The organism is Prosthecobacter sp. (assembly GCF_044378005.1).
In the GTDB taxonomy this organism is placed as follows: domain Bacteria; phylum Verrucomicrobiota; class Verrucomicrobiia; order Verrucomicrobiales; family Verrucomicrobiaceae; genus Prosthecobacter.
Genome location: NZ_JBILYB010000038.1, coordinates 1 through 44,766, shown reverse-complemented (window position 1 = coordinate 44,766; position 44,766 = coordinate 1). Strand labels below are relative to the sequence as shown.

Here is a 44,766-nt window from a genome sequence, read left to right as displayed (position 1 = left end):
AGCGACGGATGTCATTGAAGGCGAGATGGCTGGGTATCTCTTCGCCCCGGCCGAAAAAGTGCCGGAGGAGTTCAATGGTGGCTTCTCGCTCTATGCGGCGGCTTGGCCTCTCGTCGGCACCTATCCGGGACATCGGTTTCAAACCGGCCTCTGCGGGACGTGGATGCATCCGCAGTGGACGGAGGCGCAGAAGCCGAAGGAGAAATGCTACACGGACATCGAGGGCGGGCTCGGTTGGTGGCGTGACACGCATTTTCCGACGATCACGCCGAAGTTCATCATGGGCGGCGTGGGGCCGAACTTCTCGTTCATCGCGAATGGTCCCGGCTATGGCGCGGGCACTTGGGAAAAGCCGCGCGGGCAGTATGGCGTGGCACAACTCAGTCCCTGGCTGTTGTTCCCACTCGATGGCCTCAATTTGAAGCAAGGCACCAAAGGCGAACTTTTTGGTTACGGCTATCTGCCACTGCCGCTCACGAATCCGAAAGCGACTACCGCAGGCAAGAACGTGCCCACCGGCAACCACTGCTGGACGTTGTTTCTCAACACCGCGAACTTCAAAGGCCCCGCGACTTTCTTCACGCCCTACTTCTGGACACAAGCCACGGTCGATCATCCTGAGTGGGCAGGTTTGTTGCTCGATTCCTGTCCCGCTGGACCGAACAAAGCCATCCAAATGGAGACGCAGCATGTGCCCGCCGTTTTGAATGGCCAACATGCACGAGTCGCGCCGACTTCGTTCCCCGTTGGCGCCGATAGCACCTCCACCGTGCTTCACCGACTCACCGCCTACAAGAAAGCGGCGCTGTGGGATGAGGTGCAAAAGTGGTTCGATGGCGGTGCACCTGCTGATGGCGCGATCAAAGTGGAAGCCTCCGCCGTGCATAAGTTCCGCGAAGGCGGCGGCTCCAACTGGAGCATCTATCTGCCGGGCACGAAGCGCGAAGAAAAAGTGCCGCTCGCCTGGAGTTCCTTCGCCACTTCGTTCACGCCAAATCCAATCACCTTCGGCTACAAGTGGAACAATCAACTCACGCGCACCAGCGACGGCCTCGTCACCCTGCCCGAATACTACCAACTCGGCACCAATCCCCGCAACAAGCCGCAATGGGCCGTCATTCAGCCCAAAGATGTCCCCGCCGATCTCGGCCTCACGCAGCATCGCTTCGTCACACCTCCAGAGAAGCCCCAAGAGCCGCGCATCACGCCCGATGACGCCGAAAGCTGCTGGAAGAAGCCCGGTCCGAAAGCTGGCCCCTTCAAAGTGAAGATCGGCGATGGCAGCACGGTCACTTATTACTGGTATCGCTTCGCCGATCAGCCCGCGATGCTCAACGCCGACCTCACGCCCAAAGAACGCGAGCAAGTGCAGGCCCGTGTCGAGAAACTCCACCGCACCTGGACCAAGGATCGCAACTACCTCACCCCACCCGATGTCGGCACGCTCGCCAGCATTGATCCTGCGTTGATCCTCACACCACCGCCCGGTTTGGAGATTGGCTATGTGCCTATCGCCACGCGGCAGGAGTTGGAAAAATAGCACCGCCATCATGAGATCACTCTTCGTCATTCTCGTGCTCGGCTGTGGTCATGCCTTTGCGATCACGAAGCCGAACATCGTCCTCATCCTCGCCGACGATCTCGGCTACGGCGATGTGCGCTGCTACAACGCCGACTCCAAAGTTTCCACGCCGAACATCGACCGTCTCGCGGCGGAGGGCATGAGGTTCACCGATGCGCACAGCCCGGCCACAGTTTGCACGCCATCCCGTTACAGTCTCATGACCGGGCAGATGGCGTTTCGCGTGCCGAGCGGCGGCACGGTGTTTCAGGGTGTCGGTGGGCCATCGTTGATTGCTCCCGGCCGCCTCACCTTGCCGACGATGCTGAAGCAGCAGGGCTATGCGACGGCTGCGGTGGGCAAGTGGCACATCGGTCTGACCTTTCGCGACAAAGCGGGCGAGGCGATCCACAGCGGACGCTTGGAGGACGTGCAGCGCGTGGATTACTCGCGCCGCATCAAGGGCGGACCACTCGATCACGGCTTTGATCGCTTCTTCGGCACCGCCTGCTGCCCGTCCACTGACTGGCTCTACGCCTTCATCGACGGCGACCGCATTCCCGTGCCGCCGACAGGGCGGTTGCAACGCGTCAGCTTGCCGAAGCATCCCTATGCGAATGATTGTCGTGGTGGCTTCATCGCGCCGGACTTCGATTTGCTGGAGGTGGACATGCTTTTTTTGCAAAAGAGCCGCGAGTTCATCGCGCAACACATGCACACCTCGCCGCAGAAGCCCTTCTTGCTCTACCACGCCACGCATGGCGTCCATCTGCCGTCGTTTGCCGGAAAAGACTTCCGCGGCAAGACACAGGCCGGACCGCATGGCGACTTCATCGCCGAGTTCGATCACATTGTCGGTGAATTGATGAAGGAGCTCGAAAAGCATGAGCTCACGAAAAACACACTCGTCATTCTCAGTAGCGACAACGGCCCCGAAACCACCTCCGTCGTTCACATGCGTGCCGACCATGCCCACGACGGCGCGAAACCCTGGCGCGGCGTGAAGCGCGATGCGTGGGAAGGCGGCCATCGCGTGCCTTTCATTGTCCGCTGGCCCACGAAGGTGAAAGCGGGCAGCACCAGCGATGAAACGCTCTGTCTCACCGACATCATGGCCACCACCGCAGCGATCACCGGTGCTGAGTTGCCGCACAATGCCGCCGAGGACAGCTTCAACATGCTCCCCGCCCTCGAAGGCACTGCCACCGCTCCCATCCGGCCTTATCTGCTCACCCAGGCCTTTGGCGGGCAGCGCACGCTTTCGATTCGTCGCACGAACTGGAAATACATCGCCCACCGCGGCTCCGGCGGAAACAACTACGACAAAGGCGAGCTGAAGCCCTATGCCCTGCCCGAAACCGATCCCGAAGCCCCCGGCCAGCTCTACGACCTCGCCACCGATCCCGGCGAGACGACGAACCTCTACTCGAAGAAGCCCGAGATCGTGAAGGAACTGCAAGCGCTGCTCGAACAATCGAAAACCACCGGACGCAGCCGCCCATGAAACCATTTCTCTTTTTCGTCTTCCCCATGATCGCAGCCACAAACGCCGTGACAGCTCAAGACAACCTGAATGACCAGCGCATCGCTTCCAATCCCGCCATGCTCAATCTGGATCGCATCTTTGCCGACCATGAGTTCAAGGAACGCTCGCTGGGGGAATACCGATGGAGCAAGCGCACCGCTTCGTATTTCACTCTCGAAGCCGCGCAACAAGACGGCAAAGGACAGGACTTGGTGCGCAACGATACAGCCACGGGAAAAAAGGAGATCCTGGTGCCAGCCGCCGGGTTCCAGCCGAAAGGAGAAGCTGAGCCGTTGAAGGTCGATGCCTTCGAGCTCTCCACCGACGAGTCGAAGCTTCTCATCTACACCCACAGCCAGCGCGTGTGGCGGCGCAACACACGCGGCGACTACTGGGTGCTTGAGATGGGGAAGCCCGGTTCCCTGCGGAAACTCGGCGGCGATGCGGAGCCCTCCACGCTCATGTTTGCCAAGTTTTCGCCCGATGGCACACGAGTCGCCTACGTCCGCGCGAACAACATTTATGTCCAGGAGATGACCGGCATGAAGATCACAGCCGTGACCGCGGATGGCTCGCCCACGCTCATCAATGGCACCTCCGACTGGGTGAATGAGGAGGAGCTTCACATTCGCGACGCTTTTCGCTGGAGCCCCGACGGCTCATCCATTCTGTTCTGGCAGTTCGACACCAGCGACGTTCGGCAGTTTCATCTCATCAACAACACCGACGAGAGCTATCCAAAGATCACGTCCTTTCCCTATCCCAAAGTTGGCGAAACCAATTCCGCCACCCGGGTGGGTGTGGTCAGCGCAGTTGGAGGCGAAGTGCGCTGGCTGAAGGTGCCGGGCGATCCACGCGAGCACTACATCCCTCATGCGGAGTGGTCGCCGGATGGGAAGCGCATCCTGGTGCAGCAGCTCAACCGCCTGCAAAACACCAACCGGGTCATGCTGGCTGAGGCCAGCACCGGCACGGTTCGCACCGTCCTCACGGAGACCGATGAGGCCTGGCTGGAAAATGACAACCCGGTGCGCTGGATGGCTGGCGGCGAGAAGTTTCTCTGGCTGAGCGAACGCGATGGCTGGCGCCATGCCTATCTGGCGGACACGAATGGAAAGAGCTTGGATCGGATCACCACTGGCGACTTTGATGTCATCAGCATTGATGCAGTGGATGAAAAGAATGGCTGGCTCTACTTTTCTGCCTCGCCGGAAAACCCCACGCAGCACTATCTCTATCGGCAGCGCCTCAGCGGCGGCAAACCCGAGCGTCTGTCGCCGGCCTCGCAGCCGGGCTGGCACAGCTATGAGTTCTCGCCTGACGTTCAGTGGGCGATGCACACGCACTCCCACTTCACTCAGCCGCCGGTGGTGGCGCTCATCCAGGTGTCTGATCACAAGGTTGTGCGCGCTCTGGAGGACAATCAGAAGCTCTGCGAGAAGCTTGCGGCCCTCAAGCAGCCCACCGCCGAGCTTTTGAAGCTGGACATCGGTGACGGTGTTTTGCTGGATGCCTGGGCGCTCAAGTCTCCAGGCCTGAAGCCCTCCCTGAAGCACCCGCTGCTGATCCACGTGTATGGCGAGCCTGCGAGCCAGACCGTGCGGGACAAGTGGCCGGGCGAAAGAGGCATCTGGCACTGGATGCTGGCGCAGCAGGGCTACATCGTCGCGAGCATCGAGAATCGCGGCACACCGGTCCCGCGCGGCCGCGCCTGGCGCAAAAGCGCCTTCCGCCAGATTGGCATCCTCGCGACGCAGGACCAGGCCGCAGGCGTCCGGGCCTTGCTCAAGCACTGGCCTGACGCGGACCCCGCCCGCGTCGGCGTCTGGGGCTGGAGTGGCGGCGGCAGCATGAGCCTGAACGCCATCTTCCGCTACCCGGACCTCTATTCCACCGCCATCGCCGTGGCGCCCAACGCGAACCAGTTGCTCTACGACACCATTTACCAGGAGCGCTACATGGGTCTGCCGAAGGACAATGCGGAGAACTATCGCCTCGGCTCGCCCATCACTCATGCGAGCCAGCTTCAGGGCAACCTGCTGCTCATCCATGGCACCGGCGATGACAACGGGCACTACCAAGGCACGGAGCAGTTGATGAACGAGCTCATCAAGCACAACAAATACTTCACGGCCGTTCCGTATCCGAACCGCAGCCACGCCATCTCGGATGGCGACAACACCGTGCGTCATTTTCACGGCACCATCACCCGCTACCTGCACCAGCATCTGCCCGTCAACCCTGCCACCGCCGCCAAGGAACCATGAATGTTGAAGCCATCCAAAACGAACTGACCAGCGCCGGACTCGATGGCTGGCTCTTCTTCGACCATCACTTCCGCGATCCGCTGGCCTATCGCGTGCTCGGTTTGCCTGCCGTGGGCCATGTCTCGCGCCGCTGGTATTATTTCATCCCGGCCAAAGGCATTCCACGTGGTTTGGTTCATCGCGTCGAACCTCACCAACTCGATGCACTGCCCGGTGAAAAGATGCTCTATGCTCGCTGGCAGGAGCAGGAGCCGGGCTTGCGCGATCTGCTGGGCGGGGCGCGGAGGGTCGCCATGCAATACTCGCCGCGTTGCGCCGTGCCTTATGTCGCGAATGTGGATGCGGGCACGGTGGAACTCGTCCGCAGTCTGGGTGTCGAGGTCGTGAGCTCGGCGGAGCTGATCCAGATCTTCGAGGCCCGGTGGACGCCCGCGCAGCTTGAGCTGCATCTCGAAGCCGGTCGCCGCGTGGACCGCATCCGCGATGAGGCGTTTGAACTCATCCAGACCGCCACCCGGAGCGGCAAGGCCATCGACGAATACGGCGTGCAGCAGTTTGTCATGCAGCGCTTCCAGGAGGCCGGCATGGTCACGAATCATCCGCCCATCGTCGGAGCGAACGTGAATGCGTCGGACTCGCACTATTCACCGCCAGCGACCGGTAGCGCGCCCATCCGCCGTGGCGATCTCGTGCTGCTCGATCTATGGGCAAAGCTGGATGTGCCCGACGGCGTCTATTACGACATCACCTGGATGGCTTTCTGCGGCGAGGAAGTGCCCGCGCCCATGCGTGACGCCTTTGCCACCGTGGTCGCCGCGCGTGACGCGGGCATCCGCTTCGTTCAGGAAGCGATGGCCGCCGGGCGCATCATTCGCGGCTTCGAGGTGGACGACGCCGTGCGCGGCTGCATCGAGTCACGTGGCATGGGCCAGTTCATCCGCCATCGCACCGGCCATAGCATCGGCCGCGAGGTCCACGGCGTCGGCGCGAACATGGACAACTATGAGACCCACGACGACCGCCGCATCATCCCCTGGACCTGCTTTTCCATCGAGCCCGCGCTCTACTTGCCCGACTTCGGCGTCCGCACCGAGATCAACCTCTTCGTCGAAGAACACGGCGCCCTCGTGACCGGCAGAATGCAAAACGATTTTGTCACCCTATGAACCGATTGCTCCCGCCTCATCGCCTTTGCCTGCTCCTGCTGATCCTGCCGCTTCTCTGCCAGGCGGCTGCTCCTAACATCGTGGTCATCATGGTCGATGATGTCGGGTGGCGGGATCTGCACGGCTACGGCAATCCGTTGGTGGATACTCCTTACCTGGATCAACTGGCAAGGGAGGGCATGAAGTTCACCGATGCCTACGCTGCCGCGCCGGTGTGTTCACCGACACGCGCCGCGATGATGACCGGTCAATCACCGGCGAGGCTCCAACTGACCAACCATGCGCCTGGCAATCCCAGCGGCTTTTCCCTGCCTGGCTCGAACCTCCAGGAGGCTGAGGCGCTTCGCCATCTGCCGCTCAAAGCTGTTACCATCGCCGAACGCCTTGCCGCCGCGGGCTACGCCACCGCGCACATTGGCAAATGGCATCTCTCATATGTCAACCCCTCCAGCAAAGAGGGCGTCACCGAGGCGGACCTGCGGCCTGAGCATCAGGGCTTCTCGCTAAACGTCGGTGGCAGTGAGCCTCGCGGATCGCACAGTTACTTTGCACCGTATCGCATCCCCGCCCTCGAAGATGGACCACCCGGCGAATACCTGCCAGAGCGTCTCACCGACGAGGTCATCCAGTTCATGCGATCCCATCGGGACGGCCCCTTTTTCCTGAACTGGTGGCCCTATTGCGCGCACTATCCTTGGCAGGCGCCTGAAGCGCTCATCATGAAATACCGGCAGCGCAAAGATCTGCCCATCAAGCCGGTCTTTGCCGCCATGCTTGAGTCCATGGATGCCGCCATCGGGCGCTTCCTGCGAGCGCTGGATGACGCAGGCCTGCGTGACAACACCCTGGTTCTTTTCACCTCCGACAACGGCGGCTATGACGGTGACAACAAGCCCCTGCGCGGGATCAAAGGCATGCTCTACGAAGGCGGCATCCGTGTGCCGTGGATCGTGCGCTGGCCCGGCAAGATCAAGCCGGGCTCGATCAATGCCACGCCCATCATCAGCACCGATTGCTACCCGACCCTTCTCGAAGTCGCCGGCCTGCCTCCCACGCCCGATCATCCGCTAGATGGCAAGAGCCTCGTGCCGGTGTTGACCCAGACTGCCGGCTTCGAGCGCGACAGCCTCTTCTTCCACTATCCGAACTACGCCTTTCACAAACAGAACCGCCTCGCCAGCGCCATCCGTGAAGGCCCTTACAAGCTCATCAAATACTATGATGACGATTCGCTTGAGCTTTACGACCTGGGCAAGGACATCGGTGAGAAAAAAAACCTCGCTGCGGAATCAACCGAACTCGCTGCGCGTCTGGCTAACAAACTCGACCGCTGGCTCCGGGAAACGGATGCCCGGATGCCCGGCTGCCAGTCAAAGTGACGAACAAGTGAAAGCTTTGAAGTCCATGAGATCGCTTCTTCGCATTGGTTTATCTTTCTTCCTCCTCATCGCAGGGACGGCTCTCGCCACGCCACCGCCCAACGTCCTCTTCATCGCGCTGGATGATCTGAATGACTGGATCGGCTGCCTCGGCGGGCATCCGCAGACGAAGACGCCGAATCTCGACCGACTCGCGGCGAGTAGCGTGTTGTTTCGAAATGCCTACACGGCGGCGGCCTCGTGCAATCCCTCGCGCACCGCGATCTTCAGCGGCCTGCCGCCGCATCGCTCGGGGCTTTATCACAACCTGCAAAAGATGCGCGAGGTGTTGCCGGAGGCGGAGCTGCTGCCGCGTTACTTTTCCAATCATGGCTACTGGAGCGCGGGCTCGGGCAAAATGCTGCATTACATCATCGACCCGCCGTCGTGGGATGATTACTTCCCGGCCAAGGCGAAGGACAATCCCTTTCCGCACACGTTTTATCCCGAGAAGCGCCCCGTGAACCTGCCGCGTGCCGGCGACTGGCAATACGTCGAGACCGACTGGGCCGCGCTCGACGTGACCGACGAACAGTTTGGCGGCGATTGGGCCGTGACGAAGTGGATTGGCGAGCAACTCCAACGTCCGCACGACAAGCCCTTCTTCCTCGCCTGTGGCATCTACCGGCCGCATGAGCCGTGGTTTGTGCCGAAGAAGTATTTCGAGCCCTTCCCGCTCGAAAGCATCGAGCTCCCGCCCGGCTACAAGGCGGACGATGTCGATGATTTGCCGCCCGCAGGCCAGCGCCTCGCGCGGAACCGCTACTTCGCGCACATTCAAAAGCACGAGCAGTGGAAGAAGGGCATCCAGGCCTATCTCGCGTCGATTCACTTCGCCGATGCGATGCTCGGTCGCGTTCTCGACGCACTCGAAAAGAGCACGCAGCGCGACAGCACGATCATCGTGCTCTGGAGCGATCATGGCTGGCATCTCGGCGAGAAGGAGCACTGGCAAAAGTTCACCGGCTGGCGTGTCTGCGCCCGTGTGCCGCTCATGATCCGCGTGCCGAAAGGCGCGCCCGGCTTGCCCGAAGGCACCACGCCCGGCAGCGTGTGTGATCGTCCTGTGAGCCTCGTCGATCTGTTTGGCACGCTCACCGATCTGTGCGGCCTGCCGCCGAAAGCGGACATCGACAGCCGCAGCCTCGCGCCGCTTTTGCGCCATCCACAGGCCGAATGGCCGCACGCGGCCCTCACCCATCTCGACAAGCCCGAGAACTATGCCCTCAGCACCCAGCGCTGGCGCTACATTCACTACACCGGCGACGAAGAAGAACTCTACGACCTCGAAACCGATCCGCACGAATGGTCCAACCTCGCCACAAAGCCCGAACACACCGCCAAGCTCGCTGAGATGCGTTTGCTCGCGCCCAAGACCATCCAGCCTGTCCACAAATCGAAACCATGAACATCGTCTCCATTTTCAACGACGTGATCGGCCCTGTGATGCGCGGGCCATCGAGTTCGCACTGTGCTGCGGCGCTTCGCATCGGGCGGCTGGCGCGGGATTTGATGGAGGGCGAGATCAGCGAGGTGCTCGTCGAGTTTGATCGCGAAGGATCACTCCCAACCACACACGACACCCAAGGCAGCGACATGGGACTCTTCGGCGGCTTGCTCGGCTGGGACGCGGATGATGAGCGGCTGCCAGAGTCGGCGAAGGCGCTGGCGGAGGCCGGGATCAAGCTACGCATCGAAACCGTCGATGTCGGTGATCCGCATCCGAACACGTATCGGCTCAAGCTAAGCAACGAGCGCGAGAAACACTCGCTCATCGCCATTTCGACCGGCGGCGGCATGATGGAGGTGCTCAGCATCGACGGCGTGCCGATGAATATGGACGGCGGTTATCATGAGACGCTGATCTGGCTACCCAAAGGCTCTGTGAGTGACATTGAAGCCGATGAAGTCATCCTTCACGAAGCGGGCGAGTTTCAGATCGTGCAGGTCAAAGCGGCTCATTTTGTCTCCACAGGCGGTTTGAAGGCCATCTCGATCAAAAAGCTCGCGCCGGTGCTCCCCGTGCCATCACGCAAAGAAATGCGCGTGCCCTTCACAAGTTGCGAGGACATGCTGAAACACGACGGCGGCCAGAACACGCCGCTCTGGCAGCTCGCCGTCGAGTATGAGCGAGCTCGTGGCAGTTTCACCGAGCGTGAAGTCATCGACAAGATGATCGCCATCGTGCGCATCCTGCGGAAATCCATCGCCAGTGGCATTGTGGGCACGAGTTACGAGGATCGCGTGCTGCACCATCAGAGCGGACGCTTTGCGGAGATGATGAATTCAGGCCGTTTGCTCGATGGCGGAGCCTTGAACCGCATTATCCTCTACGTTACCGCTTTGATGGAGGTGAAGAGCAGCATGGGCGTCATCGTCGCCGCACCGACCGCAGGCGCGTGTGCTGCCTTGCCGGGCGCGGTGATCGCCATGGCGGAGTCGATGGGCAAAGACGAAGAAGAAATGGCCAAAGCGATGCTCGCCGCCGGATTGATCGGCGTCTTCATCGCCACGCGCTGGACCTTTGCGGCGGAAGTCGGTGGCTGTCAGGCGGAAGGTGGTTCTGCGGCTTCGATGGCGGCGGCAGCGCTTGTCACACTCGCAGGCGGAACGCGGGATCAAGCCATCGCGGCAGCCTCGATGGCGTTTCAGAGCATGCTGGGGCTGATTTGCGATCCTATCGCGAATCGTGTGGAAGCACCGTGCCTCGGCAAAAATGTGATGGCGGCCAGCAATGCGCTTTCCTGCGCAAATATGGCGCTGGCTGGCTATGACCCGCTGATCCCGCTGGATGAAGTCATCGACGCTGCCAAACACGTCTCCGCATCCATGCCCCGCGAGCACCGCTGCACCTCGCTCGGTGGTTTGGCCATCACGCCGACCTCACTCGATATCGAGCGAAAGCTCGCGGCGCTGAAAAGCAAGGGCTGCGGCAGTTGCCACTGCTGAGTCCGAAAGAATCACGTCTCGTTCGACTTCTATTCCCACCATGAAACGCCGCTCCTTTCTCTCCACCTCCGCCGCCACTGCTTTTGGCTTCCAGTTTGTCCCTGCGCATGTCGTGCGTGCTCAGGGCGTGGCTCAAACGCCGTCCAACAAGCTCCGCATCGCCGCGATTGGCGTGGGCGGACGTGGTGCGGCGGATTTGGGCGACATGGCGGGCGAGGACATCGTGGCGCTGTGCGATGTCGATGAGCGTCGTGCGGCCGGCAGCTTCGAGAAGTTTCCGAAGGCGCGGCGCTTCACGGATTTCCGCAAGATGTTCGATGCGATGAACAACGAGATCGACGCCGTGCTCGTGGCCACGCCGGATCACACGCATGCGGTGGCTGTACTGGCCGCCATTGGCCATGGGAAGCATGTGTATTGTGAGAAGCCGTTGGCGCATACCGTGGCGGAGGTGCGGGCGATGCGGAAGGCGGCGCTGGAGAAGAAGGTGATTACGCAGGTGGGCAATCAGGGGCATTCGTCGGACAGCATTCGGCTGTTTGTCGAAATGGTGCAGTCGGGAGCCATCGGCAATGTGTCGGAGATTCACGCGGGATGTGATGCGTTCAAAGATGTGTATTGCCAGATCGGCAAGCAGCAGGCGATCCAGACGGAGAAGCATGAGGTGCCAAAAGAACTCGATTGGGACCTGTGGCAAGGGCCGCTAAAGACGCAGGCGTTTCATCCAGCGTATGTGCCATTTAGCTGGCGAGGCTTTTCGGCCTATGGCAGCGGCTGCATCGGCGACTGGATTTGCCACGTCGTCGATCCGTCGTTCTGGGCGCTGGATCTCGGCATGCCGACCGCGATCACCGCAGAAACGAAGGATTACGATCCGGTGAAGCACGCGGCGTTTTATCCGAAGGGCACGCGGATCACGTATGAGTTCCCCGCGAAGGGCAGTCGTGGCCCGGTGAAGCTGATCTGGCATGACGGCGAGTTCGGCATCCCCGCGCCGGAAGAGCTGAAGCAGGACAATCGCAAGGTCGTCGGCATCGGCGCGGTGGTGATCGGCGACAAAGGCAAGATCATGCACGGCTCGCATGGTGCTGGCGGTGTCCGCTTGATCCCTGAGGCGAGCATGAAGGGCTTCAAAGTGCCGGAGAAGACCATCGCCCGCGTGCCAAAGGGCAATCACCAGCACGACTGGCTCAACGCGATCCGCGAGAATCGTCCAGCAGGCTCCAGTTTCGAATACGGCGGCTCTTTGAGCGAGATCGGCCTGCTGGGCATGATCGCCGTGCGCCGCAGCGGCACACGCCTGGAGTGGGACAATGCCGCGATGAAATTCACGAACGACGCCGAAGCGAACGCACTGCTGGTGCCGGAGTATCGCGAAGGATGGAGCTTGTGATCGTCACCTCGGCTTGATCTCAAACGCATCCATCCACGGCAGCGTGATCTGGGGCGGCATGCCGCCGAAGGGCTGGTAGGCGGGGAGCTGGACGATGCTCATGCTGTGCGGCTGGCTGGCGATGAAGAACATCGCGTCGGCGCAGTCGGCGCAGGTGATCATGGCTTCCTTGTGCTTGGCGGAAGGCTGCACGGGACGCTTTTTGACGAGCGGAGTGTCGGCCTCGCCGGGGGCGTATTCAGAGACGACGATGCCGTGCGCGTTAAGCTGCATGCGGGCGGTGAAAAGCATGCCGTGAACGGCCCACTTGCTGGCCGTGTAAGGCACGCCAGCGAAAGAATCGTAGCCATGGCCGGCGGTGGACGAGACGACGACGATCTTCCCGCCTCCATTCGCTGCCATCGGTTTCGCCACGGCCTGAATCATGTTCGCCACGCCGATGACATTGATCTCCATCACCTTTCGCCAGCTCTCCTCGCTGGCGATTCGTGACGGATCGGCATGCGCCATGAAGCGATCCGGCGTGTTGATGCCTGCGGTGTGAATCAGCGCTTGCGGCGTGCCGTGTTTCAGCACTTCATCGAGAGCGGCGGCTACGCTGACGCTATCCGCCACGTCGCAGACGATGGGGATGATCTTTGTAGAAAGAGCGGCGCTTTCCTGGAGCGACTCCAGCGTGCGTCCAAAGACGAACGTCTTCGCGCCGGCATCAGCAAAACGCTTTGCCGCCGCCTGCCCCATTCCACCGCCACCGCCGGTGACGATCACGATTTTGTCAGTCCAATGTTGGTCCATGCGCCGACGCTAACGAGCGCACACGAGGCGTCGAGTCTGTGCTTGGCAAAAATCCGGGTGCAAACCGCCAAAGCATCCAAGACGATTGCCCCGATGCCCGATTAGATGCCTGCTCACATGAGCAAACAGGTCACCATCCTCGGCGCGGGCGTCATCGGCCTCTGCACGGCGCTTTATTGCGCCCGACGCGGCATGCAGGTGACGATCATCGACCAAAAGCCGCAGCAACGCGATGGATGCTCGTTTGGGAATGCGGGGATGATCGTGCCGAGTCACTTCATCCCCCTCGCCGCGCCCGGTATGGTCAAACTGGGCTTCAAATGGATGTGGAACCCTGAATCGCCCTTCTACATCAAGCCGAGGCTGAATCTCGATTTGATGACGTGGGGCCTCGAATTCTGGAAAGCGGCCACGAAGGCCCGCGTCGAGGCCGCCGCGCCTGTTTTGCGCGATTTGAGCCTGCTGAGCCGCCAGTGCTATGAGGAGTTGGATCTCGACTTTGGCCTTGTGAAGAAGGGCCTGCTCATGCTGTGCAAAAAGCAGCAGACGCTTGATGAAGAAGCCCATATGGCCGCTATGGCAAACCACCTCGGCATTCCCGCCGAGGTGTTGGATGCAAAGGCCACTGCCGCGCTTGATCCTACTGTGACCATGGAAGTGTGCGGCAGCGTGTTTTTCCCGAAGGACTGCCATCTCGCTCCTGGTCGCTTCATCGCGGCGGTGGAAGCTGAGCTGGTGAAACTCGGTGTCGATATGCTGTGGGAGACGGAGGTGTGTGGCTTTGAAGTAGAAGGCGGGGTGCTTCGCGCCGTCAAAACGTCAAAGGGTCAAGTGGAGGGTCAAGAGGTGGTTCTTTGCAGCGGGGTGTGGTCGGCGGAGCTAGCGAAGGAGCTGGGTTTGAAGCTGCCGATGCAGGCCGGCAAAGGTTACAGCCTCACGCTGACGAATCCGAAGCAACTCCCGGAGCTGTGCAGCATCTGCACCGAAGCACGACTCGCCGTGACGCCGATGGATGGCGCGCTGCGAGTCGGTGGCACGATGGAGATGGCCGGAACGGACGAATCCATCACGCCACGCCGCGTGCGCGGCATCACGCGAGCCTTCCCCAATTTCTTCCCTGCCTTCTCCGAAAGCGATTTCGCCGATGTGAAGCCCTGGAGCGGCCTGCGGCCCGTTTCACCGGATGGCATGCCTTACATCGGCCGGACGCAGCGTTGGAAGAACCTCACCATCGCCACAGGCCACGCGATGATGGGCTTGAGCCTCGCCCCCGCGACCGGGAAAATCGTTGCCGATGTGTTGAGCGGTGAGAAATCGCATGTGGCGCTCGATTTGATGTCACCGGATCGTTTCGCATGAAAATCGCCCCACTCCTCCTTTTTGCCGTTTCGACGGCTGCGCTCGCATTAGACCGTCCGAAGCTACAAATCCTCAACGCAGGTGAGAAGGCCGTGGAGGTCTTTTGGTTGGCTCCTGATGGCAAACGTGTCTCGAACGGAAAAATCGAGCCGGGGAAGGACAATATCATCGGCACGTCCTTGGGACATCGGTTTGTCATCGTGGATGATGGGAAGGAGACGGAAGTCGTGAGCCAAGTCCCCGTGCAGGCTTTTCGTCATGATCCGAGGGCGAAGGATGGCGTGCCAGCGTTTTACACGCAGGTGGTGAGAGCGCATGGCTATCCGATCTGTGCTTCGGCGAAGGTGAATCCATATGCGCTGAAGGAGGCTGCTTACCTCGCTGACCTGATGCTGGCAAAGCGATCCGATGTGCGGGCGGCGATGATCGCCAGTGGATCGAGGCTATGCATTCTAGCGTACGATGAGTACACCACGGATCAGCCCGAGTGGGCATGGTTGGGTAAGGTGCCGGAGCGTGGCTTTGAGGGCATCTCCATCAAAGACTACCGCGATGCCCGAGCTCGTGGCATGGGCGGCAGCGCCACGGACCCTTTTTGCTCCTGCGCAGAGGAGAACCTGCTGGCTTATGAAGGTGATCCCTACTCGACTGAGTGCATCTTCATCCACGAGTTCGCCCATAATATCCACCTGCGTGGCTTGTCGAATGTGGACGCCACTTTCGATAAACGTTTGAAGGCCGCCTTTGATGCCGCAATGAAGGCCGGGCTGTGGAAGGGCAAGTATGCCAGCGTGAATCATCACGAATACTTCGCCGAGGGCGTTCAGAGCTGGTTCGACAACAACCGCGAAGACGATCACGACCATAACCACGTCAACACACGCGCTGAGCTGCTGACTTATGATCCCGGCCTCGCCGCGCTCTGCCGCGAAGTCTTCGGAGATACCGAGCTGAAATACACGAAGCCAACAACACGGCTCACTGGACATCTCACAGGCTACGATCCCGCCAAAACACCGAAGTTTAAATGGCCCGAGCGACTAGAGAAGGCCAAAGCCGACATCCGCGCTGCCGCCGTGAAGCGCTCTGAAGCCGCTGCGAGCGTGAAGTCGCAGGACGAGCGGCTCATCGCAGGCTGGAAGGTGCATGTGAGCACGAAGGTCGATGCGACGGCCTTTGCCAAGGCGCTGCCGCTTTTCCAGGCGCAGCTTGATGAGATCGTGCGTGTCGTTCCAGCGAAGGCAGTGGCTGAATTGCAAAAGGTGCCTCTGTGGATCAATCCCGAGTATCCCAAGGTGCGCCCACGCGCCGAGTTTCATCCCGACGCCGACTGGCTGCGCGAGAATGGTCGAGATTCGGTGATGGCAAAGGCGGTCGAGTTCACCAACGTGCGCATCTTTGAAGAGGAAACGCGCCGCATGCCGAACTTCGCCCTGCATGAGTTGGCGCACGCTTATCACAACCGCACAGTGCGCATGAGCTTTGGCAATCTGGAGATCAAAGTCGCCTACGAGAAGGCCAAGGCAAGCGGCAAGTATGACCGCGTCGAGCGCAAAGACAGCGAAGGTCGCAGTCACATGGAGCGTGCGTATGCGATGACCACACCGCAGGAATACTTCGCCGAATGCACGGAGGCTTACTTCAGCCGCAACGACTTTTTCCCCTTCACTCGCGACGAGTTGAAGCAGCATGATCCTGAAATGTTTGCACTGCTGGAGAGGCTCTGGGGAATCGAGTGATAAGGTCTCTGCGGCGAATCGTTCACGGATCATGCGTCGCCTCACTCTGCTACTTTCGTCGTTCGTCATTCTGAACTCGTCATTTGCCGCCAGACCGAATGTCATTCTTATCATGGCCGATGACTTCGGCTACGAATGCGTCGGCGCGAATGGCGGTGAATCCTACCAAACGCCTGTCCTCGACAAGCTCGCCGCCACGGGGGTGAGGTTCGAGAACTGCCATGTCCAACCGCTGTGCACGCCCACACGCGTGCAGCTCATGACAGGGCGCTACAACGTGCGGAACTACATCAACTTTGGCACGCTGCTGCGCTCGGAGACCACCTTTGGGCAGCTCTTTAAAAGCGCAGGTTACAAGACTGGCATCTGTGGCAAGTGGCAGCTCGGGAACGAGGTGGATTCGCCCCAGCACTTCGGCTTTGAAGAGTCCTGCCTCTGGCAGCAGACGCGCCGTCCACCGCGCTACACGAATCCCGGTCTCGAATACAACGGCGTCGAGAAAGACTTCACACAGGGCGAGTATGGTCCCGACTTGGTCAATGACTTTGCCATCGACTTCGTGACGAAGCACAAGGACGAGACTTTCTTCCTCTACTACCCGATGATGCTCACGCACGATCCTTTTCAGCCGACGCCGGATAGCGCGGAGTATGATCGCACCATCAGCAGCGAGGCCAAACTGCGCGATGACAAGCACTTCGCTGACATGGTGACTTACATGGACAAGCTGATCGGCAAACTCGTCACCAAGCTTGATGAACTCAGCCTGGGGGAAAACACACTGCTCCTCTTCGTCGGCGACAACGGTACGTCGAGCAAGATGACCAGCCGCTTCAAAGGCGCGGATTTTAAAGGCGGCAAAGGCAGCACGACGCATCGCGGCACGCATGTGCCGATGATCGTGAACTGGCCCGCCATGATCAAAGAAGGCCGCGTGAGCAGTGACCTCGTCAGCAGCACGGATTTCCTGCCCACGATCTGCCAGGCAGCAGACATCGAAGCACCCGCGAAGGTGGACGGTGTGAGCTTCCTACCTCAGCTCAAAGGCGAATCTGGCTCGCCGCGCGAGTGGCTCTACATGTGGTATTCGCCGAGACAGTCGAAGGACATGAAAGTCAGCGAATGTGCCTTCACTCAAACGCACAAGCTCTACCGCGATGGCGGCTTCTTTGATCTGAAAACTGATCCTGAAGAGAAGGCCCCGCTCCCTGCTGACTCGCCCGCAGCCGTGAAGTTGAAGCAGGCACTCGATCAGTTTCAGAATGCCCGCCCAGCGGAACTTGACCGAGCCTTTGAACAATCGGGCAAAGGCAAGGTGCCAGGTAAAAAGAAGAAGGGGAAGAAATAGGCATCAAGATGTCCGTGTGGGCGACGTTTCCGCCCACCACCATGTTTCGTGCCCTGCTCATTCTCGCTGCCCTTAGCCCACTGCTCCATGCGGAGCCACGTCCCAACATCCTCTTTGCCATCGCCGATGACTGGGGGCCACATGCCAGCGCTTACGGCACACCTTGGGTCAAGACGCCAAACTTTGACCGCGTGGCGAAGGAAGGCCTGCTTTTCAATCATGCCTACACACCCAATGCCAAGTGCGCTCCCTCACGGGCCTGCATCCTCACGGGCAGAAATTCCTGGCAGCTCAAAGAAGCCGCGAACCACATCTGCTACTTCCCACCCGAGTTCAAAGGCTGGGGTGAGGCACTGGCGGAGAAGGGGTGGAACGTCGGCCACACCACAAAAGGCTGGGGGCCTGGCATCGCGAACGACATCGACGGCAAGCCGCGCTCGATGACCGGTAAAGCCTACAACAAACGCAAAGCCAAGCCGCCGACGACCGAGATGGGCAATAGCGACTACGCGGCAAATTTCACCGACTTCCTCGAAGCCGCGCCTTCCGACAAGCCCTGGGCTTTCTGGTACGGAGCCATCGAGCCGCATCGCGGTTATGAGTTTGGCAGTGGAGTGAAAAAGGGCGGCAAGAAACTCTCCGACATCGACCATGTGCCCGCCTACTGGCCGGACAATGAAGTGATCCGCAACGACATGCTCGACTACGCCTTCGAAGTGGAGCACTTCGATGCACATCTCGGGCGTATGATCGCCGAACTCGAAAAACGAGGCCTGCTCGAGAACACGCTGATCGTCGTCACCGCTGATCACGGCATGCCCTTCCCCCGCAGCAAGGGCAACGCCAACGTGCAGGCCAACCATGTGCCCTTTGCCACCATGTGGAAGAAGGGCATCGCAAACCCTGGCCGGGTGATCAATGACTTCATCAGCTTTGTCGATCTCGCGCCGACCTTTGTCGAAGTCGCAGGACTGAAATGGAATGATACCGGCATGGCGGAGTCGCCAGGGCGCAGTCTGACGGATATCTTTGCGGGTAACCCCATGCACACACGTGATCATGTGCTGCTGGGCAAAGAACGCACAGATGTGGGACGTCCGAATGACTGGGGCTACCCCATCCGCGCCATCGTGAAGCACGACAGCGTCTTCATCGAGAACTTCGAGTCCACACGCTGGCCAGGCGGCAATCCCGAGACGGGCTACATGGACTGCGATGCTGGTGCGACGAAGAGCTACATCATTGATGCCCATCGCAAGAACCCAGCCGATCCATTTTGGCAGCTCTGCTTTGGTCTGCGCCCAGCGACGGAATTCTATGATCTAAAAGCGGACCCTGACTTCGTGAAGAACCTCCCCGCCGACCCGCGCAGCACTGCCATGCGAGATCAACTCCACGCGGAACTCAAACAACAAGGAGATCCGCGCATGAGTGGCCAGGGCGACATCTTCGACAAATACGAACACGCCTCGAAGAATAACGTCGGCTTCTACGAGAAGTTCATGCGTGGCGAACCGGTGAAAGCCGGCTGGATCAATCAAACCGACATCGAGCCCAAACCCCTGCCATGAAAGCCTGCCTCACTCTCCTCTCATCATTCGCCATACTGGCTTCGTCATTTGCGGCACAGCCGAATGTGCTCTTCATCGCCAGTGACGACATGCGCCCGCAGCTCGGCTGCTATGGCGACACCACGGTGAAGTCACCGAACCTCGATGCGCTGGCAAAGCGCGGCATGGTCTTCCAGCGCAGCTATGTGCAGCAGGCGCTGTGCTCGCCCTCGCGCATCTCCATGCTCAGTGGACGTTACCCGGCCACCACGGGCATTTTTGAAATTGGCCGCACACTGCGCGCCACCATGCCGGACATCACCACGATGCCGCAGCATTTCAAAAACAACGGCTACCACACGCGCAGCATCGGCAAGATCTACCACGTCGGCATCGACGATGAAGCCTCATGGACCGTGCCCGCAGCTCAAGGCCAGAAGCCGCGTCACAGCCCAGCCACGCAGCAAGCGGTCGCGAAGTTCATCGCCGATGCAAAGGCCAAGGGCATCACGCCACCGCAAAAGGGCAAAGGCAGTCGCAACTCCGCTGTGCCAGCGTTTGAGGCCGTCGATTGCGGCGATGATGACCTCCTCGATGGCGATTGTGCCACGCGTGCGATCGAACAGATCCGCGAGTATGCGAAGAACCCATCGCAGCCATTCTTCTTTGCCGTCGGCTTTGCGAATCCGCATGTGCCATGGATCTCGCCAAAGAAATACTGGGACCTCTACGACCGCTCGAAGCTGCCGTTGGCCACGAACAATTTCCTGCCCAAAGACGCGCCTGCTTTTGCCGCGACATCAGGTGCCGACTTCCGCTGGTATGCCGGTGTGCCTGAAGGGGAACTGCCCGAGCCCTTTGCGCGAGAGTGCCTGCACGGCTACTTCGCCGCCATCAGCTATGTCGATGCTCAGGTCGGCAGACTGCTCGCTGCGCTGGATGAGACCGGCCTAGCCAAGAACACCATCGTCGTCTTCTGGAGTGACCACGGCTACTACATGGGTGAGCACACCTGGTGGGGCGCGAAGCACAACAACTACGAAGGTGCCACGCGAAACTGCCTCATCGTCTCCCAGCCCGGCATGAAGCACGCGGGCGGCAGGACGGACGCACTCGCCCAATCTGTCGATCTCGCCCCCACGCTTGCCGATCTCTGCGGTCTGCCCGCAAATGAGGGCTTCCAAGGCCGCAGCCTCAAGCCCGTGCTCGAAGAGCCCACCTCCACCGTCAATGACGCCGCCTACAGTTGGTATCCGAAGGAAGGCTGGCTCGGTGTCGCCATGCGCACGGACAAGTGGCGCTACGTCGAGTGGACCAAGCCCGGCCAGGAGCCCGCCCGCGAGCTCTACAACATGGACCAAGATCCACAGAACAACCTCAATCTCGCCGACAAACCCGAGCACGCTCAAGTCGTCGAATCACTGAGCAAACGCCTGCGCGAAAAGTTCCCCGTGCAGGAGTTCAAGGCACCAACCGAGATGCCCAAAACCAAAAAGTCCCGCAAACAGAAATGACCGCCATGCGCCCGCTTCTTTTCCTCCTTTCGTTTGTCATTCTGCATTCGTCGTTCTCGGCGCAGCCGAACATGATCCTCTTCCTCGCGGATGATCTTGGCTATGGTGATCTTGGCAGCTTCGGGCATCCGATCATCAAGTCGCCAAACCTGGATGCCTTTGCGAAGCAGGGCGTGCGTTTGACGCAATGCTACTCCGGCAGCGCCGTGTGCAGTCCATCGCGCTCCGCTGTGCTCACGGGCCGCACGCCGCATCGCAATGGCGTGTACACCTGGATCGCTGAAGGTGCGGAGGTGCATCTGCGCACGAGTGAAAACATACTTCCAGAGCTGCTCAAGGGTGCGGGCTACACGACCTGCCACAGCGGCAAGTGGCACCTCAACGGCCTCTTTAACAACCCCGCCCAGCCGCAACCGAACGATCACGGCTACGACTGGTGGATGGCCACGCAAAACAACGCCGGACCATCGCACGAGAACCCGAACAACTTCGCCCGCAACGGTCAGCCCGTCGGGCAGATGCAGGGATACTCCGCCCCGCTCGTCGTCAGCGAAGCCATCACCTGGCTCAAAGAAAAGCGCGATGCCTCGAAGCCCTTCTTCCTCGCCGTGTGGACCCATGAGCCGCATTACCCGATCAAATCAGACCCCAAGTTTAAAGCGCTCTACCCCGACCTCACCGATGACATCCAGCGCGAGCATCACGCGAACGTCACGCAGATGGATCACGCCTTTGGCATGTTGATGAAGTCGCTCGATGAGCAAAAGTTGACCGACAGCACCTTCGTCTTCTTTACCTCCGACAACGGCCCCGAAGGCGATGGCATCAAATCGCCCGGTCGTGGCAGCAGCGGTGGTCTGCGTGGCCGCAAGCGTGACATGCACGAAGGCGGTATCCGCGTTCCTGGCATGGCTCGCTGGCCTGGAAAAATCGAAGCTGGCAGCACCTGTGAAGTGCCAGTGATCGGCAGTGACATCTTCCCCACCATGCTCGGCATCGCCGGAGTCAAGGTTTCCGGTGAGCGCACGCTCGATGGAGTCAATGTCCTCCCAGCTCTCGAAGGCAAGGTCACGAAGGTGGAGCGTCCGCAGCCGCTCTTCTGGCGTCTGCACATGGCTCCGAACATGAAGATCGCCATGAGGGTCGATGACTGGAAGATCCTCGCCAACGAAGCCCTCACCGAGTTCGAGCTCTACAATCTCAAAACCGACGAGAATGAGACCACCGACTTGAAGGAGAAGCAACCCGAACGATTCACCGCTTTGAAAGCCCAGCTCATTCAGCACAATGCCAGCATCGACGCCGAAGGCCCCGATTGGTGGAAGCGCCTGAGTCCCAATGGAGGCAAGCCCAAAGGTGCCGACGGAGCGAAGAAGAAAAGGAAGAAGGTTTGAGTCTCCGCCTCTTCAGATAGCTCAGCCATCACCGCTGCAATTCGAATCAGCATCGGGTCGTTTTCCGTGCCCTCATGATCCGCACCTCGCTCCTGCTCCTTTCGTCATTCACCATTCTGCATTCGTCATTGTGGGCGAAACCCAATGTCATCCTCTTCCTCGTCGATGACATGGGCTGGATGGACAGCGGGGCGTATGGCTCGAAGTATTACGAGACGCCGAACATCGACCGCTTTGCCACGCGGGCGATGCGCTTCACGAATGCCTACTCGCAGCCGCTGTGCTCGCCCACTCGGGCCTCGCTGCTCAGCGGGCAATACACTGCACGCCATGGCATCACGACTGCCAGCGGACATCAGCCGCCTCAGCCGGAGGGGCATGTGTTCTTGAAGGAAACCGCGCCGCCGAACGCGCCAATGCTCACGCCAGAGAGCAAGAACTACCTCGAACCGTCGCAAATCACGCTGGCGGAGGTGTTGAAGCAAAACGGCTACCGCACCGCGCACATCGGCAAGTGGCACCTCGGCCTCACGCCGCCGCATTGGCCCGAGCAGCAGGGCTTTGACGTGGCCTTTCACTGCCATCCCGATCCCGGGCCGCCCGGCGAGTATTTTTCACCCTACGGCGTGAAGCCCGATGGTGTCGCGAATGCCAAAAACAAGATCGGCACCATCACGGATGGCCCGGCGGGCGAATACATCGTCGATCGCCAGGCGGTGGAGGCGGTGAAATTCATTCAAGGGAGTCAAGGCGGGCCGTTCTTCCTCAATCTCTGGTGCTACGGCGTGCATGGACCGTGGGGACACAAAGAAGAATACACGAAGGCCTTTGCCGCGAAAAAAGATCCCACTGGCCGCCAAGGGAACCCCATCATGGCCTCCATGCTCAAAAGCGTGGATGAGTGCTTCGGTCGCATCCTCGATGAATTGGAGAAACAAGGCATCGCCGACAACACACTCGTCATTTTCACCTCCGACAACGGCGGCAACACGCACAGCAACACCATCGCCGAAGGCAAAAAGTCCGCCAACGAGGCCTGGCAGAAGTGGGCGGGCCTCCAGCCGCCCACGATGAACACACCGCTGCGCGATGGCAAAGGCACACTCTACGAAGGCGGCACCCGCGTGCCGCTGATGTGGTCCTACGCCGGAAAAATCGCGAAAGGCAGCACCAGCGAAATCGTCGTCGGCTGCATCGACATCTATCCCACGGTCATCGACTTGCTCGGCATCGCCAAACCGGAGAAGCAGGTCTTTGATGGCGTCAGTTACGCCAAAGTGCTGACGGGCGAAGGTCAGCTCGCCCGCATTGCTTACTTCAACTACCACCCGCATGCCGGTGCAAACAAAGCAGGCGGCGTCTGGGCACGCAGCGGCGACTTCAAGCTGCTGCGCTGGTTTGGCAATCCGAGCACGCACGAACTCTACAACCTCCGCGACGACTTCAGCGAAGCCAACGATCTCGCCACGAAGATGCCGGACAAAGTGAAGGAACTAGACGCGCTTATCGACGGCTTCCTCCATAACACTGGCGCGGCATATCCACGGCCCAATCCTGCCTACAAGCCTGTCGTTGCCAAAAAAACCGCGAAACTCGCCGATCCACTCGCTGGTTGGAAAGAACGCGGATGCAAAGCCACGATCACCGATGGCATCCTTAAAATGGAAGCCACAGGCAAGAGCAGCGCAGCCTTTCTCGGCCATGCGATGGCCAAGATGACCGGCCCGGCCACGATCAAGCTGCGCGTGCGCAGTCAATCTGGCGGTGCAGCGAAGATCGACAGCTTCCCCAACGGCTCCGCTGACGCGAACGGCATGGTTTCGCTGCCCTTCGAGGTCAAAACCGGCGATTGGCAGGACGTGCAGGTCCAAGTCACCTCGAACGCTTTGCTCGGCACTCTGCGAGTCTATCTCCCAGACAGCGACATCGACTCCATCGAGGTCGTGCCCGCGAAAGGCGGACCGATGAAGTTCGACTTTTAATCATCCACCCAATGAGGCCAGCCATTCCATTCGCTGCAAGCCTGGGAAGCATTGCCCGTTCTGCCTGAATGCGTCTCCTGCTATTCTTAGCCCTCTGCCCTTCGCTCTTTGCGGCAAAGCCGAACGTCCTCTTCATCATCTCGGATGACCTCACCTCCACGGCACTTGGCTGCTATGGAAACAAGGTGTGCAAAACACCGAACATCGACCGCCTCGCAGAGCGCGGGATGCGTTTCACACGCGCTCATTGCCAGGGGACGTATTGTGGTCCTTCACGAGCGTCGTTTCTCTCCGGCTACTATCCTCATGCCACGAGTGTGCAGGGCTACATCAGCCCGCGCGTGGCCATCGGCGATCGTGCGACGTGGCCGCAGCATTTCAAGAACGCGGGTTACTACTCCGCCCGCGTGAGCAAGATCTACCACATGGGCGTGCCCGGTGGGATCGAGGAGGGCAGTGATGGTGCGGATGACCCAGCATCATGGACAGAGCGCTTCAACAGCAAGGGGCCTGAATGGCAGGCACCCGGCATAGGTGAGACGCTGGAAAAGAATCCCGATGGCAAGAAGCCCGTCATGGGCGGCAACACCTTCGTCATCGTGGCCGCAGACGGCGGTGACATGGTTCACTCGGATGGCAAAACATCAGCGAAGGCCTGTGAACTCATTGAGCAGCACTCAAAGGAGCCCTTCTTTCTCGCGGTTGGTTTCGTGAGGCCGCATGTGCCTTTCGTCGCACCGAAAAAGTATTTCGACATGTATCCGCCCGAGCAGATGACGCTACCGGAGAAGGTGCCCGGCGACTGGGATGACATCCCGAAGCCCGGCATCAACTACAAGACGAGCGTGAACATGCAGATGGATGAAGTGCAGCAAAAGAAGGCCGTCTCTGGCTACTATGCCGCCGTGAGTTTCATGGACGCGCAGGTCGGCAAGGTGCTCGATGCGCTGGAGAAATCCGGTCAGGCGGACAACACAATCATCATCTTCACCAGCGACCACGGCTACCACCTCGGTGAACACGACTTCTGGGCCAAAGTGAGCCTGCGCGACGAATCCGCCCGCGTGCCGCTCATCATTAGCGTGCCCGGCAAAATGCCAGGTGTGAGCGATTCGCTCGTCGAACTGCTCGACCTCTACCCCACCACCGCGAAGCTCTGCGGTCTCGAAGTCCCCGCCCGTCTGCAAGGCAAGGACATCAGCCCCATTCTCGATGATCCGAAGGCAACAGTGCATGACACCGTCTTCAGCGTCGCCGGGACCAGCAAAGGTCTCATGCTCCGCGATGACCGCTGGGTCTTCATCCAATACACGGAAGACGCTTCCAAAGGCATCGAACTCTTCGACATGCAAAACGACCCGCAACAGTTCACCAACCTCGCCTCATCGCCCGAGCACGCCGCGACAGTGAAGGCATGGAAGGTGAAGATCACCGCCAAACTCGCGGCGATACGCGTGAACGACCTCCGTAATTGAATCCAACTCACCATGAAAACGATCCTCACCTTGCTCTGTCTCGTCTCCTCCGCGTTCGCTGGACCGACCATCGTCTATGTCTCCGAAAGCGGCGAAAAACGCATCGCCATCTGGTCGCTGGATGAATCGTCCGGTGAAATGACGCGAGTAGGAGAGGCACCGCTGCCCGGCGCGCCGGGCAGTCTCTCCTTCAGTCCGGATCGCAAACATCTTTATGCCTCCGTGCGTTCGGCAAAGCAGTTCGCGACGCTCGATGTCGATGCGAAGACCGGTACACTCACGAATCCAACCTTCGCAGATGCCGGATTCAATGCGGCCTACGTTTTCGCTGACAAAACGGGCCGCTGGCTGCTCGCTGCGTCCTACAGCGAGGGCGTCGTTGGATTGTCCGCGATCAAGAACGGCCGCGTCGAAGGTCTGCCTGTTGTCACGCTAGAAACCGGCATGAAAGCGCACTGCATCCAGGCCGATCCGGCGAACAAATTTGCCTTCGTGCCGCATGTGGGTGAGCTGAACAAGGTGGAGCAGCTTCGTTTTGATGCGCAGGCCGGAACACTCACGCGCAACACGCCGCCGCATCTCCCCGGCGGCGAGGGCGAAGGGCCGCGCCACATGCAATTTCACCCGAACGGCAAGTGGGCCTATTTCGTGAACGAGCAGGGCAAAAGCGTGACGCTCTGCGATTACGATGCTGCCAATGGCACACTCAAAGCCCGCCAAAGTGTGCCCACCGTGCCCGAAGACTGGCACACGAAAGGCTCCTGTGCCGACATTCACGTCAGCGCCGACGGTCGCTTCGTCTATGCCTCCAATCGCGGTCATGACAGCCTCGCCGTGTTCTCCGTGAATGAGCAAACCGGCGAATTGACCGGCCTCGGTCAGACGCCGACGGAAAAGACCCCGCGCTCCTTTTGCCTCACACCTGGCGATCAATTCGTCGTGTCCGCTGGCGAAGGATCACACAAGCTGATCGTGTTCCGTCGCAACGCCGAAACTGGCGCGCTCAAGCCGCTGAGGACTTACGATTGCGGTAAAGGCCCAGCGTGGTTGATGAGTGTGCGGTGGTAGTTTTGATTGCTCATCGAAATCCATTCACCGCCAATCAAGCTCGCCCCATCTGCCAGAGGATGAAGGCCATCTCTTCGGCGTTTTCGTGGAGGTGTTCGTAGCGGCCGGATTTACCGCCGTGTCCGGCTCCCATGTTGATCTTGAGAAGCAGGAGGTTTTCGTCCGTCTTCATCGTACGCAGCTTCGCGACCATCTTCGCCGGTTCCCAATAAGTGACGCGGGGGTCGTTCAGGCCGCCGGTGATCATCATGGGCGGGTAAGCTTTCGCGGTGATGTTGTCGTAGGGGCTGTAGCTGCGGATGAACTCAAAGGCGGCTTTGTCGGTGATGGGATTTCCCCACTCGGGCCACTCGCCGGGGGTGAGCGGCAGCTCGGTGTCGAGCATCGTGTTCAGCACATCGACGAAGGGCACATGGGCGACGACAGCACCGAAGAGTTCGGGCGCTTGATTCACCACGGCACCCATCAACTCGCCACCGGCGCTGCCGCCGCTGGCGGTGATGCGGCCTTTCGCGGTGTAGCCGCGCTCGATGAGTCCGCGCGCGGCATCGACGAAGTCGTTGAACGTGTTCGTGCGCTTCATGAGCTTGCCATCGAGATACCACTGGTAGCCGAGGTCATCGCCACCGCGGATGTGGGCGATGGCATAGGCGAAGCCGCGATCGACGAGCGAGAGACGGTTCGCAGAAAAGTCGGGCGGTGTGGCGCTGCCGTAGGCTCCGTAGGCGTAGAGGTGCAGCGGCTGGCTGCCGTCCTTTTTGAAGCCCTTCTTCGTGAGGATGGAAACGGGCACCTGCACGCCATCGCGGGCGGTGATCATGATGCGCTCGGTTTCATACTGGCTCGCATCGTAGCCGCTGGGGATCTGCTGGACCTTCAGCGTCTCCAGCCGCTTTTCGGCGACGTGGTAGTCGTAGTCCGTGGCGGGCGTGACCATGGACTCGTAGTCGATGCGCAGGGTGGTGACGGCGTATTCAGGATTGCTGCTAAGTCCGGCGGCGTAGCTCGGCTCAGGGAAAGCGATGCGCTCCGGCTTCAATGGTTCGTCGTAGCGGCGAATCTCGATCTGATCGAGCCCGTCGATGCGACCCTCAGTGACAAAGAAATCTTTGAAGAGGCCGAGGTCGGTCAGGTAGTGCCGGTCAGAGCCAGGAATGAGCGTTTTCCATTCGCCGGGCTTCTCGAGTGAGGCCGTGGCGATACGGAAGTTCACATGCTCGTCATTCGTGTGGATGAATAGCGTGCCGTCGCGGAGATCGACATCGTACTCGCGGCCGACTTTTCGTGGGCTGACAAGGATGGGTTCGGCGGTGGGATTGGCGGCAGGAACGAGGCGGACCTCGCTGGTGACTTGGTCGCCGGTGCCGATGATGATCCAGTCTTCCTGAGCGCTGATGTCGGCATCGCAACTGAAACCAATGTCGGGCTCCTTGTAGAGGAGTTTGGCCTTCTTGACGGGATCGCCGAGGCGGTGGTAGTGGATGTTGTCCGTGCGCCAGTTGTCATTGGCATAACCAAAGACGAGGCCCGCGCTATCCGCCGACCACACGAGACTGGAGAGCGTACCGGGGATGACATCGGGCAGCTCTTTGCCCGTGGTGAGATCGCGGAAATGCACCTCGAAGCGCTCGGAGCCATCATCGTCATACGCATAGGCCATGAGCTTGCCATTCGGACTGATGACGAGGTCACTGAGCTGGAAGTAGTCCTTCCCCTTCGCGAGTTCGTTTTGATCCAGAATGAGCTGCTCGTCACCTCCGGCGGCGGGCTTCCGGTAGTGGCGGCGATACTGCGAGCCTTTGGTAAAGGTGGACCAGTAGATCCAGTCGCCATCCTTTTGCGGCACGGAGCTGTCGTCTTCCTGGATGCGGCCCTTCATCTCCTCGAAAAGCGTTTCCACGAGTGGCTGTTGAGCCTTCATGTGCGCCTCGAAGTAGCGGTTCTCCGCTTTGAGGTAGGCGAGGATGTCCTTGTCTTTGATCTTGGGGTAACCAGGATCGCGCAGCCAGTGCCAGGGGTCCTCGATCGTGATACCGTGATGGGTGAACTGGAAAGGTCGCTGCTGGGCGACGGGAGCGGTGATCATAAGTGGGTTCGCAGGCTGACCCATGAGGCTGGCAGAGATGGCAAAAGCCATCGTGACGACCCATCCATGGGCTGGCATTAATTTCATAGAGTGGTCTCCCTTACCAGTCAGCCACCTCGATTCAATGACGAGCCTCTACTTCGTCTTCACGGTCTCTCTCGGCGGTGCATTGCCGAGTGTCGGCACGTCGGGGAGTTTCAGGGTGAAAAGATAGGCGATGATGTCCCAGCGTTGCTCGGGGGTGAGGGTGGGTTCAAAGCTGACCATCGGGGTGCCGTTCAGGCCGGTGGCGAGCACGCGGTAGATGTCCTGGGGGCGGTCCCCACAGCGAAGGTGGGGCTGGCGGAGGTCCGAGGGTTTGGCCGGGAAATTCCAGAGGTCTTTGAGGGCGGCGACGGCGGGGCCTTTGCCATCGGCGGTAGGGCCATGGCAGGCGGAGCAGTTCGTGACGAAGAGCGACTTCCCTTTCTCAGCATGAGCAGCGCTTTGCTTCGTGTCTTCGAGCCATGTGGGCGACTCGGGGAAGCTCATCGGTTCGGCGTAGTTTTCGGCTTTGCGCCATCGGCGGGAGAAGGACTTCACATACTCGATGACGGAAGTGACATCGTCGTCCGTGAGCTGCGAAAACATGCCCATCGCCGTGCCGGTGAGGCCATGTTTGATCGTGTGGCGGAGGTCATCGTCTGTCGGCAGGCTGCCGAAGGGCGTGGTTCGGAACTTGAACATGCCTTCGCGGAAGGAACGCGGCCTCGGATTCAGCGTGGGAGCCATCTCGCCATTGCCATCGCCGCGCGGGCCGTGGCAGACGATGCAGTTGCGCTCGAAGAGGTATTTGCCGTCCATGTAGCGGGTGAAGTCGAGTTTCGGCGGCTCGGCAGCGATGGCGGACGAGGCGACGAGAAGCAGGAGGGTGAGGAGGCGTTTCAACACGGAGGGTTGCGATGATACTCGCTTCGTCGGCACTGGCATTCACCGCATGTGGGGGAAGAGTGGGCCTGACTTGCGTGCGGGAAGCGTTTTCGACGGTGGCTGAGAAATGCATCCACCATCCAGACTGAGGGGGGGAGCGTGGTTTTGTGTAATCTCAGCCGACGAAAGCGGTGTCAGCTTGTGTGGTAGGTTCATCCCGTGATCTTATTAGCGCCTTCATGCATAAACTCGTCATCCTTTTGATCCTGCTGGCTTTCAGCGCGGCACACGCCGCCTCGACGGTAGGCACCACGCAGCCTGGGGTGTTTCGCCAGACGGATCTGGATGCGGGCGGTTGGCTCACGGGTTTTGCATCGCATTCATCGGGGCGACTGTATGCGCGGACGGATGTGGGCGGGGTGTATCGGAGTGATGATCAGGGCGCGAGCTGGCGGTTCCTCTCGGGCGAGATGAATTCCTCGGCGGGGTTGTTTGTGCAGGGGCTGGCGGTGGGGGAGGGCTCGGCGGACACGGTGTTTCAGGCGGTGGGCACGAGCTACACCTCGACGGATGCGAATCGCGGGCTGTGGCGCACGAGCGATGGTGGCGCGACATGGTCACAGGTGCTCAGTGGGGTGCTTTTTTCCGGCAATGACGATCTGCGCTGGCAGGGTGAGTGTCTGGCGATCACGCCGGGATCGGGCGATCAGGAAATCTTTGCCATCAGTCGCAAAAACGGCCTCTGGCGCAGCACGACAGGCGGCGGCGCGGGCACGTGGAGCAAGCAGGGCGGCACGTTGTTTGATGGCATGATCGGCCATGTGGTTCACATGCATGCATCGTTTCCAAATGACATCTTCGTCGGTGGAGTGAAGGACACGGGCACGAGTGCGCTCTACAAAGGCACGCGAGGTGTGGGTGGTGCGATCACCTGGGCAGCGGTGACGGTGAATGCGGCGACGACTTCCGTGACGCGGCTCGCGAGACTGCCGAGCGGTGTGATGGTTGCCGCTGTGCAGGACGGGACGAACAATCGCTTCTATAAATCGGACGCCACGGGAACGACGTGGACTAACATCACGACGACGGTGCTCGGCGGACTCACGGCGAATGGCCCCGTGGGCATGTGTCATGTGCTGCAGGATGGTGTGACGATCGTGTTGGGCTGGATCGGCGGGCCGACACGGAAAAGCACGAATGGCGGAACATCATGGAGCACGCTACCGCTCACAATCACCGGCACGCGACCTGCGGCGATGCTGACGAGCGACACAAGTCCCGGCTGGTCGCGTGGCTCGCTGCATCAAGATCCGCTCGATGCGAACCGCTGGTATCTGCCGAATGGTTTTGGTCCGTTCGTGAGCACCGATGCCGGATCGACCGTGAGCTACATGACACGCGGCATCGGTGAGGTGGTGACGTGGAAACCTTCGTGGCATCCGAATGATGCGCAGCGAGTCTATATGCCCGTGGCGGACTTGATCGGCTTCATTGCCACGGATGGCAGCGAGACGGGACTCGCCCCGCGAAATCCACGCCGCAGCCTGCCGGTGACATTTGGTAATGTGGGCATGACTTACGCCATCGAGGCGCTGGTGGGGCCGGTCGTCGGCAATGCCGCGCCGAAGGTGTATTTCGTCGGCGGGTCGTTCTTCGGGCCGAATGCAGGCCGTGCGTCCATCGTGACGACGAGTGATGATGGCTTGAATTGGTCGCTGGTGCATGTCGCGGGCGTCACGGGCACCGGTTTGCCTGCCGGCAGCGAGATCATCAGCGGATGCGTGGCTCCTGACGATGCCAATGAGATCCTCGTGGCCGTTCACGACACGGCGAACACGAACTCCGGCATCTACCGCAGCACGAATGGCGGCGTGGCGTTCACGAAATCAACCGGCGTGCCCGCAGGCGGAAACTGGGGCGATGAGTTCAGCCACTTCGTTTTCCTCGAAGCGGATGCGAGCAATGCCGCGCGACGTTTTGCATGGCTGAACGGTGTGGGTTTTCTCATCTCAAATGATCGCGGCGTGACGTGGGCCAGCGCGGGGCACTCCAGCGGCGGCCCCAGCAACACGAAGCTCTACGATTGGAACTCGTGGGGCTACTTCACCCGCGATCACGCCACGGGGCGATTGTGGTTCGGCGGCTTGAACGGCCATCTCGGCCTCGCCTACTCGACGAACAACGGCACGAACTGGACCTACCTCGACACCCCGTTTTCCAACACCGGCTTCTCCGAAGTGCGAACCATCGACGCCCACAACGGGCAGGTGCTGGTGTGCGCAAAACGCTTTGGCGATGCCTTTCTCAAAATCTACTACTCGAACGACAACGGCGCGGTCTGGCATGAATGCACGAAGCCCGGCCATCGCCTGCCGAATGCGACCTATGTGGCTTTGAACCCGCATCAGCCCGGCCACTTCTGGGTGGCCACCAACGGTCGCTCCTATGCCCGCTTCACGCCGGGAGCCTTCGGAGCCTGGCAGCAGCAAAGCTTCACCTCGCTCTCGCTGAATGATCCCGCGATCTCCGCCGCCACCGCCGATCCGGATGGCGATGGTCAGAGCAACAATTTCGAGTTCACCGCCGGTCTCTCGCCGCTCGATGCACAGTCACGCTTTCTTCAAACCATGCAAAACGTGCCCGGCCAGCCCGCACAGATGCGTCTGCAGATCGCCCCGCGTCTCACGGATCGCACCTACGTCATCGAAAGCAGCCCCACACTCGGCCTTTCCGCCAACTGGCAGCCCCTGACAAACTTCACCACGAGCGATGTCGGCAACGTCCGCACCATCACCGACCTCAGCGCGACCGGAGCGGCGAAGTTTTACCGCGTGCGGATCACGGGGCCGTGAGGGGGCAACGTGCTGCACATTAAAAAGTTCTCGCTCCGGCTTTCTCCTTCCCATCTCAAGCGCCAGCTGATAATTCTGTGGTTGAAACCCAAACCGGAGGACTCCATGAACCCAGAACAAATCAGGAAAGTCGTCATCCTCAATGTGGCCTTTTGGGCTGTAGCTATCGCTTTCCCGTTTGTGGCGAGGTTGCTGCCCACAGCGTCTGGAAGTCCGCCGAAGTTCTACGAGATGCTGATGCCGCTGATTCAGATCATGTTGGCCCTTGCAGCCACATTCATGGTCAAATCTGCGCTCTGCCGAGCCTCGGGTTCGGCAGGATGATGTCACCGGCTGCATTTTTCCTGTAATCCGTCCCAGCGGATGCGGTGGAAGGAGAGCATGAGTCGCTCTTTTGCCTGCCTGTTAGCCTTTTCATCCTTCATCTTCCCTCTGCTGGCCACGGCGCAGACGCACATGGCATGGGTCCCGCGGACGGATGTCGGCAGCCCAGGGAAGCGAAATTCGGCGGAGATGGCCTATGATGAGGTCCATGAGGTGACGCTTCTGTTTGGCGGTTACTTGGGAGCAACCAGTGGCACGCAGGTTTGGATGAATGACCTCTGGAATTACGATGGCGTGCAGTGGACGCAGATGACCGTCACGGGCACCCTGCCTCCGCCGATGTCAGGGGCATCCATGTGCTTCCATCCGGGGCTTCAGCGCACGTTGCTGCATGGCACCTCCGATGCGTATGTCGAGCAAATGATGTGGTCGTTCGTGTTCGATAGCGCGACCTCCGGGCATTGGCAGGTGGAGAGCACGGATGGTCCGGTCTGTGATCAGGTGGCCATGGTCTATGACTACAGTCGGCAGGTGCTCGTGCTCATGGGTGCGGGCTCCACGGTATATGTGCCGGGTGTGCAGACCTGGGAGTGGAACACGACCACGTGGACACGCAAAGCGGACGCACCGTATTCTCAATCTGACTACGCAGGGCGGCCGTTCCTTCCCTGTCTTGGCTATCATGCTGCTTCGGGCAAAATGTTGCTAGTCGATGATGAGGCGCTGCCCACAAGCGGGGCGAACGAGGTGAGCCGTGTCTTCGCTTTTGATGGCACGAGCTGGACTCTTCAAGCACTGACGAATGGCCTCGCACCGCCGCTGGGAGCGTATTTTCGCAACCGAGGCCGCAGGCTGGCCTACGATCCATCACGACAGAGGCTCGTGGCCGTGGATAGCACGTCGTCGTATGACTTTGATGGAACGTATTGGCGCACCTTTGGGCCATCGCTGAATTCACCCAATGGTCCTGGTCAGGCGAATGGGCTGACTCCGTTACGCGCTGCCTCGGTGGCCTTTGATAAGAAGCGAAACATCCTCGTGCGCTTCGGTGGTCAGGATGCGGTGTCGCTGGGAGCCAGCTACTCCTCGTATGAGGAGACATGGGAGCTGCGAAGGACGAACACCGCGATCGTGCTCGTGACTCCCGTCATCGGCATCCCGAACCCGTTCATCAAATGCGTGAATGACTCACTCCAACTCCATGTGCTGGTGGACATCGGCAATGGCCCCAGCACCCACACGGGCATCATTTATGAGTGGTTCAAAGATGGCCTGCCCGTGCCGCCCGCGCCGGGTCAGTCATGGCTGTATTTGAGGGACTTCCTCACCACCGCCGACACGGGTGTGTATCAGGCGAGGTGCACGGACACGTGGGGCAATCGTGTGGAGTCTGAGCTGCTGCCGGTGCATGTTTTTGATCAGGCACAGATCACGCAGCAGCCGCAGGGCCGCCGCCTGATCCCTGGAGAATCCTTTGCTCTGCAAGTGGCCTACAATTCGACTCTGCCCGTGACGGTGACCTGGAAAAAAGACAACGTCCTCATCCCTGGTGCGAACAGCCTTATCTACACGCGCAGCAATGTGACGCTGGCCGATGCGGGCGAGTATCGCGCCACGCTCCACAGCCTATGCTCCGAGCCCATCAGTCAGCCTGCCGTGATCAGTGTGGGGCCGCGCATCGTCACCGAGCCGAGCTTTCCTGCCAATCCAGGTGCTGGCACTGCACCCGTCACCATGACGGTCACGGGCGATGGCGCAGGCTCGCTGACGGGCACCTATCTCGTGGGTGCTGACCCCACGGAGCACGCATTGCGAGTCGCGCCAAATGATGTGGCCAATCCACGCCCGATGGCCTTCACCTGGCGCTTTGAGGGAACGCCGATCAGCAATGGCACGAAATACACGATCACCAGCACCAGCGTCACCAGCTCGCTGCAAATCAATCTGCCCGACTATGAAGACGAAGGCCGCTACGATTGCCTCGTCACCGATGCCAGCGGCCCCGCGTATGCAAAGATCACACAGCAGCGCGAGCTTTTGCTAAACCCACTCGCACCGCCTTACCTCACCGTGATGCAAGGGCGCGGCCCCGATCCGCGACGCGAGGCGGGCATGGTCTATGATAGCCTGCGCGGCAGGACGGTGCTCTTTGGCGGTGAGTGCTACGGCGTGAATCCGCGCTCTGGGAACGCCAATCCGCAACTCTATCAGTCGAACGACACCTTTGAATGGGACGGCCAAGTTTGGATCAAACGCAATCCCGCCACGCGACCACCCGCCATGACGAACTTCGGCATGGTCTATGACAGCTATCGTGGCCGCACGGTGCTCTTTGGCGGGCACAAATTCACGCCCCCCGATTTCATCAATGGCACGCAGGCGATCACCAATGATCTATGGGAATGGGACGGCGTGAACTGGGCACAAATCACGCCGCCCTCCCCTCCACCCGCACGCACATTGCCCGTGATGTGCTTCGACACGGTGCGTCGTGAGACCCTCATGATCGGTGGTAGCTCCTTTAATCCCGAACCCCTCGACTACTATGGCGCACGCAAGATTCTCTGGGCTTGGGATGGCACGCAGTGGACGCAGCGCGGCAGCCTCCCCAATGGCAATGCCGCGCCCTATGCAAGCGCTGGCAACACGTTCACCTTTGACGAGCAGCGCGGCGTCGCAGCGATGTTTGGTGCCTTTGGTGACAACGCAAACCCGGTGTGGGAATGGAACGGTGCTGCGTGGAGTCGTGTGCTGCCGCCGAATGACTATCGCATCACCAACTCAGGCACGGGCAACGCCCCCCCCTTCTACGATCCCGTGCGGCGCATGATCAGCATGAGCATCGTCGGCAACAACTTCTCACCCGGCTACGAGAACGGCACATCCTTCCTCGCGTGCTGGAATGGCAGCAGCTTCATCCGCGGCAGCACCAGCGTGATCGACGATGTGACAGGCATCCCGCCCGCCATCGGCGACCAAGTGCCCGACCCGAGTCGCGGTGACATGACCGTCTTTGATACCCGCCGCCGCTGCCTCGTCTGGTTCGACAACTTTGGCACGTTCCTCAACAGCGGCACGCCACCTTCCACCCGCGAGATGCACTTCAGCGCCAAGGCCAAGCCCGTTCATCTGCCTTTGGAGGTCTTCTTTTCGCCGAATCAAACCATCCAGATGCGTGTCATCAGCGCCGGGCAGAGGCCGCTTTCCTATCAGTGGTTCAAAGGCGCCACCTCGCTCATCGACGATGCCCAACTCGCCGAAGTCACCAGCGGCAGGCTCACCATCAACAACATCACCGCCGCCAATGCAGGCACCTACAGCCTGCGCATCACGAATGCGATGAACCAAGTCTTCACCCGCGACGTGCGGCTCAGTGTGCAGCCCGATGGCGTCGCCACCGCCGTGCAGGGCGCGGGCCTCGTCCTCAGCTGGCCTGGAGCCACCGGCATCCTCGAAACCGCCCCAGCTCCGAATGGTCCCTGGACTCCCATCTACGGCGTGTCACCGCCCTACAGCGTTGCCATGGATGAAGCGCGGCGGTTTTATCGTGTGCGGTATCAGTGATCTCATGCGGCGTGCGCATCCCGGGAGAGTGAAGCGGAAAAGTTTTTTGTAATCGCTGCTCGAAAAAGCGGTGGAAGGTAGGTGTGAGCACCTTAATTCCTTCCAAATCAAGCCTGTGCGCTGTTTTGCTGCTGCTGGCTTTGGCAACCCATTGTGAGGCCGTTCTGACGATCGAGGGAGCGACGGCGCAACTGGCCAATACGGATGACTTTCTGCTGGAGGCGGTGGCTGGCCGTGAGGCGGTGAACGCGTCCCTGGCCGTGCAACTCTTCAATCCTGCGGCGACAGGGGATGATGCGATCGAGGTGGAGTCCACATTTTCATTGGTGGAGTATGCCAGCGGCCTGCCGGTGTCTTTGCAGACTGTCCCGGTGGGGACGACGGTGGTGGTGACAAACACGTTCACCCTGGAGCATGGGGCGCGGCTCACGCTGCCCATGCCAGCGGCGCTGAGGCCAGCGGCGGCACTTGATTCGGCGCTGAGCTACCGCGTCGTCATTTCGGCGCGGTCGCGTGAGGTGGGCGGCGCGGTGTGGTCTGCGGCGACGGTTTATACCGGAGCGTGGCGGAAGTGGGTGCATTTCACCAACACGGTGGCGGATGATGCCTCGCTGAATGTGAAGGCTTACACCGGGGAGGCGCTGGCGACGGACAGGCAGATTTTGAAGTCGGTGGCGGGACAGGAGACGTTCACCGCAGCAGTGCCGGTGGTGCTGCACCGGTATGACATCGAGTCGCTGCCGCAGGCCGCAGCGCAGGTGCCGGTGACGTTTCAGCTAAAACTGGTGCAGGACGGGACGCTGACGGAGGTGCCGCTGGCGGTGCCGACGCTCACGGTGCAGCGCAGCCTGCTCGCCCGGCAGGCCGGGCCACCGGGGACGCCGCTGACGGATGCGTGGACGCAGACGCTGAATTTTGCCCCGGCAGCGGGCGGCGTGGTCCTGCCGACGGTAAATTACTGGCTGGAGGTGACGGTGTCGGCGGCGGAGCCGGATCTGACGCCGATCCCGGCGGTGCCTGCGGTGGTGACGACGGCGAAGAATCGCTTTTTGGTGCTCAGTGGTGCGCTGAGCTTCGGCGGGGTGCAGACGATCTTCACGGCGTTGGGGAATGATCCTTCACCGCCGATGCTGCTGAGCGGGGGCATTTACAGCACGCAACTGGCCGTGACACAGGGCACGGCCCAGGCAGCTCCGAACCGGCGTTATGGCGATGGGACGCTGCTGGATGTGACCTACGATCCCGCGAGTGGAAATGCGGTGGTGACGGGCGGCACACAAAACCTGACCACCACGGAGTCGGACATCATCGTGATCAATACCGTGCGCTTTGTGCGCGGGGTCATCCGAATGGATTTTTCCGGAGCTTTGCTGGAGAGCGGCGGAATCTTGTTTCCGGCGGGTTTCGGGGTTTCCACCGCGCAGCACTCACGCAGGCATCAGGCCGGGCTGACGCTGCTCCAGGAGCCGCTGGATAGCGGTCTGTGGCCGCTGCTTGGCACGAAGGTCTTCACGCCGCCTTCGGGGCAGTTTTATTATGCCTTTGGCGACCGCCTGCCACTGCGGTTTCGCACGTCGGCGATCATTTGGAAAATGAATGCGGGCACGCTGGAGTTCACCCAGGAGGCTGCGGGTGCTTCGGCGGCACCGGAACTGACGCGGCAGGCCCAGGAGGTGGCGCTGGCGGGCCTGGCGGCGCTGCCGGGGGCGCAAAATGCGGAGGCGCGTGCCAGCAATGATGCGTTTTTGAAAAACATCACGAATCAGCCGAAAGTCACGGTGAGCGTGGGGGCCAGCGGGCAGGCGCTGATGACGGTTTCGCTTAATTTGGGGCCAGGGCAGATGCAGACGCATTTTCCACAGGGCGTGACTCTGTCGTGGACGGACGGGGTCTTTCACATCGAGCAAAATGCGGTGCAGCCCCAGAGCTTCCTGACGGCGCAAAGTCCCGTCACCATCAGCTACAAGCGTGACTGTGATGTGGGTTGCGGCACGCTGGCCGGGGACGGGCAGTTTGTCTTCACGCCGACGAACTGGCAGTGGAAATTCACCGCAGACGGCGGGGTGAAGGCGGATGGCAGCATGCTGGCAGAGAGGCTGCGCTGGGGCACTACTCAGCTCTCGGGCGGCGGCTCGCCACCGGAGGGTGGCAGTGCGTATGCCATGCAGACGAGCCAGTGGAGCGCGGGTTCATTCCATGTGCCGGGGAGCTGGCTTTCTGGGGAGGCGGCACCGGGGCAGCGCCCGGAGGCCCTGCTGCTGAGCGGGGTGCTGGCGGATGGCAGCTTTGAGCGGCCAAACAGCACCGGCTACAGTGACGGGCTGGGAGACTATACGGGGCTGAACCTGCGGGTGGGCACACCGGGGGCGAAAACGGGCCGCAGCGTGCTGGCGGGCATCACGACGGCGGATTACGACCTGAAAGCACGCAGCAAATACTACGTCCGCGCCAGCGGTGTGACGGGCATTCATGAGGCCGTGGCGCTGACGCCGAGCACGCTCTTTTTATACGACTTTGAGGTGAACTTCGACGGCCTGCGGCTGGCCTACCGAGATGGCATCAATGTGGACTCGGAGACGGGCGGCTCGATCCATGTGGACAGCCCTGTGACGCCGCTGGCGGGCTTTGATCTGGCCTTCAAGCACATGCTCTTCAAGTGCCAGGGCCAGCCTTCGAGGCTGCAACTGGCCACGGAGGGCGAGGTGAAAACACTGGCCTACTGGGGCACCAACATCGTGCCCATCAGCGCAGAATTTGCGCAGCCGATCCCCGCCGTGGGCTGCGCGGGGGTGGATGATGGCTTCCTGCTGCTCTCCGTCTCGACGAGCTTCCCCAGTGTCACCACGCAGAAGCTGCACGCGACGCTGGGCTTCATGGCGAACGGGAACCTTGTGACCAAGGCAAACCCTCTTTCCGCCGGACTGGAAGTGGACGGGCGCTTCACGCTGCCGCCGAATCTCGAGGTGCTGGGAGCGGGAGGCGTGCCGTGGCAGGTCACGGTGGTGGGCAGCGCCTACCTGAACAATCCAGCTCCTGGTGACTACGGCGTGCCGCCGCTCACTCCGCCTGGCTTTGCAAGACCCGCGCAGGGCTTCCTGACCTTCCCGGCCACGATGAATCTGCCGTGGTTTCAGGACGCCAAGGTGCAGTTTCACGTCAGCGCCGGAGCCGGGGCCAATGCGAATAGCGTGATGCATATCATGGGCGGTTGGCCGGCAGACCCGAAAAAGGGCCATGGCAAAGGATGGCAGGAAAACGGGCAGAGCTACTTTACGGACAAGCACTTTGATCGCGACAACGTGGGTTTTGACACGCAGTTGGACGGCACCGCCACGGCCGTGACTGTGGACACCTACCGTGATCCACCGCAGGGGACGGAAAACCCCGCCTTCCTCGGAGATCCCTACCGCCCGCGTGCGGAGAAGCTGTGGCTGGACGTGGTGAACTTCGATTTTCCGCTGAAGTGGGAGACGGTGAAGCGGCGCTTTTCCTCCCAGGAGCAGAGGGCGGATCTGATCGTGATCGGTCAAGTTCACCGGCAGGTGAAATCCCTCACGCCGAGCACCACGGAGCTGACTTTTGGCGCACAGCTAGCCATCCCGCGCATCAATACCCAAAACCTCGTGGGTGAGGTCACGGAGGGCCTCACAGGCGCTTTGGCGAACGGCATCGCCGATGCGGCCACGGCTGCGCTGCCTCCGACTTTGCTGAACGACCTCATGGGCGGAATGGGAAAGCTCGATCAATTGCTCTCCGAGCGCTACGACGAGGTTCTCAGCGGGCCGCTGGCGGCTGAGGTGGATGCGATGTCATCCAACATCATCAACAGTGATCCTTCGCAAATCCCCGGTTTGAAAACAGAGCTGAAATCGCGCCTCAGCTCCATGCAGGCACCTGTGGCAGGAGCAGTGAGCAGCAGACTGGGGCAGGGCATGTCAGGCGTGGGCGCGGTGCGCTCGATGCTGTCAACGAGTGGCGGGAAGGAGTTCAATTTGGTGAGAGAACTGGTCAAGGCGCTGCTGCAAGGAAACGCCGGCGCGGCGGCGGTGGCAGATACGGCGCTGGCACAACTGCTGCCACAGATCTCCGACGACCTGGTTCAAGCGGATGAAACGCTCGATCGTGCCCTTCAGGCCATGAACACGGCGCAGGGCAGGCTGGGAAACCAGGTGTTTGCCGTTTTCCAGGAAACCAAGCCCGCGCTGGATGCCGCAGGGGATGCGGCGATAGATGACATCACCCTCGAGATGCAAAAGCCGGGCTGGGGACTGCTGTCCGTCTCAGCCCAGCAGGCACGGTTGCGGCGGCTGGTGCAGGAGCGGGTCATCGGTAGCACCATGGTGCCAAAGCTTCAGCTCATCGTGCGGCAGCATGTGCAGGACGCGAACGAGCTCTTCCGCGCGGCCTTGGACGATGTGCTAGGGCAGGTGAACCACCTCGTGCGCGGCGTGATCAAGCAAGCCGGCACCACTCTGGGCAACGAAATCCGCAACGAGGCGGTGGGGAAACTCGGTGAGGCTGGTGGCGGCAGCGAGGCAAAGGGCAAGCTGGCCGCCATCGACATCGAAGGCTATGCGCAGATCAACGACGAGTCTCTGCGGGTGCTCGACATCAACGGCAAATTCGAGTTCAACGTGCCGGACTCTCTCAGCCTGCAGGCGCACATGAGATACCAGGAGTACAACACGGACACGCCCGAGGCTGGCTGCCGCACGACGCGTGGAGAGAAGGCCGCCACGATTGAGATCAATGCCAAGGCAGAGTGTAACTGGGTCGGTGCGGCCCAGCGCACCGTGGTGTTCATCGGATCGAAGTTCACACTCCTCAACAGTGCCCCCGTGGGCTTCGACGGCACCTTTGGCTTCGAAGGCAGCGTCACGCTCGGGCCGGTGGCTGTGAAGAAGATCACCTTGACCGCAGGCTTTGGCAGCCTGGGCTCCGTGGACAGCACCTGGGCCTATCTGGGTGGGTTTGGACGTGGTGAATACGGTGGTCATGAGGCAGCCGCAGGGATCTTTCTGGGGCGCACCTGCGATCTGACGGTGCTGAAGATGGTCGATCCCTTTGTGGAGGTCTCGCTGAGCAAGGCCGGCTGGGAGCCTGGGAATCCGGTCACAGGGGTGTATTTTTATGGGGAGGCTTGGTTCCCGCTCAATGAGGTGTTTGGCATCCCGTCCACTTGCCTGCTCACTCTCAAAGCGGGTGGCGGCTCTGGCTTCTTCGGCTTTGTCAGCAAGGCGAATGTCAGCGGCCAGCCAACGGACCGCCTCTTCGTCGGCTGCAAGCAGGCCTACGGCGTGGAGGGCACCGTGCTGTGTGCGCTGGAGGCACGCGGCACCATCACGCTGCTCGGCAGCGTGGCGATCAACCTGCCGGACTTCCTCACGGCCACGGAGACGCCCAAGAGCATCTTTGAGCAGGTGGCCGATCCCGACATCATCCTCGGCGGCAGCTACATCATCCGTGGAGATGCCGATTTCTCGCTGACCTTCGGCTACTGCCCGGCCTGCATGGAACTCAGCAAGCATCTCGGCGTGACGTGGAAGCTGCCGAAGTCACTCTCCTTTGATTTCTGAACCTTATGAAACGCCTTTTTTGCCTCCTTATCGGTCTCGGGTTCATCAGTGGCTCGCCTGAGCTGCCTGCCCAGACCATCCCGGACTCCCTGCTCACGGCCGCCACGGTCACCACAGACGCCGCTGGCCGCTCCTGGGCCTATGTGGCCATCTCCCCGGAAAACACCACCGTGCTGCGAGGCCGGTCACTGGCTGTTTATCTGAAAAATGGCCTTCCCGCTGATCCCGGCACCTTCACCGCCATGGGCCGGATTTCCGCCGAGCTGGAGGCGAGCCTGATGGGCGTCTTTTTGGAGCGTGGCAGGCAGTTGGGAGAAAACCTCGCCGAGCTGGATGCGGTGCTCTACGACCTCTACCGCACGCGGGGCGCTACCAAGAACACCCTCTCCTCCAATCTTCCCACGCCGCCAAAACCCGCGCTGGCAGACATGCTCAGCAGCCTGCTTAACCGTGCCGTGGGAGATGCTGATACCTACAACGCCCTGCGGATGCTGGGGCAGGCGCACCCCTCGGTGAGAATGGCTCTCGGGGAAGCATGGGCCGCGCCTCTTACCGCCGCGCCCGGCCAGCCGGTGACTCTGGAGGTGCGTGAGTGGACCACTGCGGGAGATGCCGGTGTGGTGGCACGTCTCACCGTGACCGCCGGTCAGCCCATCGTGCTGCCCGCGCCTGGCCCGCCGGTGCAGGTCACAGACCTCTCTCCCCAAGGTGATCTAAACATCAAACTGCACTGGGACCAGGGTGATAGCCTGCGCCGTCAGTCCCCCCTTAGCCGCGGCTTCCACGTCTGGCGTGTGACCCGCGCCTTTGCCACCGCGCAGGGGGTGGAAAGCACCGCCCCCAGTCTGCTCCAGCTCAAGTCATGGCTCACCGCTGGGACGGCTGTGCTCAGCACAGAGAAGCCCATCATTGCCAAAAAAAACCTCACCAGCGCAGGCGCTGCTTATTTCTTCACCGACGATGGCAATCGCTACCGCAAAAACGCCCTCGGAGAGAATGTGGACGTGCCTTTCCAGGAAGGCGCGGAATACACCTACTTCGTCACCAGCGTGGACATCCTGGGCCGCGACGGGCCGCCCTCGCTCCCAGGGCACGGCATCGTCTGCCGCACCCTGCCGCCGCCCGTGCCTGGCAGCCTGCGTGTGGTGAATGACTGGACGCCCGGCACGGACCTGAACGTCGCCAACGGCACCCAGACCATCCTTTTCTCCTGGAAGGCCAACACGAACACCGCACGGGACGTGACCACCTTTTACGAAGTCTATCGCGGAACCGATCTCCGGGAGCTCGGCAGCATCGGGGCCAAGGCCGCGCTGAACGCGGCAGGCCCCATCGCCCCAGGACAACTGCATCAGGTGGATGGTGCCCAGATGGCGTATTTGGACAACGATCCAACCGTCTCCAGCAGGGCCTTTGGCGAGACGCTGTGGTACTCCGTGCGGGCCGTCCACATCTCCCCCTGCGGGCCGATCAAATCCGACTTCGCCCCGCCCGTGATGGTGGCCCGACGTCAGCGTGAGGGACCGCCCCCACCCACCGGCATCGTGGATATGAACTGCCCGCGTGCCTCCGTAATCGTCGCCTCCCAGCAGGTCGCTTTTGATCCGGGGCCGCCGGTCAATGACGGCCTCGTCCGTGTGCGCCTGCTCTGCCAGCGGCTCGATAGTGGCATCGCCCACGCTGACCTCTCGGTGAGCATCGGAAATGTGGTGACCGATCTGGGGCAGCACCTCTTTCCAGCGGAGGGAAACGTGGTCGCGGCGGATTTTTCCTTTCCTCTCAGCACCCTCGCCGGCCAGACCGTGACCGCCTACTGCCAGAGCACCAGCCACGCCGGACCGAGGAGCAATCCCAAGGCCGTCGTCATCACCAACATCACCGGCGAAGGGCGCAATGAAGTCACCTTTCACACACGCACCCTGAGCGACTCCGATCTCATCCCCGGAGAGGCCTTTTCGGATGAGCTGCTGGAAGCCCCCGTCAGTGCCCCGGCGGCCGCCACGCCGGAGGGCACCGGCTTGGTCATCAATCTGGCCCTGCTCAATGGCCGCACCGTCGTCATCCAGACCGCAGCCGGTGGCGGCACTTTCAGCAACTGGACGCGGCGCGGTCACGCCATCGTGCGGGATGGCACGGCCTATTTCTCCATGCCCGCCGTGGAGGAAGGGCAGCAGCAGCCTGCGCTTTCCGGGCGGGTCTTTGCCGTGCGGGAGTTTGGCCCGGCGGGCTGCTACGATCTGGCCTTCAACCCCGGCACAGGCCAGGCCGGGCGGCTGAACGTGACCGTCTTCACCACGCCCCGCACGGCGGAGTATCGGCTCTTCCGCCGCATCGACGAGGGGCCCTACACCCTCGTCGGCCAGGGTGGGGCGCTCTACGCGGCCTCCAATCCCGTCAATGCCGTGCGCCGTGAGGACGAGGCGCTGCCGCTGACGGATTGCACGATCTGCTATTATGCCCAGACGCTCGACCGGGACGGCAATGGCTCCGCGCTGGTGCGGCTGGACCCCTGCGTGGAGCGCCGCATGCCCGTACTACCCAAAGTGCGCCTCAGCCCGCCGGAAGCCACCGGCACCCAGGCCGCGCCGAAGATGAAACTCACCTGGATGTGCCCGCCCGCCGGGGTGCAGCGCTTTTTGATCAGCGTGAAAACCCGTGGCAACGCCACCGTCCAGTCACCACTGGCTCCAGGGTCCAGCATCTCCCTCTACGCCACCTTGCCCCCCCTTTCTGACCGCGTGCTCAGCTACATCAGCGGCGGTGACGTGCAGGAAAAGGCCACCCCCACGACACAGGCCGCCACACCCGGCCCCAGCAACAACGACGGCGGCCTCTCCGCCCTGAACCTGGCCTCCGGAAATTTGGTGTATTACAAAAAACTGGTCAAAACCCAGACCTTCGTCACCCCGCCCATCGGCAACGGCCTGCCCGCCAATCCACCCTTCACCGCCG

At 61.0% G+C, this 44,766-nt stretch carries 25 protein-coding genes; 22 read left to right on the top strand and 3 right to left on the bottom strand.

All coding sequences use genetic code 11. The features are described from left to right. The 8 genes from AC6FTP_RS10055 to AC6FTP_RS10020 form a co-directional block, all read left to right on the top strand. Positions 1-1,540: hypothetical protein (locus tag AC6FTP_RS10055; RefSeq protein ID WP_497206779.1), on the top strand; the 1,540-nt coding region annotated here is incomplete at its 5' end. 10 nt (positions 1,541-1,550) lie between these two features. Continuing rightward, positions 1,551-3,065, top strand: coding sequence for a sulfatase family protein (locus AC6FTP_RS10050; protein WP_497206778.1), 1,515 nt, complete (start codon positions 1,551-1,553; stop codon positions 3,063-3,065). Then, positions 3,062-5,353 carry a S9 family peptidase gene (locus AC6FTP_RS10045; protein WP_497206777.1) on the top strand — a complete coding sequence of 764 codons (2,292 nt, stop codon included), beginning with the start codon at positions 3,062-3,064 and terminating at the stop codon, positions 5,351-5,353. Before AC6FTP_RS10050 ends, AC6FTP_RS10045 begins: the two co-directional genes overlap by 4 nt. Next, the gene (locus AC6FTP_RS10040; RefSeq protein ID WP_497206776.1) at positions 5,350-6,519 is read left to right on the top strand and encodes a M24 family metallopeptidase; all 1,170 of its coding nucleotides are present in this window, start codon (positions 5,350-5,352) and stop codon (positions 6,517-6,519) included. Before AC6FTP_RS10045 ends, AC6FTP_RS10040 begins: the two co-directional genes overlap by 4 nt. Continuing rightward, positions 6,516-7,898: a sulfatase gene (locus AC6FTP_RS10035; RefSeq protein ID WP_497206775.1), complete on the top strand. Its 1,383-nt coding sequence runs from the start codon at positions 6,516-6,518 to the stop codon at positions 7,896-7,898. The genes AC6FTP_RS10040 and AC6FTP_RS10035 overlap by 4 nt, the downstream gene beginning before the upstream one ends. Positions 7,899-7,923: 25 nt before the next feature. Further along, positions 7,924-9,345 (top strand): sulfatase, encoded by a 1,422-nt coding sequence (locus AC6FTP_RS10030; RefSeq protein ID WP_497206774.1) that lies wholly within the window; start codon positions 7,924-7,926, stop codon positions 9,343-9,345. After that, positions 9,342-10,886: an L-serine ammonia-lyase, iron-sulfur-dependent, subunit alpha gene (locus AC6FTP_RS10025; RefSeq protein WP_497206773.1), complete on the top strand. Its 1,545-nt coding sequence runs from the start codon at positions 9,342-9,344 to the stop codon at positions 10,884-10,886. The genes AC6FTP_RS10030 and AC6FTP_RS10025 overlap by 4 nt, the downstream gene beginning before the upstream one ends. 40 nt (positions 10,887-10,926) lie before the next feature. After that, entirely contained in the window at positions 10,927-12,279 is a 1,353-nt protein-coding gene (locus AC6FTP_RS10020) for a Gfo/Idh/MocA family protein (protein ID WP_497206772.1), read from the top strand. Between the two features lie 3 nt (positions 12,280-12,282). On the opposite strand, the gene AC6FTP_RS10015 is transcribed toward AC6FTP_RS10020, so the two are convergent. Beyond that, positions 12,283-13,074, bottom strand: a complete 792-nt coding sequence (locus AC6FTP_RS10015) for an SDR family oxidoreductase (RefSeq protein WP_497206771.1) — start codon at positions 13,072-13,074, stop codon at positions 12,283-12,285. A gap of 117 nt (positions 13,075-13,191) precedes the next feature. On the opposite strand from AC6FTP_RS10015, the gene AC6FTP_RS10010 reads away from it, so the two are divergent. From AC6FTP_RS10010 to AC6FTP_RS09970, 9 genes are all read left to right on the top strand, one after another. Further along, a complete protein-coding gene (locus AC6FTP_RS10010; protein WP_497206770.1) occupies positions 13,192-14,433 on the top strand; it encodes an NAD(P)/FAD-dependent oxidoreductase in 1,242 nt (413 codons plus the stop codon). Next, positions 14,430-16,172, top strand: coding sequence for an anthrax toxin lethal factor-related metalloendopeptidase (locus AC6FTP_RS10005; RefSeq protein WP_497206769.1), 1,743 nt, complete (start codon positions 14,430-14,432; stop codon positions 16,170-16,172). The genes AC6FTP_RS10010 and AC6FTP_RS10005 overlap by 4 nt, the downstream gene beginning before the upstream one ends. 31 nt (positions 16,173-16,203) lie before the next feature. Further along, positions 16,204-17,520 (top strand): sulfatase family protein, encoded by a 1,317-nt coding sequence (locus AC6FTP_RS10000; protein ID WP_497206768.1) that lies wholly within the window; start codon positions 16,204-16,206, stop codon positions 17,518-17,520. Positions 17,521-17,561: 41 nt separating this feature from the next. Further along, positions 17,562-19,091, top strand: a complete 1,530-nt coding sequence (locus AC6FTP_RS09995; RefSeq protein ID WP_497206767.1) for a sulfatase family protein — start codon at positions 17,562-17,564, stop codon at positions 19,089-19,091. Continuing rightward, entirely contained in the window at positions 19,088-20,584 is a 1,497-nt protein-coding gene (locus AC6FTP_RS09990; RefSeq protein WP_497206766.1) for a sulfatase, read from the top strand. The genes AC6FTP_RS09995 and AC6FTP_RS09990 overlap by 4 nt, the downstream gene beginning before the upstream one ends. Positions 20,585-20,589: 5 nt before the next feature. Next, positions 20,590-21,978: a sulfatase family protein gene (locus AC6FTP_RS09985; protein ID WP_497206765.1), complete on the top strand. Its 1,389-nt coding sequence runs from the start codon at positions 20,590-20,592 to the stop codon at positions 21,976-21,978. Positions 21,979-22,052: 74 nt separating this feature from the next. Beyond that, on the top strand, positions 22,053-23,960 hold the full coding sequence (locus AC6FTP_RS09980; protein WP_497206764.1) for a sulfatase: 1,908 nt from the start codon (positions 22,053-22,055) through the stop codon (positions 23,958-23,960). A gap of 68 nt (positions 23,961-24,028) precedes the next feature. Beyond that, positions 24,029-25,435, top strand: a complete 1,407-nt coding sequence (locus AC6FTP_RS09975; protein ID WP_497206763.1) for a sulfatase — start codon at positions 24,029-24,031, stop codon at positions 25,433-25,435. Positions 25,436-25,447: 12 nt separating this feature from the next. Next, positions 25,448-26,503, top strand: a complete 1,056-nt coding sequence (locus tag AC6FTP_RS09970; RefSeq protein ID WP_497206762.1) for a lactonase family protein — start codon at positions 25,448-25,450, stop codon at positions 26,501-26,503. A 34-nt stretch (positions 26,504-26,537) separates the two neighbouring features. Here AC6FTP_RS09970 and AC6FTP_RS09965 read toward each other — a convergent pair whose 3' ends face one another. Beyond that, positions 26,538-28,613 (bottom strand): S9 family peptidase, encoded by a 2,076-nt coding sequence (locus AC6FTP_RS09965; RefSeq protein WP_497206780.1) that lies wholly within the window; start codon positions 28,611-28,613, stop codon positions 26,538-26,540. Positions 28,614-28,724: 111 nt separating this feature from the next. Further along, positions 28,725-29,516, bottom strand: coding sequence for a c-type cytochrome (locus AC6FTP_RS09960; RefSeq protein ID WP_497206761.1), 792 nt, complete (start codon positions 29,514-29,516; stop codon positions 28,725-28,727). Between the two features lie 221 nt (positions 29,517-29,737). On the opposite strand from AC6FTP_RS09960, the gene AC6FTP_RS09955 reads away from it, so the two are divergent. The 5 genes from AC6FTP_RS09955 to AC6FTP_RS09935 form a co-directional block, all read left to right on the top strand. Continuing rightward, complete coding sequence (locus tag AC6FTP_RS09955; RefSeq protein ID WP_497206760.1) at positions 29,738-32,350, top strand: WD40/YVTN/BNR-like repeat-containing protein; 2,613 nt, start codon at positions 29,738-29,740, stop codon at positions 32,348-32,350. Positions 32,351-32,455: 105 nt separating this feature from the next. Beyond that, entirely contained in the window at positions 32,456-32,674 is a 219-nt protein-coding gene (locus tag AC6FTP_RS09950) for a hypothetical protein (RefSeq protein WP_497206759.1), read from the top strand. Positions 32,675-32,731: 57 nt separating this feature from the next. Continuing rightward, the gene (locus tag AC6FTP_RS09945; protein WP_497206758.1) at positions 32,732-36,238 is read left to right on the top strand and encodes a hypothetical protein; all 3,507 of its coding nucleotides are present in this window, start codon (positions 32,732-32,734) and stop codon (positions 36,236-36,238) included. Between the two features lie 140 nt (positions 36,239-36,378). Further along, positions 36,379-41,814: a hypothetical protein gene (locus AC6FTP_RS09940; protein ID WP_497206757.1), complete on the top strand. Its 5,436-nt coding sequence runs from the start codon at positions 36,379-36,381 to the stop codon at positions 41,812-41,814. Between the two features lie 5 nt (positions 41,815-41,819). Next, positions 41,820-44,766: hypothetical protein (locus AC6FTP_RS09935; RefSeq protein WP_497206756.1), on the top strand; the 2,947-nt coding region annotated here is incomplete at its 3' end.

Excerpts from the sequence above, each read along its gene's own strand:
- AC6FTP_RS10050 (WP_497206778.1), top strand. The coding sequence starts at position 1,551 with ATGAGATCACTCTTCGTCATTCTCGTGCTCGGCTGTGGTCATGCCTTT.
- AC6FTP_RS10045 (WP_497206777.1), top strand. The coding sequence starts at position 3,062 with ATGAAACCATTTCTCTTTTTCGTCTTCCCCATGATCGCAGCCACAAAC.
- AC6FTP_RS10040 (WP_497206776.1), top strand. The coding sequence starts at position 5,350 with ATGAATGTTGAAGCCATCCAAAACGAACTGACCAGCGCCGGACTCGAT.
- AC6FTP_RS10035 (WP_497206775.1), top strand. The coding sequence starts at position 6,516 with ATGAACCGATTGCTCCCGCCTCATCGCCTTTGCCTGCTCCTGCTGATC.
- AC6FTP_RS10030 (WP_497206774.1), top strand. The coding sequence starts at position 7,924 with ATGAGATCGCTTCTTCGCATTGGTTTATCTTTCTTCCTCCTCATCGCA.
- AC6FTP_RS10025 (WP_497206773.1), top strand. The coding sequence starts at position 9,342 with ATGAACATCGTCTCCATTTTCAACGACGTGATCGGCCCTGTGATGCGC.
- AC6FTP_RS10020 (WP_497206772.1), top strand. The coding sequence starts at position 10,927 with ATGAAACGCCGCTCCTTTCTCTCCACCTCCGCCGCCACTGCTTTTGGC.
- AC6FTP_RS10015 (WP_497206771.1), bottom strand. The coding sequence starts at position 13,074 with ATGGACCAACATTGGACTGACAAAATCGTGATCGTCACCGGCGGTGGC.
- AC6FTP_RS10010 (WP_497206770.1), top strand. The coding sequence starts at position 13,192 with ATGAGCAAACAGGTCACCATCCTCGGCGCGGGCGTCATCGGCCTCTGC.
- AC6FTP_RS10005 (WP_497206769.1), top strand. The coding sequence starts at position 14,430 with ATGAAAATCGCCCCACTCCTCCTTTTTGCCGTTTCGACGGCTGCGCTC.
- AC6FTP_RS10000 (WP_497206768.1), top strand. The coding sequence starts at position 16,204 with ATGCGTCGCCTCACTCTGCTACTTTCGTCGTTCGTCATTCTGAACTCG.
- AC6FTP_RS09995 (WP_497206767.1), top strand. The coding sequence starts at position 17,562 with ATGTTTCGTGCCCTGCTCATTCTCGCTGCCCTTAGCCCACTGCTCCAT.
- AC6FTP_RS09990 (WP_497206766.1), top strand. The coding sequence starts at position 19,088 with ATGAAAGCCTGCCTCACTCTCCTCTCATCATTCGCCATACTGGCTTCG.
- AC6FTP_RS09985 (WP_497206765.1), top strand. The coding sequence starts at position 20,590 with ATGCGCCCGCTTCTTTTCCTCCTTTCGTTTGTCATTCTGCATTCGTCG.
- AC6FTP_RS09980 (WP_497206764.1), top strand. The coding sequence starts at position 22,053 with ATGATCCGCACCTCGCTCCTGCTCCTTTCGTCATTCACCATTCTGCAT.
- AC6FTP_RS09975 (WP_497206763.1), top strand. The coding sequence starts at position 24,029 with ATGCGTCTCCTGCTATTCTTAGCCCTCTGCCCTTCGCTCTTTGCGGCA.
- AC6FTP_RS09970 (WP_497206762.1), top strand. The coding sequence starts at position 25,448 with ATGAAAACGATCCTCACCTTGCTCTGTCTCGTCTCCTCCGCGTTCGCT.
- AC6FTP_RS09965 (WP_497206780.1), bottom strand. The coding sequence starts at position 28,613 with ATGGGTCAGCCTGCGAACCCACTTATGATCACCGCTCCCGTCGCCCAG.
- AC6FTP_RS09955 (WP_497206760.1), top strand. The coding sequence starts at position 29,738 with ATGCATAAACTCGTCATCCTTTTGATCCTGCTGGCTTTCAGCGCGGCA.
- AC6FTP_RS09950 (WP_497206759.1), top strand. The coding sequence starts at position 32,456 with ATGAACCCAGAACAAATCAGGAAAGTCGTCATCCTCAATGTGGCCTTT.
- AC6FTP_RS09945 (WP_497206758.1), top strand. The coding sequence starts at position 32,732 with ATGAGTCGCTCTTTTGCCTGCCTGTTAGCCTTTTCATCCTTCATCTTC.